At 54.6% G+C, this 57,085-nt stretch carries 52 protein-coding genes and 2 tRNA genes (1 of these 54 cut by a window edge); 25 read left to right on the top strand and 29 right to left on the bottom strand.

Annotated elements, in window-relative coordinates:
- From coaE to K8R57_03870, 8 genes are all read right to left on the bottom strand, one after another.
- Positions 1-257, bottom strand: partial view of a dephospho-CoA kinase gene (gene coaE, locus K8R57_03905; protein MCE9587440.1) — the start only. Its footprint begins 343 nt before the window's first position; the window shows 257 of its 600 coding nt (coding positions 1-257); its start codon is at positions 255-257; its stop codon lies beyond the left edge, outside the window.
- 63 nt (positions 258-320) lie between these two features.
- Entirely contained in the window at positions 321-2,948 is a 2,628-nt protein-coding gene (locus K8R57_03900; GenBank protein MCE9587439.1) for a type II and III secretion system protein, read from the bottom strand.
- A gap of 20 nt (positions 2,949-2,968) precedes the next feature.
- On the bottom strand, positions 2,969-5,536 hold the full coding sequence (locus tag K8R57_03895; GenBank protein MCE9587438.1) for a type II and III secretion system protein: 2,568 nt from the start codon (positions 5,534-5,536) through the stop codon (positions 2,969-2,971).
- A 35-nt stretch (positions 5,537-5,571) separates the two neighbouring features.
- Positions 5,572-6,642 (bottom strand): hypothetical protein, encoded by a 1,071-nt coding sequence (locus K8R57_03890; protein ID MCE9587437.1) that lies wholly within the window; start codon positions 6,640-6,642, stop codon positions 5,572-5,574.
- Positions 6,639-7,592 (bottom strand): Amuc_1100 family pilus-like protein, encoded by a 954-nt coding sequence (locus tag K8R57_03885; protein MCE9587436.1) that lies wholly within the window; start codon positions 7,590-7,592, stop codon positions 6,639-6,641. The genes K8R57_03890 and K8R57_03885 overlap by 4 nt, the downstream gene beginning before the upstream one ends.
- A gap of 4 nt (positions 7,593-7,596) precedes the next feature.
- Positions 7,597-9,297, bottom strand: a complete 1,701-nt coding sequence (gene pilM, locus K8R57_03880) for a pilus assembly protein PilM (protein ID MCE9587435.1) — start codon at positions 9,295-9,297, stop codon at positions 7,597-7,599.
- Between the two features lie 39 nt (positions 9,298-9,336).
- Complete coding sequence (locus K8R57_03875) at positions 9,337-9,975, bottom strand: hypothetical protein (GenBank protein ID MCE9587434.1); 639 nt, start codon at positions 9,973-9,975, stop codon at positions 9,337-9,339.
- 96 nt (positions 9,976-10,071) lie between these two features.
- Entirely contained in the window at positions 10,072-11,418 is a 1,347-nt protein-coding gene (locus K8R57_03870) for a sugar transferase (protein ID MCE9587433.1), read from the bottom strand.
- A gap of 70 nt (positions 11,419-11,488) precedes the next feature.
- Here K8R57_03870 and K8R57_03865 point away from each other — a divergent pair, with 70 nt between their 5' ends.
- Genes K8R57_03865 through trpD form a run of 3 tightly spaced genes read left to right on the top strand, consistent with a single transcriptional unit; the run spans position 11,489 to position 14,226 of the window.
- Positions 11,489-12,208, top strand: coding sequence for a type I 3-dehydroquinate dehydratase (locus K8R57_03865; protein MCE9587432.1), 720 nt, complete (start codon positions 11,489-11,491; stop codon positions 12,206-12,208).
- Positions 12,205-13,128 (top strand): DMT family transporter, encoded by a 924-nt coding sequence (locus K8R57_03860; GenBank protein ID MCE9587431.1) that lies wholly within the window; start codon positions 12,205-12,207, stop codon positions 13,126-13,128. The genes K8R57_03865 and K8R57_03860 overlap by 4 nt, the downstream gene beginning before the upstream one ends.
- Positions 13,129-13,152: 24 nt before the next feature.
- The gene (gene trpD, locus K8R57_03855; GenBank protein ID MCE9587430.1) at positions 13,153-14,226 is read left to right on the top strand and encodes an anthranilate phosphoribosyltransferase; all 1,074 of its coding nucleotides are present in this window, start codon (positions 13,153-13,155) and stop codon (positions 14,224-14,226) included.
- 313 nt (positions 14,227-14,539) lie between these two features.
- Here the strand turns inward: trpD and K8R57_03850 are convergent, their stop codons facing one another.
- A complete protein-coding gene (locus tag K8R57_03850) occupies positions 14,540-14,779 on the bottom strand; it encodes a glutaredoxin family protein (protein MCE9587429.1) in 240 nt (79 codons plus the stop codon).
- Between the two features lie 60 nt (positions 14,780-14,839).
- On the opposite strand from K8R57_03850, the gene K8R57_03845 reads away from it, so the two are divergent.
- The 3 genes from K8R57_03845 to K8R57_03835 all read left to right on the top strand — a co-directional run bounded on the left by K8R57_03845 (position 14,840) and on the right by K8R57_03835 (position 17,141).
- Positions 14,840-14,915 (top strand) — tRNA-Glu (locus K8R57_03845).
- 59 nt (positions 14,916-14,974) lie between these two features.
- Positions 14,975-16,045, top strand: a complete 1,071-nt coding sequence (locus K8R57_03840) for a PilT/PilU family type 4a pilus ATPase (protein ID MCE9587428.1) — start codon at positions 14,975-14,977, stop codon at positions 16,043-16,045.
- Positions 16,046-16,058: 13 nt separating this feature from the next.
- A complete protein-coding gene (locus tag K8R57_03835) occupies positions 16,059-17,141 on the top strand; it encodes a PilT/PilU family type 4a pilus ATPase (protein ID MCE9587427.1) in 1,083 nt (360 codons plus the stop codon).
- A 24-nt stretch (positions 17,142-17,165) separates the two neighbouring features.
- Here the strand turns inward: K8R57_03835 and K8R57_03830 are convergent, their stop codons facing one another.
- Positions 17,166-17,444 carry a hypothetical protein gene (locus K8R57_03830; GenBank protein ID MCE9587426.1) on the bottom strand — a complete coding sequence of 93 codons (279 nt, stop codon included), beginning with the start codon at positions 17,442-17,444 and terminating at the stop codon, positions 17,166-17,168.
- Between the two features lie 84 nt (positions 17,445-17,528).
- Between K8R57_03830 and K8R57_03825 the strand changes: the two genes are divergently transcribed.
- The gene (locus K8R57_03825; GenBank protein ID MCE9587425.1) at positions 17,529-18,359 is read left to right on the top strand and encodes an HAD hydrolase family protein; all 831 of its coding nucleotides are present in this window, start codon (positions 17,529-17,531) and stop codon (positions 18,357-18,359) included.
- A gap of 21 nt (positions 18,360-18,380) precedes the next feature.
- On the opposite strand, the gene K8R57_03820 is transcribed toward K8R57_03825, so the two are convergent.
- Entirely contained in the window at positions 18,381-18,800 is a 420-nt protein-coding gene (locus tag K8R57_03820; protein MCE9587424.1) for a hypothetical protein, read from the bottom strand.
- A gap of 71 nt (positions 18,801-18,871) precedes the next feature.
- Between K8R57_03820 and K8R57_03815 the strand changes: the two genes are divergently transcribed.
- Together K8R57_03815 and K8R57_03810 are read left to right on the top strand one after the other, a co-directional pair.
- Positions 18,872-19,558: a 4'-phosphopantetheinyl transferase superfamily protein gene (locus tag K8R57_03815; protein MCE9587423.1), complete on the top strand. Its 687-nt coding sequence runs from the start codon at positions 18,872-18,874 to the stop codon at positions 19,556-19,558.
- 20 nt (positions 19,559-19,578) lie between these two features.
- Positions 19,579-20,802 (top strand): DEAD/DEAH box helicase, encoded by a 1,224-nt coding sequence (locus K8R57_03810; GenBank protein ID MCE9587422.1) that lies wholly within the window; start codon positions 19,579-19,581, stop codon positions 20,800-20,802.
- A gap of 39 nt (positions 20,803-20,841) precedes the next feature.
- On the opposite strand, the gene def is transcribed toward K8R57_03810, so the two are convergent.
- From def to K8R57_03760, 10 genes are all read right to left on the bottom strand, one after another.
- Positions 20,842-21,438, bottom strand: coding sequence for a peptide deformylase (gene def / locus K8R57_03805; GenBank protein ID MCE9587421.1), 597 nt, complete (start codon positions 21,436-21,438; stop codon positions 20,842-20,844).
- 22 nt (positions 21,439-21,460) lie between these two features.
- Positions 21,461-21,877, bottom strand: coding sequence for a biopolymer transporter ExbD (locus K8R57_03800; protein MCE9587420.1), 417 nt, complete (start codon positions 21,875-21,877; stop codon positions 21,461-21,463).
- A gap of 44 nt (positions 21,878-21,921) precedes the next feature.
- Positions 21,922-21,998 (bottom strand) — tRNA-Met (locus K8R57_03795).
- 75 nt (positions 21,999-22,073) lie between these two features.
- On the bottom strand, positions 22,074-23,036 hold the full coding sequence (gene trpS / locus K8R57_03790; GenBank protein ID MCE9587419.1) for a tryptophan--tRNA ligase: 963 nt from the start codon (positions 23,034-23,036) through the stop codon (positions 22,074-22,076).
- 128 nt (positions 23,037-23,164) lie between these two features.
- Entirely contained in the window at positions 23,165-24,271 is a 1,107-nt protein-coding gene (locus K8R57_03785) for a rod shape-determining protein RodA (GenBank protein MCE9587418.1), read from the bottom strand.
- A gap of 10 nt (positions 24,272-24,281) precedes the next feature.
- Positions 24,282-25,103, bottom strand: coding sequence for an ATP-binding cassette domain-containing protein (locus tag K8R57_03780; protein MCE9587417.1), 822 nt, complete (start codon positions 25,101-25,103; stop codon positions 24,282-24,284).
- Positions 25,100-25,561, bottom strand: coding sequence for a PTS sugar transporter subunit IIA (locus K8R57_03775; GenBank protein MCE9587416.1), 462 nt, complete (start codon positions 25,559-25,561; stop codon positions 25,100-25,102). Before K8R57_03775 ends, K8R57_03780 begins: the two co-directional genes overlap by 4 nt.
- Positions 25,562-25,580: 19 nt before the next feature.
- On the bottom strand, positions 25,581-26,435 hold the full coding sequence (locus K8R57_03770; GenBank protein ID MCE9587415.1) for an NAD(+)/NADH kinase: 855 nt from the start codon (positions 26,433-26,435) through the stop codon (positions 25,581-25,583).
- Positions 26,432-27,241 carry a TlyA family RNA methyltransferase gene (locus K8R57_03765; protein MCE9587414.1) on the bottom strand — a complete coding sequence of 270 codons (810 nt, stop codon included), beginning with the start codon at positions 27,239-27,241 and terminating at the stop codon, positions 26,432-26,434. Before K8R57_03765 ends, K8R57_03770 begins: the two co-directional genes overlap by 4 nt.
- Positions 27,242-27,370: 129 nt before the next feature.
- Positions 27,371-28,420 carry an aldo/keto reductase gene (locus K8R57_03760; protein ID MCE9587413.1) on the bottom strand — a complete coding sequence of 350 codons (1,050 nt, stop codon included), beginning with the start codon at positions 28,418-28,420 and terminating at the stop codon, positions 27,371-27,373.
- Positions 28,421-28,580: 160 nt separating this feature from the next.
- Here K8R57_03760 and K8R57_03755 point away from each other — a divergent pair, with 160 nt between their 5' ends.
- The 6 genes from K8R57_03755 (at position 28,581) to K8R57_03730 (ending at position 36,804) form a co-directional block, all read left to right on the top strand.
- Positions 28,581-31,046: a glycogen/starch/alpha-glucan phosphorylase gene (locus K8R57_03755; protein MCE9587412.1), complete on the top strand. Its 2,466-nt coding sequence runs from the start codon at positions 28,581-28,583 to the stop codon at positions 31,044-31,046.
- 34 nt (positions 31,047-31,080) lie between these two features.
- Positions 31,081-32,328 (top strand): FAD-dependent oxidoreductase, encoded by a 1,248-nt coding sequence (locus K8R57_03750; protein ID MCE9587411.1) that lies wholly within the window; start codon positions 31,081-31,083, stop codon positions 32,326-32,328.
- A gap of 483 nt (positions 32,329-32,811) precedes the next feature.
- A complete protein-coding gene (locus tag K8R57_03745) occupies positions 32,812-33,732 on the top strand; it encodes a sugar phosphate isomerase/epimerase (GenBank protein ID MCE9587410.1) in 921 nt (306 codons plus the stop codon).
- Entirely contained in the window at positions 33,722-34,774 is a 1,053-nt protein-coding gene (locus K8R57_03740; GenBank protein MCE9587409.1) for a flippase-like domain-containing protein, read from the top strand. The genes K8R57_03745 and K8R57_03740 overlap by 11 nt, the downstream gene beginning before the upstream one ends.
- 336 nt (positions 34,775-35,110) lie before the next feature.
- On the top strand, positions 35,111-35,560 hold the full coding sequence (locus K8R57_03735) for an SRPBCC family protein (GenBank protein MCE9587408.1): 450 nt from the start codon (positions 35,111-35,113) through the stop codon (positions 35,558-35,560).
- On the top strand, positions 35,557-36,804 hold the full coding sequence (locus tag K8R57_03730; GenBank protein ID MCE9587407.1) for a beta-ketoacyl-ACP synthase II: 1,248 nt from the start codon (positions 35,557-35,559) through the stop codon (positions 36,802-36,804). The genes K8R57_03735 and K8R57_03730 overlap by 4 nt, the downstream gene beginning before the upstream one ends.
- A 64-nt stretch (positions 36,805-36,868) precedes the next feature.
- On the opposite strand, the gene K8R57_03725 is transcribed toward K8R57_03730, so the two are convergent.
- A complete protein-coding gene (locus tag K8R57_03725) occupies positions 36,869-38,389 on the bottom strand; it encodes a TolC family protein (GenBank protein ID MCE9587406.1) in 1,521 nt (506 codons plus the stop codon).
- Between the two features lie 72 nt (positions 38,390-38,461).
- Between K8R57_03725 and K8R57_03720 the strand changes: the two genes are divergently transcribed.
- From K8R57_03720 to K8R57_03705, 4 genes are read left to right on the top strand one after another with little or no spacing between them, the layout of a single operon-like run.
- Positions 38,462-40,180: an AarF/ABC1/UbiB kinase family protein gene (locus K8R57_03720; protein ID MCE9587405.1), complete on the top strand. Its 1,719-nt coding sequence runs from the start codon at positions 38,462-38,464 to the stop codon at positions 40,178-40,180.
- A gap of 60 nt (positions 40,181-40,240) precedes the next feature.
- Positions 40,241-40,501 carry a hypothetical protein gene (locus tag K8R57_03715; protein MCE9587404.1) on the top strand — a complete coding sequence of 87 codons (261 nt, stop codon included), beginning with the start codon at positions 40,241-40,243 and terminating at the stop codon, positions 40,499-40,501.
- Positions 40,498-41,643 (top strand): biotin/lipoyl-binding protein, encoded by a 1,146-nt coding sequence (locus K8R57_03710; protein MCE9587403.1) that lies wholly within the window; start codon positions 40,498-40,500, stop codon positions 41,641-41,643. The genes K8R57_03715 and K8R57_03710 overlap by 4 nt, the downstream gene beginning before the upstream one ends.
- Positions 41,636-42,634: a hypothetical protein gene (locus K8R57_03705; GenBank protein ID MCE9587402.1), complete on the top strand. Its 999-nt coding sequence runs from the start codon at positions 41,636-41,638 to the stop codon at positions 42,632-42,634. The genes K8R57_03710 and K8R57_03705 overlap by 8 nt, the downstream gene beginning before the upstream one ends.
- Before the next feature lie 11 nt (positions 42,635-42,645).
- On the opposite strand, the gene K8R57_03700 is transcribed toward K8R57_03705, so the two are convergent.
- Genes K8R57_03700 through proC form a run of 4 tightly spaced genes read right to left on the bottom strand, consistent with a single transcriptional unit; the run spans position 42,646 to position 47,298 of the window.
- Positions 42,646-44,733, bottom strand: coding sequence for an ATP-dependent helicase (locus K8R57_03700; protein MCE9587401.1), 2,088 nt, complete (start codon positions 44,731-44,733; stop codon positions 42,646-42,648).
- Positions 44,730-45,671, bottom strand: coding sequence for a D-alanyl-D-alanine carboxypeptidase (locus K8R57_03695; protein MCE9587400.1), 942 nt, complete (start codon positions 45,669-45,671; stop codon positions 44,730-44,732). Before K8R57_03695 ends, K8R57_03700 begins: the two co-directional genes overlap by 4 nt.
- Positions 45,672-45,706: 35 nt before the next feature.
- Complete coding sequence (locus tag K8R57_03690; GenBank protein MCE9587399.1) at positions 45,707-46,489, bottom strand: tetratricopeptide repeat protein; 783 nt, start codon at positions 46,487-46,489, stop codon at positions 45,707-45,709.
- Positions 46,486-47,298 carry a pyrroline-5-carboxylate reductase gene (gene proC, locus K8R57_03685; GenBank protein ID MCE9587398.1) on the bottom strand — a complete coding sequence of 271 codons (813 nt, stop codon included), beginning with the start codon at positions 47,296-47,298 and terminating at the stop codon, positions 46,486-46,488. The genes K8R57_03690 and proC overlap by 4 nt, the downstream gene beginning before the upstream one ends.
- A 126-nt stretch (positions 47,299-47,424) precedes the next feature.
- Here proC and K8R57_03680 point away from each other — a divergent pair, with 126 nt between their 5' ends.
- From K8R57_03680 to tgt, 6 genes are all read left to right on the top strand, one after another.
- Positions 47,425-49,287 carry an ATP-binding cassette domain-containing protein gene (locus tag K8R57_03680; GenBank protein ID MCE9587397.1) on the top strand — a complete coding sequence of 621 codons (1,863 nt, stop codon included), beginning with the start codon at positions 47,425-47,427 and terminating at the stop codon, positions 49,285-49,287.
- A gap of 262 nt (positions 49,288-49,549) precedes the next feature.
- Positions 49,550-49,771 carry a DUF4032 domain-containing protein gene (locus tag K8R57_03675; GenBank protein ID MCE9587396.1) on the top strand — a complete coding sequence of 74 codons (222 nt, stop codon included), beginning with the start codon at positions 49,550-49,552 and terminating at the stop codon, positions 49,769-49,771.
- A gap of 118 nt (positions 49,772-49,889) precedes the next feature.
- Positions 49,890-50,459 carry a bifunctional pyr operon transcriptional regulator/uracil phosphoribosyltransferase PyrR gene (pyrR, locus tag K8R57_03670; protein ID MCE9587395.1) on the top strand — a complete coding sequence of 190 codons (570 nt, stop codon included), beginning with the start codon at positions 49,890-49,892 and terminating at the stop codon, positions 50,457-50,459.
- A complete protein-coding gene (locus K8R57_03665; protein ID MCE9587394.1) occupies positions 50,456-51,427 on the top strand; it encodes an aspartate carbamoyltransferase catalytic subunit in 972 nt (323 codons plus the stop codon). The genes pyrR and K8R57_03665 overlap by 4 nt, the downstream gene beginning before the upstream one ends.
- Positions 51,424-52,731 (top strand): dihydroorotase, encoded by a 1,308-nt coding sequence (locus K8R57_03660; GenBank protein ID MCE9587393.1) that lies wholly within the window; start codon positions 51,424-51,426, stop codon positions 52,729-52,731. The genes K8R57_03665 and K8R57_03660 overlap by 4 nt, the downstream gene beginning before the upstream one ends.
- Before the next feature lie 160 nt (positions 52,732-52,891).
- Positions 52,892-54,046 (top strand): tRNA guanosine(34) transglycosylase Tgt, encoded by a 1,155-nt coding sequence (gene tgt / locus K8R57_03655; GenBank protein MCE9587392.1) that lies wholly within the window; start codon positions 52,892-52,894, stop codon positions 54,044-54,046.
- Between the two features lie 173 nt (positions 54,047-54,219).
- On the opposite strand, the gene K8R57_03650 is transcribed toward tgt, so the two are convergent.
- From K8R57_03650 to queA, 3 genes are all read right to left on the bottom strand, one after another.
- Positions 54,220-54,624, bottom strand: a complete 405-nt coding sequence (locus K8R57_03650; protein MCE9587391.1) for an exosortase system-associated protein, TIGR04073 family — start codon at positions 54,622-54,624, stop codon at positions 54,220-54,222.
- 64 nt (positions 54,625-54,688) lie between these two features.
- Positions 54,689-55,729, bottom strand: coding sequence for an HD domain-containing protein (locus K8R57_03645; protein MCE9587390.1), 1,041 nt, complete (start codon positions 55,727-55,729; stop codon positions 54,689-54,691).
- Positions 55,730-55,853: 124 nt separating this feature from the next.
- On the bottom strand, positions 55,854-56,840 hold the full coding sequence (gene queA, locus K8R57_03640; protein ID MCE9587389.1) for a tRNA preQ1(34) S-adenosylmethionine ribosyltransferase-isomerase QueA: 987 nt from the start codon (positions 56,838-56,840) through the stop codon (positions 55,854-55,856).
- Positions 56,841-57,085: the final 245 nt, after the last annotated feature.

Raw genomic sequence — 57,085 nt, 5'->3', positions numbered from 1 at the left:
CCCTCAAGCAAGGTTTTCGCCGATTGATCCGAGGTGATGAGTTCAAAAAGGTGTTTCCTGTCCGGACATCCCATGCTGTCAAAACAAGCCTCACCAAATGCCTTTCTGATAAGTTCACGGACCTCTTCATCATGGTCCAGAAGTTTGCGATTTTCGAGATCAGCGTTGTAGATGTCCGATGGTAGAAGCTGAGCTATTAATTTTAGGGCAAGGGATTTGCCACTCCCTATACTGCCCGTGATCGCTATTGATGGCATCTGATGGCATCTTATGGTTTCAGCAGATCAAGAGTACCTTCCTTCTCTTGATCCGCACTGTGATTATTTCCCCCTGACAGCGGACGAGGTCATGGATGGCTGGGGCATCTCTTGAGGTAGCCCCAGCGGCGTCACGATCTCTGATTCCTCAGTGTCGCCGCGACGCGGCTGGCCTTCGGCATCGAGGATTCGCGGCGTGACAAAGATGACCAAGTTCTTTTTGATTTTCTGGTCTGCATCGGAGCGAAAGAGGCGGCCAGCCATCGGAATGTCTCCCAGGATCGGCACCTTGTCCTGGATTTTTTGCACATCTTCACGGATGAGACCGCCGAGTGCCACGGTCTGGCCATCCCAGACCGTTACGAAGGTATTGACTTCGCGCACGCTAAAGACCGGTTGGTTGATAGTATTCGTAGTGAGTGTTTGCGAGATTGGGATGAGGGCAGGAACTTGTAAAAAAGTTCCTAATTGATATCCCACGCCATTAATGGGGGATCCATAATTGATGAAGCCATCAAAGTCCGTGACCTTGGGGTTTAACTCCAGATCGATCGTGTACCCATCAGGCCCAATCGTCGGTTTGGCCTCCAAGACTACGCCGAGATCCTGTTTGGTAAAATCCCTGGGAAAGGAGGGAGTGACTGTTGGCGGAGGGATTGTTAATGGATTTTGTGTAGTAGTTCCGCCCTGTCCCCCCCCGCCGGCTTGACTAAAAGTTGGAGGGTCGTACTGGCGCGGATAGATGAACTCATTGACGATTTTGACCGTGGCTTTGACGCCGCTCTTGGTCGTGACCTTTGGGGCGGCCATCAAATCCACCCCTTTTTTCTGATTCAGGGCATGAATGACCATCTGGAATTGGGGATCCGTGAAGACCCCAGCCACGCTGAAGACTCCGGGGGCAGGCGCTATGGAACCGCCTGCCTGGCCAGCTAGAAGTGCGCCGATGGAATTCTGGCTGATGGCCCGATCACCACTCCGGAGACTGCCCACGGTATTCATGCCTGCCGAATTGAAGGGATAGTTCGCACTATTCAGAGAGTTGGATCCACCACCGCCGCTTCCATAGACCCCGCTACCTCCGATGCTAAATGGTCCCAGCAACCAGTCGAATCCAAGCTCCTGAATGTTGTTCTGATTGATTTCTATGAATTTTGTCTGGATATCAACCTGAGAAGGAGCAACTCCCATGGCCGCATCCACAAGGGCATCAATCTGATCGATATTGTCGCGTGTATTACGCACCACAAGCTTGCTACCAGAGGGCAGGTAGTTGGCACTCGAGCCAGTAGGAAACTCGACCCCTTGAGAGAGGAGATAGTCTTGAGCATTGTAACGAGCGGCAACACGGGGCATGTTTGCGGCGCTGGGAGCTGTTCCGGCCTGAGGAAGCGCGCTTCCCGAGTCAAGCGGCTTGGGTGGGATGAAGGTTGGGGGAACCTGATATTCCTTGGTGATCAGTATATCCGTTGGTTCGGAGAGAGGGACGATCGAGATAGCATAGGGATCGACCTTAAGCTTCAGGTTGCAAAGCTTGCTGATGTAATCGAGGGCTACATAGAGAGGCACATGGGAGAGAGCCAGTGTGATATGAGGCTCTGTTGATCCCGCATTTGGCTGCGCGGGTACAGCGCTAGCGGCGGCATTGGTGGAGATCTCAGCCTGAGTTGGTAATGAGGATGGTTGTGAGCCGAGCTTCAGGAAAATATTCACACCCTTGTGGTTTGGATCCTGTTCGACGCTTTTCTGCTTGAGGTATTCGACCGCCTCACTGATCGGTGAGTCGCTCAGGTCGATCTTAGGTATGATAATGGAATTCAGCTTTGCTGTGATCTGATCCGTTCCTCGGATGTCCTGTTGACGACCCACTGATTCGGTCGTGCGCCCCTGCTTCGACTTACGGGGTGGGCGCTCCCAGGATTTCTCAACCTGCCAGAGCATTCTGCTTCGCGTCTCATTATAGGACTCGTCAGCGTACTTGATCGTGGAGTTGTGGATTTCCTCCATTCCTTTTCGTGCCGCGTTGTTATAAGGGTCGATTTGAAGGATCGCCTCGTATTGTTTGAGGGCCAGTTCATCGCGACCTGTTTTTGTAAGGTCTGAAGCTTGCCTGAGAAGCTTGATCACCTCTTCGCGTTTGGCGGCGAAGGCCGGCGTGACTGTCTTGTTGAAGATGCCTGGCTGTTCCAGATCGGAGAGAAATTTTACTGCGGCTTTAGAGCCTGGATTCATGGAAGGGTCCAAGATGGATTTGGCAACGCTTTCAGCCGAGAGAGGAAGACCGTTGGCGTTCATGACGCCGGATTTTTTAGCGATGCTATCGGTAAAGACTCCGTTGTCTGCGAGCTCACGAGAAAAGGCCAAGGCGATGGTCGTGTAGTCTGAGAGAAGGGCGTTCCTCGTGGGATTGGCAGAAGTGCCTGAAGGCACCATTGTCATGGCTTGTGCGGCTTGTGCATAGGCACCTTGCAGGTCGTGCTGTGAGTATTTCTGCATGGCAGACTGCATCAGTGAGCGTGCCTGAATCAGGTCTTCCTGACTACGTACGATGGCTCGTTCTGAATCTGCAGCGACGGATGCAGTCTGTGCCGTCAGTTTCCAGGAAGCGAGATTGGCCGTGACAATGGTCGCAACTAACAGGATAGCGTGGAAACTGAAGGAGTTTCGTAAAGAAAATCTGTAGCTGTGCATAAGGAGGGTGAGCAGCTTGTTCAGCGGCTAGATTTGGAGGCGGTCGAGGGATCTCCCGGGATTGCCTCGGAGGCGACGGCCTTGGCATCAGGAGTAGAGATTTCTGTTCCATTTTCCATGGTCTTAATCAGGGGTTGGCCTGCCGGATCTAGGAGACCTGCTGAGACGAAGATGAGAAGATTCCTCTTGATCCTCTGGTTGCTCGAGCTGCGGAAGAGGGATCCCACAAGAGGCAGATCACCCACAATAGGTGTCTTATCTTGAACCTTCTGGACATCTTCCCGCATGAGTCCACCCAAGACAACGGTCTGGCCATCATAGACCGTCACCTGAGTATCGACCTGACGCACGCTAAAGACGGGTTGATTGATGGAGTTTGCTGAAAGTAGAACCTTTTGGGTTCCTATAGAATTTGGTGTGCCACCTGGTAAGAGGCTGGGTATGTACACTGTTGCAATGCTGCTGATGGGTGAGCCGTAATTGACAAACCCCTGAAACTCCGTGATCTGAGGAGAAAGGCTGAGCTCAATGGTATAGCCATCAGGTCCAACCGTCGGTTCTACTTCAAGTTGCACACCGCAATTTCGAGTCTCGAATGAGGTCGGTGTGGCTGGATTTGCAGGTTGTATTTGTCCTGGTGTCGTGGCCGCAACAACAGTTGGAGGAGAGTAGTCTTTCGGGTAGGGGAATTTCTGAGTGATATTGATTGTGGCCTTGCGCCCACTGGTGACGGTGACCTTGGGGGCGGAGACAAGATCAACTCCCTTCTGCTGGTTGATGGCGCGTAGTACGACTTGGAACTGGGGATTCGTGAAGATTCCTGCCAACGCTAGGACACCCGCCGCTGGTCCTGCGGGCGAGCCGAAGAGGAGGGCATCCAATGCATTCGCGGTAACAGCGGCCGAACCTGTTCGGTTTCCTGAGGTGACATTGCCTGAGGTGACATTGCCTGCGGGATCTACATTCATCGCTCCGGCAGGTTGGCCATTAGCAGGGTTAACAAAGGGGTAATTGCCTGCGTTGGCCTGTCCCTGTCGATTGCCAACTGTGCCGCCTCCGGTATTAACTCCACTCCCACCCGGAAGCTGGAAGGCTCCCATCAGCCAATCAAAGCCAAGTTCCTGAAGATTATTCTGCGAAACTTCCAGAAAGCGGGCCTCGATCTCCACCTGACTGGGGGGAGTGGCTAGCGAGACCTCTACCAGGGAGTCAATCAGATCGAGGTTTGACTGGGTGTTCTTAACAAGTAACTTACTGCTTGAAGCGAGGTATGTCGCGCTGGCTCCCGCGGGGAAGGTGACGCCCTGGGATTCCAGAAACTCCTTCGCGCCTGCTTTGCCTACTGTACCTGATGCCCCTGGAACTCCTGCCGTCGGAAGTGCACCGGTTGGGGTGGAACTGGAGGCACTGGAAATGAACCCTGGAGGCACCTTGTATTCTTTCGAGATAAGGGTTTCCGTTGGTTCGGAGAGGGGAACGATGGCTACGGCATACGGTTCGATCTTGACCTTAAGATTTGCAGCCGAGGCAATGTATTTTAGGGCCTCTCCAAGAGGGAGGTCGTTGAGGGAAAGATTGAGTTTGGTTCCGCCATCGACTGCTTCCTTGGCCGGATCGAGTTTGAGAACGATATTCACTCCCTTCTTGGCTGGATCTGTTTCGGTTGTGTCCAAGACGCGGGATTTTTTCTGAAGCTTTTCCACAGCCTCACGCACGGTCTCGTCGGAAAGGGCGAGTTGAGGAAGCCTGATCTCTTGGAGTTTTCGGCTGATGGCGCTGGTGCCCTGCATGTCGATAGGGCTCTGCTCGACGATTGTGGTGGCGCCTGTATTGATTTTTGGCACGGGCAGCTCCCAAGCCCTTGCCACGTCGGCGATCATCTGACTCCTCCGCTCGGAGGTGGCTGTTTCCGCGTAACTGGAGCGCTGTTTGTTGATTTTCTCCATCCCGAGACGGGCGGATTTGTTTTCAGGATCAAGATTGAGAACCATTTGATATTTGTTGAATGCTGCATCGAAGCGACCCGATGCGTAGAGCCCCTCGGCTTCGTTCATCAACTGTTCAACCTGAGTTACCTTGGAGACGAATCCGGGAGTGATGGTCCTGTTAAAATGGTTCGGATCACGAAGTGCTTTCTGGAGATTTAGCAAGGGTGCATAGGACGATGCATAAGGCTTATCAGTGGCTGTTTTCACCACCAACTCAGCATCATCGTAGTAGCCTTCGCTCACCCGCTGCGTGGCCAATGCACAAGCAGACTTGGAAAAGGTTTCAAGAGCCAGAGAACGCAAACCTGCAGAAGACTCACCACCGGAGGGTAATGCATCGACGGCGCTCTTGGAAAAAGCAAAAGCGGATTCGTAATCCTTGTCCGCCATGGCGGTGACGGCTTTTTGAGTCTGGGTCTGCGCCCAGTTACTTCTTTCTTGAAGAATACGGATTTCACGCTCGGATTGGCCGATTACCCCGCTCTGCTGCGCGTAAACAAATGAGGATGAGATAGCCGCTCCAACGATGAACCTGATAGCCAATACGGAAAGAACAAGTATTCGCAGGCGTATCTTCGAGATTTTCAGGGGTTGAGTCATTGTGATGCTAAGGGGAATGAAAGAATAAGAGTTGTTTACAGAGAGGGGCTCGAACTCGGTGAGGGAGAAGAGGATGACTTGATAGTGTAATTTTTCCCATCCTTGTTGAGCAGAATCCCCTCTTTTGAAAAATCAACGAGCTTATAAGTTTCGACATGTTTTTTGTCCAAGCTGCACAGATTGAAGGTCTTGCCCCGTTCCACCGTGACATCCTCAACAGGGGCGCCAGAGAGTTGGTAATGGAAGGTAACGCTTTCAACAAGTTCAATGGGTAACTTTCTGTATTCTCTAGAAGAACTCTTCTTCATAAGGGTGTGGCGCTCTCCGGTGAGGGTGTTTTCCAGGATTAGTTCGCCGACATCATACTCGGTATCATTGATCGTTTTTTTCTTATCGGTGTAGTCCACCATTTTCAAGAAGGGGGCTCCGGGTACGGTTTCCCCTTTGAGTACGACCCTTACTGATGTGTCGGGGCGGTTTCCTTTTGATGGATTGGGAAGAGGTTGAGATGGTCTCAACTGATACTCAACAGTCAGATTCTTTGTGTCGGTGATCCCGTTCGTTTCAATACCCAAAAATTCCAGGATATAGCTACTCTTGCGGATATCATTTTCACCATAATTGAGTTTCGTGTATAGCGGGGGGAACTGTTCCGCGTCGTTCGGATCGGTTCCTGCCAGGAATTCCTCACGCACGGTAAAACCCTTATGCTTGGGATCACGATCCAGAATATTAACGTCCGTGTAGTCGAGTTGGTGATCGATCAGCCACTGGTTTGGAACAGGGGGATAGAGTGGCTCGTTACCCACCATCGGATCAATGAGTTTACCCTCCTTGAGGAGATAGGGCCGCGAGACCAGCGGGGATGAACCATTGTCACTTGGCTTCCAAAGCGCAGGATTTTTCAAATGCTCGACAGCAATAACGGCATTCGAAGAGGCTGTTGGTGCTAAGCTTTTTTCTTGTTTTGAGATGGAATCGGCTTCTTTCAGGGAGTCTTGAAATCCGAGCGACTGGGTGATCAGAAACACGGCCGTGCCAATGGCAATCAGCGAAGCGATTCCCAAGAGCACTAAATGGTAGTGGCGAATGATCAGATTCTTCATAAGCCCTTTACCTTGTCAGAGGGTTTGAGTTGCAAATTTGTTGCGGCAGAGGATTCCTGATCAGGGAACTCCAGTCCGCGGAGTTTCAGCGAGATATCGAGAAGTTCGCGGCCCACAATAATCGGGAGTCTCTGAACCGGGGTGCTTCCGTCTTGTGCGGGAGCTACAGTGGGAGGCGGCGTATCGCGTCTGGGGGGCTCGCTTGAGGTGTTATGAACAAGCAGCTGATCAATGATCAGGAAATAAGGAGCCGTTGAAATCGTATTCACAATTTCCCGAAACGAACCCTGGTTGCATCGAAAGCTCAACTTCATGCTGCAGGCGTTCTCATAGGGGGTGGAAACTTTCACCGGAAGTGCTGGGGGTGTTTTTTTCGGTAACGTTTCTGCGGTGGATCTAGAGAATTCAGAAAGAATAAGATCCTTGTGGGTGGCAAGCAATTCGCCTAGCCAGCTCAAGACGGTGAGTTGTTTTGAAAGAAGTCGGACATCATCTTGGGAGGGAAGACGATTTTCGTATTCATCAAGGCCGAGATAGAATCCCGGTGGTAGTGTGGCACCAGTGCTTGCGGCAAGTGATTTGATCCTAGTCACCTCGTTACGCAGTGCATCCTGAAAGCGTTGAGGTCGATCCTGGAGTTTTGCTTTGCCGATGTCGGCAAAGGTAGGCACCTGATACTTCTTAAGATCCTTGATGAGGGCGTCCAGGCTGGACTGCTCGGTGGTTATGGTGGCCTCAAGCTTGGAGAGGTTATCCTGACTTGGAAACGGTTTAGTCTGTGAGAGCTTTACCAGTTGGGACGCCTTGGAGGTATAATCCGCAGAAGCAGTTCCATAATCATCCCATGCCTGATAGGCCAGAAATCCAAGGATGAGTGTTCCAAGGATCAGGGACGCTAAAAGGGATGCTGCCAGCTTGTTACCCGCAAACCATTTGGTGATCTTGTTCATCAGTTCAGGGAAGGGGAGTAATGGGATCGCGAAGAGGAATCCTGAGTGAAAAAGGATAGGCCCAGTATTCCCCATTGGGACTGCCTCGCTGAGTGATGATCTTGGATTTTTCCTTTTCCTCGACGGCAAAGACATCCGAGGACTGAAGGGAAGTGACAAAATCATCGATCACTGAGGCCTGGTTGGGATTGTCAAGGTACAGACCTTTGACTAGGAGAGCCTTGACGGAGCCATCATTATTCTTGGGAGAAACGCCCCTCGCAGAAATATCCCCAGCAGGTTGGATTTCGGTGATCCAGAGATAGCGTTCCGGCACCTTCGCGCTCAGTTCGGCAAGGATCCTCAGGTAGGCTTCCCGAAGGTTAACCACAGAAAGAAGGATGTCAGTCGTCTGCTGGATAGAGAGTTCGTTGTCTACCTTGGTCTTAATCCGGTTTGATATACTGGTTTCTTTGGCGATCTGTGCATCGATCGTTGCCGTCGTGGCACGGGTCAAGGAGGTTGCTTGCAAAGCAAAGCCATAAAAAGCCCCGAGACTTGCAAGGAAAAAGAGGACGGCAGCAGCCAGGTAAGGGAAGCGTTTGGCGAAAGATCTTTTTTTGGATACAGATGGGGGAAGGAGGTTGATCTTGGTTCGTGGGGAGGAGGTCAACACCAGGGCCCCTCCCACCAGTTCCCCCAGATTATTGGGATTCGACTCAAGGAAGGAGTGTGCGGATTCGGCGACTCCGATGTCTTCCATCGGATTAAAGAAAGAGGTCTTTTTCTGCAGTTTTTCGTTGAAGAATTCAGCCAGATAGGGAAGAGATGCCATTCCTCCTGTTAGCAAAATTAACGTGGGCTCGTTTCCCCCGAGATTTGATCTGTAGTAGCTTAGGGAGCGGCTGATGTCGGCCTGAGTCTTGAGTAGAGTCTGTCTAGCTATACGGGCGATATTGGCCTCGACGGGGTCGGTTGCTTGTTCGAAGCCGGCACCAAGTGCAACGCTCCCGCGTGCAATCTTCAGCTTTTCTGCCTCATCAAGCTCTGCATGGATATCCTTGGCAATCGCGGAAGTGACAGCTAATCCTCCGGAAGGAATGCTTCGTGAGAAGAAGGATCCTTCTGCAGAGATGATCATGTTGGAAGTCCGAGTCCCCATATCCAGCAGGAGGGTCGTTTCCGAGGCAGATGCTGGTGATGCATGGAGGAATGCATCATAGAGCGCAAGGGGAGCTACCAGCACTGCAGTAATGTTAAGGCCGGTGGAGGCTACCGAATCGCAGATCGATTCCAGCGAGTCCTTTTTGATGGCTACAAAAACAACATTCACGGCACCGGACGGGGTATTTCCCATCACGACATAATCCCAGACGACTTCTTCCAGCGGGAAAGGTATGTTCTGTTGGGCTTCAAAACCGACAACAGCGGCCACTTGGCTCGAAGAGCCTCCAGGGACTTCCAGGGGAACAACCCTTGTGAAGACCGTATGGGCAGGCAGTACGCAGACGACATCCGAACGGGTGATCTTCCATGCTTTCAGAATGTCCTTAAGGGCGAGGCGGATCTGATCCGGTCGCGATGTATCGAGCGCCGGATCGAGCATGAGTTCTCTCCGGGCGCCGCGCAGAAGCTTTAATCCGCCGCTCTCAGTCGATGAGAACTCGGCAATCCTAAGGGACTGCATTCCGAGATCGAGGACCAAGGTTTTTTTGGGCGATGCCATGGGGAGGAAGCTAGAGGGGCGTGGTTTTCTGGAAAAACCTTACTGCTTCTTCACCGCCTCATAATAGTCGGAGTTGAGGGATGCAAAGGGAGTCTCGTTTTTGCTGAGCAAGTAGCCGCTGGTCTTTTGATATTGTGGCCACCACACACCGGCTGACTTGAGGCTTTTTTGGGCGACCAACTGTCCCTGCCGGGAGATGGTGACGCCGATATCGACTATTGCGGAAGAGGCGCTGGAGGGGGGCTTCCCGTCGAAGAGGCGTTCCAATGTTCTGGGGCTAACATACATGACTGACTTAAGGTCGTTTTGCATGGCCGGCACGGAGGTATGGGTGACCTGCCCCGTGAGGAGTGTTCCCTGTGGGGAAGCAGAGCTCTTGTTCGACAGTAGGACGTAGTAGTCCAGAACGATATCGTCCGCATACTTGTCAGCGGGGTTCATTGGCCCCGTGGGCTGCCAGCCGAAAGTAACCTCGATTTCCATCCAGTTTTTCGGACGGGAGGGCTTCTGGGTGGCTCCGGAATAGGAGATCGCAGGAGTGGTGACAATGGCCGGTTCGATCTTTGAAATCACGAAGCCGGTCGCATTTTGCGAGTGTAACGAAAAGCTGCCAAAGAAGAGGAATGCGCAGGAGACAACGAGTCTTTTCAACATCTGGAGAAGGGTGGGGGTATGCATAAAAACGAGTCATTTATACCATCGGGTTCCCTCCCCAAAATCCAGAAAGAACGTTCGCGGTTTATCTTTTGGCTAGGGATGTGATCAAGCCGTTCCTTAGCGGGCTCCTTTACGGAACAGTACGGCGGGAATGGTGCGCAGGATGATCCAGAGATCCAGGAGTAGTGTTTCCCTGTCGATGTACTCGATGTCGAGTTGGACCCAGTCGTCGAAGCTTTTGATCGAGTTTCTTCCCTGGATCTGCCAGAGGCAGGTGAGGCCAGGCTTCACGCTCAGGCGTCTGCGATGGGTGCTTTTTTCGATGAGTTCGGTTTCGTAGTCTGGGAGTGGTCTGGGGCCGACGATGCTCATCTCTCCACGCAGCACATTCAACAATTGGGGAATCTCATCAAGGCTGGTGCGTCTCAGGAGCTCTCCGAAGCGCGTAACCCGCGGATCCTTATTGATTTTGAATACCGGACCCTCCATCTCGTTGTGCTCCGAGAGTTTGGCATGCAGTTCCGGGGCGTTCGCGACCATGGAACGGAATTTGTAAATCGTGAAGCGTTTCCCTCTCTTGCCACTTCGCACCTGGGAAAAGATCACAGGACCAGGAGAGGTGGCCTTGATGAGGATGGCTATCAGGAGACAAAGCGGAGCAAAAACGATCATCCCTACCGTGGCACCGCAGATATCCAGAATACGCTTGATAAACCGCTGCCAGAAATCGCCCGGGGCTTTCCGGAAAACAAGCACCCGGTTTTTTCCGGCCAGTTCAAAGGAAGGCATACCGACAATCCCGTGAATGCTTTCCGATACGATCCAGATAACCAGACCCTCGCTCTCGCAGATCATCGGCAGATCATGGTTTGCAGGAGATTGGGGCGAGACGAAGATGACCCTGCCCACGGCGTTCTGCCGTATGCTTTTCAAGATTGTTTTGGCATCGTTACTGGCCGGATCCAGCCTTCCGATGATCTGAAGCTCCAGTCGTTCCGAAGCGGAGAGTCTGGCGAGAAAGGCATCTCCGTCCGCATCGCTCCCTACCAGGATGCTTCGCTCCCCGAAAATGCCCTGATTGTAATGATGGATCAGGTATTTTCTCATGATTCCTACCCTCAGGATCAGGAAAGCAGGAGCCAGGATAATAAAGAGAATCAGGACGGATCGGCTCGGGATTTCCAAACGTCCGAAAATCGACGCGGTGCCAATCACTAGGATGAGCCAGAAACCGGCCTTGGCGATTTTGCCAGAGAGAATCTCGAGGCGCTGCGAAAGAGGATGCTCGTAGTAACCCTGCAGATCCAGAATCAGCGGCGTGAGGGGGATGATCAGCGCGAGCATCCAATACGTATGGGAAAATGACGGTATTTCGCCCAACCGGTCGAGGCAGATGATCCCTGTCGATCTGAGTAGGTAACACACCCAGAGACAGACGCCGACCATCAGTCCGTCGAGAATCATGGGTAGATCCTTGGAGATTTCCTGCTTGCGGTTCATAGTGTGTAAGGAAACAACAGATGACCTTACTAGAGTGAGTATCACGCGCCGTCAAATCCAGAGCCTTCAGCCCCTCCTTCGGGAGGGCGCTTCCCTTGTCGTGGGAACGCTTCACGACAAGGCCGGACTAAAGTTTTTAAAAAGGACGATAGCCCGGGATTCCTTGCTGCGAGGTATCGATTTACTCGAGGTCAGGCTTGATGCGCTGCCCCTGACCTCACTGCCTATGCACTGGCCCCGTCCGGTGATTGCCACGGCGCGCCATCCCAGCGAGGGAGGGGCTGGGAATCTTTCCCAATCAAGCCGTCAGGCCTTGCTGGAGTCTGCACTTCCATGGGCTTCAGCTCTGGATATCGAGCTCCGCTCAGCCAGCGCACTCGCCCCCGTGATAGTCCGTGCTCATCAGCAGGGAAGAACTCTTATCCTGTCCCATCATGATTTTAAGGCCACTCCGACGCTTCTCATGTTAAAAAAACTGGCTTCTCAAGCCGCTGCTCATGGAGCAGATCTTTTCAAGGTCGCGACACTGCTGCGGAACCGCCATGATTTGCAGCGTCTGATCGATCTCCAGTTGAGTCGGACCGAGATACCAGTCATCGCGATGGGGATGGGGGATGCCGGGCGTTTTTCCAGGATCGTACTTGCGGGATTCGGAACTCCGCTTTGTTACGGTTGGCTTGGAAGTCCGCAGGTTCCAGGCCAGTGGCCCGCCCAGAAGCTCCGCGGAATCATGGACGAGGTTCTGCCGGCGTGAGCCCCATCGCATTGGTCCTCCCTCTGGCGGCAGGCTTTGGCTACGCCTGCGGAGCCGTCGCGATCAAGCGCGCTCTTGGCGCCGGTGCATCCGCCTCTTGGGTTAATTTTCTTTGCAACACATTCATGGCCGTTTTGTTCCAAGGTCTCTGGTTATTGCCGGGTCATCCCCTGGCACTCGGGATGATTTTGCCGCCGGTTGTGTGCGGGGTGTTGTTTTTTTTGGGACAGATCTTCACCTTCAGGGCTATCGACACTGGCGATGTCTCCGTCGCCACGCCGCTCTTGGGATCTAAAGTTCTGCTGGTGGCGCTCTTCTCCTTTTTCCTGATTGGAAAAAATCTTCCGCATGCAATCTGGCTCGCCTCATTAATGGCCAGCCTTGGCATTGCCATGATCTCCTATTCTCCTGCCGGAAATCACGCGAGGCTGCTTGAGGCCGTTGCTTGGTCCCTAGCTGCTGCTGCCGTTTTTGCACTTACCGACGTCTTGGTACAACGATGGGTTCCTTTGGTAGGATACAGCAGGTTTGCCCCGCTCATGTTCGGCTCCGTCGGTCTGTTTTCCTTGGTGTATGTCCCCAGACTGATGAGTTCGAGGGCCAGTTTTAGTGGAGGCGGCACCCTCAGTTTCCTTGTTGCGGGGAGCTCGTTTTTCACGTCTCTTCCCTGGCTTCTTTTCGGCGCCCTGCTGCTGGCGGTTCAGGCTCTCGCCATGTACTCGGCAATCGGCCTTTTCGGAAGCGCCACGATGACGAATATCCTGTATGGATCAAGATGTCTTTGGAGTGTCCTGCTGGTCTGGGTTCTGGGAGCGATGGCCGGTGATTCTTTGACGAGTCAAGGCAGGGTAGGTGTGATGACCCGGCGTCTGATCGGGGCGTTGCTTCTCTTAGGTGCGATGACGCTCGTGTTGGAATAGCCCTTTTGATAGGCAAGTACAGAGATGAGCAAACTCTTTCCCGATCCCTTGGCCAAGGCTCAGCTTTCCGATTCCGAAATAGACTCTTCTCTTGATCTCCTGATGCGTGAGGAAATCGGAGAAGAACCTAAGGGCGCCTTCTTGACGGCGCTTCACCGCCGTGGGGAAACAGCTGCGGAGCTGGCGGGATTTGCCCGCGCTATTCTGGATCGCGGCACGAAGGTGGCCCTTGAGCGTGATCCCGGCTCTCCTTTGCTTGAACTCTGCGGCACGGGAGGTGACCGTGCGGGATTTATCAATATTTCCACCGCCGCGATGTTTGTCGCGGCCGGAGCGGGTGCCCGTGTTGTGAAACATGGAAACAGGGGGGTCAGTTCGCGCTGTGGGAGTGCCGATGTCTTGGAGGCTCTCGGAATAACACTCCACATCAACCCGTCTTCGGTTGCCTCAGTGCTCGAGAGTGCCGGATGCGTTTTTCTTCTGGCCTCTGATTTTCATCCCATGATCGGCACATTGTCTCCGCTCAGGAGATCCCTGGCAGCGAAGGGGCAGATGACCATTTTTAATCTTTTAGGGCCACTTCTAAACCCTGCGCTTCCCGAGGCTCAACTCACCGGCATTTTCAATCCAGCCCAGTTGCTGTTCTATGCCGAGGCGCTTAGTATGCTGGGACGGCATGCCGCGTGGGCCGTCCATGGTGAGGGTCTGCAGAGTGACGGCGGGGTCGACGAACTCTCCATCACGGGACCTTCTAGGGTGGTGGCATTCCACAAGCAGAATGATGAGGGGCCAACCCTTCGGGAATTCGTTATCAATCCACAGGAGCTTGGATTTTCCACGATCGAATCCCCGGAATTGCTACTTGGTGGAGATGCTCGATCGAATGCCCTGCGTATTCAATCCATTCTGTCCGGTCAGGAAATTGGTCCTGCCCGTGACATGATCGTGCTGAATGCAGGCGCAGCCCTGCATCTTGCCGGCATCGGGAGATCGCTTCCGGAATCCCTGTTGCTTGCTGTTGAGAGTATCGCATCGGGAGAGGCTTCCCGTGTGCTCGATCGGCTCAGGAATTCCTCAAAATCCCACGCTGCCTGCTAGAGCATCTTGCGTTTAATCTGTCGTTCTTTGGGCGATCATCTTGACCGTCGAAAAATAAAAGGACTCGCGCAGAGGCGCAAAGGCGCAGAGGAAATGAGAAAGGATTGGGTCTGGAGAAGATAGTCACCGTTACTACCCTCAAATCGGAAAATCACTTGATCGATTAGCAATGGGTTCTGACGACTCCTTGCAAGGGAGACGTTTCAAAAGAAGCGTTGCCATTAGTCACAAAAACTCTGCGCCTTTGCGCCTCTGCGCGAGATTTCTTTCCTTGTACATGCGTCAAATAAAACCGAAACCGCTCTAAATCAGCTCAGATTTCCAGAAATCCCGGGAGTTCCTCGGGACCGAAATCGGAGAGGATTCTTCCCTCTGCTGTCACAAGAACCGGAGCTTTCGACTGCCCCGAAATCTTCTTCATCTCCGCAAAAGCGGTTGCATCAGAAAGCACGTCGATTGCCTCATAGTCCACGCCCCGTTGGTCAAGCCAGGTTTCTGCCATCACGCACCAAGGGCATCCTCCTTTGATATAGAGTTTCATAGAATTAATCATGATGGTTGATCTCTCTCCTTGCCAGCATCCAGATCATGGCTCAGAGTTCAATGCTCTCATGGCGCGTTCGTCTAGTCGGTTAGGACACAGCCCTCTCAAGGCTGGCGCACGGGTTCGAATCCCGTACGCGCTACCATTTTACGGAGACAGCCTGCTGGACGGTTTCAGATATTTGTCCTATTTATTGGTTTATCCATGGATGCCCCTCCGGAATCGATAGAGCTCTATTGCAGGGCTGCCCATGAGTACAAGGCATCCGATCTTATTCTTCACGTAGGGGAACCGCCGATCGTCAGGGTATCTGGAAGTATCACGCCGATGGAGGCGCCACCCCTGAGTCTGCACGACCTGATGGCCTTTCGTGCCTATTGCGGTGTTCCTTCGGAAGCAACGGATCATGACGCGAGTTTTATTTCGGGCGAGGGCATCCGTTTCCGCGTGAACTTTCACAGACAACTTGGGGCAGAGGCTGCTGTTCTTCGCATGATCACAGGAACGCCTCCTGACATCGATACCCTTGGAGTTCCCTCCGAAATTCTCAAGAAGATGGTCGCGCGGAGTTCCGGGATCATCATCGTCTCGGGCCCGACTGGATCGGGTAAATCTACGACTCTTGCCGCTCTTCTCGAATGGGTTAACAAAAACATGGAGCGTCATGTCGTGACCATCGAGGATCCCATAGAGTTTATTTTTCAGCGCGACCGATCACTCTTTACCCAGCGGTCGGTTGGACTCGATACCCCAAGCTTTGCTGAAGGCCTTCGTCGCTCCCTGAGGCAAGCACCCGATATCATTCTGGTCGGTGAGATCCGTGATGCCACCACCGCCGCAGTAGCCCTGCAGGCAGCGGAGACAGGACATCTGGTCCTTACGACACTCCACGCATCCGATGTGGGTGAGGTATTGGATCGCATCATGGCGTTCTTCCCAGAGAGAGAGAAAAAGGGTCATCTACAGGTCTTGGCCGGTCAGTTGCTAGGAATTCTCTGCCAGAAGCTGCTACCAACCACAGCGGGTGGAATGGTCTTGGCCACCGAATTCCTGACGAATCTTGGACTCTCCCGCCAATGTATCCGTGATGCTGATCTCCCCGCCCTAAGAGATTTCATCAGTCACTCCGATCCGTCGGAATCATACGATTTCCTGAGTTCTTTTCTGGATCTGGTGACGACCGGTAAGATTGCCGAGGATACGGCGCTCCTTGCTGTTCCTAATCCTGCTGAACTGAAGCGACGATTGAGGGGAATCACCAGTAGCTCCTCCTAGGTTTTCCTTAGCCATGCATGATCTTCCCGACATCGTCGATATTCTCCGTGAAGCCGTCCGGAACGGCGCATCCGATATTCATCTCTGCGCGGGATTGGCTCCCGCGATGAGGGTGCGTGGCGATATACGCCCATGCCATGGCCGTGTGATCTCGCAGCATGAGTGCCGTGAGATCATCCTCGGAGTCCTCACTGAGTCACAACGGTCACGGTTGGAACGCGATTTGGAACTCGATTTCGGCTTGCAAGTGGAGGGAACCGGACGCTTCCGCGGGAATGCCCACTTCAGTCGGGGGGCGTTAGAGGCGGTCTTCAGGTACATCCCTGCGGAGATTCCCTCTATCATGGAACTGGGCCACCGTCCCTCGATCATGCAACTCTGTAATCGCACGGATGGTCTAATTCTTGTCACCGGAATGACCGGCTCCGGAAAAACCACCACGCTTGCCTCTATGATCCGCTGGATAAGCGAGAATCGTGATGCCGTTATCGTGACGATCGAGGATCCCATCGAGTTTTACCTCCCAAACAACCGCTCCATTATCAAGCAGCGTGAACTGGGTGCCGACACGAGATCCTTTGACGAGGCGCTGCGCCACGTGCTGCGCCAGGATCCTGATGTCGTTATGGTCGGGGAGATGAGGGACGCTGAGACAGTCCGTGCCGCCCTGACTGCTGCCGAAACGGGCCATCTCGTGCTGGCGACACTTCATACCAACGATGCACCACAGGCACTGGACCGGATTGTCGATTATTTTCCCGGTGACGAGCAGGCACAAGTCCTCGGTCAGCTGGCGAACACCTTGGCAGGAGTTCTGGCTCAACGTCTCATTCCTTCCGAGGATGGTCTGCGGCGTATCATGCTCAGTGAGCTATTGATGAATAACAGCGCGGTGGGTGCCTGTATCCGCGAGCACCGTTTTGAACAGATCGTCGGACTAATGGAAATTGGCCGAAAGGATGGCATGCATACCTTTGACGACATGCTGGAGGAGCTTTATCTCTTCGGGTATATCAGTAAGGAGGAGGTCGTGGCAGGAGCGAGAGATCCCGCACGTATGGAGACCCTCAGGCGTAAACCTGCTCAGAAACCGTGATCGCATGGGCGGTAGGGCGAAGGATTAATTTTCTTCTCCTTTTCTGATCCGGTCCTTCTTTCCTTCACGCTTTTCCTCCAAGGAAGCGATCTCGCTGGCAAGTTGCTTTCGAAGTTCGGCGACTCGTGCATCATCCGCGAAGGCCTTGGAGATCTCTCCGTCGATGAAGATTCGCTGCTCGGCGATACGCGCCTCAAACTCCGAGTCAATTTCCGCCAGCATCCTTTTCTGATCAGCACTAAGCTCGAGGGATGGGGCAGTCTTTTCCAGGCGGCTCATGGCCAGTTCGTAAGCTGATTTCATAAAATTGACCCTATCATTCCTGTTTCGGAAGAAGAACGTAATTTGTGGATTGCACACCGGAAGCGTCACGGGAAGAGTTTCCTGATGATCCGCTTACTGAGCACTGACTTTGACGGCACCCTTGCCGATACGCTTTACCCCGAACACTGCAGCGCGTCCCTAGATCGTGAGCTTTCCGAGGCGGTGCGTGGAGGTGCTCTCTGGGCCGTGAACACCGGGCGCTCGCTGGAGAGTGCGCTGGATGGACTGAGGGGACTTGGTGCCTCCGTTTCTCCGGATTACATACTCACAAATGAACGTCACATCCATAAGCCTGACGGTAAGGGGGGCTGGCTTGACTATGGGGAGTGGAATGAAATCTGCAGAGTGCACCACGACCTACTTTTCAAGGAGAGTGGAACATTCTTTGAGCACATCTCGAAGCTGGTGGATTCCCATGAAGGCGTTAGTTTCCAACAACATTACAAGGGGATTCCCGAGGGGCTAGTCGCTGCCAGTGAAGAACAGCTCGATCAGATCATCAGTGAGCTAGGAGCATTGCCGGGTAGGCCGGAGGATTTTCACTACCAACGCAGTAACATTTACCTGCGGTTCTGCCATCGTCGTTATGACAAGGGTAGCGCCCTTGCCGAGTTAAGTCGACTGATCGATATGCCCACATCGGAAATCCTGGCAGTCGGGGACCATCAGAACGACCTGCCGATGCTCTTTGGTGAAGTCGCGGCGATGGTCGCCTGCCCCTCCAACTCTCATCCGAGCGTCAAAGATGCGGTTTCCAAAGCGGGCGGCCACGTTTCCGAACTCCCCGCAGGTGAGGGGACGGCCGATGCTATTCATCTTTACCGAACGGGGAAAAAGTCCCTCTCGGAAAAAAGAAACCGGGAAGCGGTCCTCAATGACCAACTTCCCGGTTAAGATACTAAGCTTAGGAAAAAATCAGGCTTTCTTCTCCTGAATCCTGTAATGAGCTTTGCCTACTTTCTTGATTTCAGGAAGTTTCGATCCGGTACTGCTGAACCAGACATGTACGTTGGCATTCTTAACGCCGATCTTTTTGGAAAGATCAGTGACTTTCATACCCGCGTCTCCGGCGGCCTTGAGCGCGGCCAGAATCTTCTTTTTGATGGCTCCGCGAGGTGCACGCTTGGCGGTTCCAGAGATTTTCTTGCCTGCGGCCTTGGGGCCTTTCTTGGCTGGGCGCCCACGGCGTTTGCCTATGGCGCGAACCGGCTTTCCCGAAATCAGCGAGGTAAGTTGTCCCTCGATGCTTTCGATTTGCTTGATGAGCGATTCCTTACGCTCCGTGAGTTTTATAAGGTTGCGCAAGGCAACTGAACTAATGTTTGTGATGTTCATAACAAAACTTGTTATTTGTTAAGTCTGTGATGATGGCAAGTATTAAAAAACCAAACATTCCGGGGTTCCTAATGGATGCTCCGTTTCCTGGGATGCTCCCTAAGGGGAAAGAGGTGAGCCTGTTCATTGCACATTTTGACGTCTTCGCGGAAATCCCCGTTAGTGAAGAGGAACAAAGGCGTGGCGAATCGATGTCATCAACTGAAGCAAGGCAGGGGATTCTTGCCGGACGACGTCTTGTCCGAAATATTGTCTCCCACTGGCTTTCCGTGGATCCTGTGAAATTGCAGATCCGCCTATCATCCGAGGGAAGACCTTATCTGGTTGGGGATTCTGTACCCTTCTTTAGCATTACTCACAGCGGCGATCTGGTTATGGTTGCTTTCTCCGGAGAGGAAATTGGAGCTGACCTGGAGATCGAGAGACAGCTTGATAGTGTTGCCCTTGCTTCCCGTTTTTTTTCAGATCAGGAAGCTCTCTTGATAAAGGATGAGAATAATGAGGAGACCTTTTTCAGGCTCTGGACATGCCGTGAAGCGGCAATCAAGGCTGATGGGCGTGGTATGGGAAAGCTTCTTGCTCAGACTAAGGTCAAGTCAGTTCCTAAGGACGAGAAAGGGAATTTTCTGAATGTTGAGATCGGAAGCGATAGCTGGTCAGTTGCCCACTGGATGACGGGGATATTGGATCAGCGGTACCATGTGGCGTTGGCCACCAAGATCAGGCCTTCTCTTATTCGCTGGTGTGATCTCCGCTAACTGCTACTTTCATCAGCTTCATGTCATTTCAGGATCTTGGACTCTTAGAAGCCGTTGTCCACGGCGCTCAGCGGATGGGGTATGTCGAACCTTCACCGATTCAGGAACAAGCGATTCCCATCGCAATAAGGGGGGGAGATCTTATTGCCTCCGCTCAGACAGGGACCGGGAAAACGGCGGCTTTCGGGCTACCCATTCTTAGCAAGCTCAAGAAGTCGAATGGCAAGACACGTTGCCTGATTCTGGAGCCGACACGTGAACTTGCCCTTCAGGTAGAGGAAGCGTTCAAGGAATTCTCCGCTTTTACCGATTTGGAGACGGTTGTCATCTTCGGAGGGGTTGGCTACGGAGCGCAGCGCGAGGCATTGGCCCGCGGGGTAGACGTGATTGTTGCAACTCCCGGTCGGCTGCTGGACTTCATGCAGCAGGGGGAGATCAATTTCGCCGACCTTGAGATTCTTGTTCTCGACGAGGTCGACCGGATGCTTGATATGGGGTTCCTTCCCGATGTCCGCAGGATCGTCGAGAAGTGTCCCAAGGAGCGCCAAACACTCTTTTTCTCTGCCACGATCCCCGAGGAAATCGAGCGCCTCTCCTCCTGGTGCCTCCGCAATCCCGAAAAGATTTCCATCGGTGCCCGCCGCTCAGCGGCCGAAACCGTTAAGCACGCCTTCTATCCGGTGGCTGCTGATCAGAAACTCGATTTACTGAAAGCGATGCTGGACCGTACGGAATACCACAGCGTCATCGTTTTCTGCCGCACGAAGGATGGCGCTGACCGCATCGCCCGTCAGCTTGAGAACGAAAAACATAAAGTCGCCGTGATGCATTCGAATCGTTCCCAGCAGGAGCGCGTTGATGCGCTCGAGGGATTCAAGACCGGACGCTACGAGGTGATGATTGCCACCGACATCGCCGCCCGTGGTATCGACATTGCCGGAGTCAGCCACGTCATTAATTATGACGTGCCCCAGCATCCCGAGGATTATGTCCACCGCATCGGACGAACCGGTCGGGCCCAGAGTGAAGGGGATGCCTTCACGATCATGACGGCCGAGGAGCTTCCCCATGTGAAGGCTATCGAGACCTTCATTGCGCAGAAAGTGCCCCGTGAAAAACTCGAAAACTTCCCTTATCTCTTCACCATGCTCTTTCAGGAGGATGAGGCCGCAAGAGTTCTCAAGAACATCCGTGGTGCTCGCACACTCAAGGGCTATAGCTACGGGGCGAAGCGTCGGCGCTAGACCGTTTTTTTACCTGACCGCAGGGGCTGATCTGCTCTCTCAAAAAGAGGCTTGCGATTGAAACTTCCGAAGTAATGGCTGATGCTCTTTGAGCGATTCCGATGGTAGGTGATCGATGAAGAGGATTCCGTGCAGATGGTCTACCTCATGCTGAGCAGCGCGTGAGAGAAGACCCTCGGCTTCGAAATCCAGGATCGACCCATCGAGATCCTGGCAGATCACGCGGACCCGGGTAGGTCTCTCAATCTCGTCATGGAGTCCGGGCATGCTCAGGCATCCTTCGACTTCCCAAGATCGCTCTTCACCGACCGGATGAATCTCGGGGTTGATCATCACGAGTGGCATCAGCGATTCGATCTCCAGTTCCCGCCCGTCGATCCAGGCGCGACTGGGACGATCTTCGAAGGCGGGCATCACATCGATCACGGCGAGTTGAAGAGCTCGTCCGACTTGTTGGGCGGCCAGACCGCAGCCATCCTCCTCGTACATCGTTAGGATCATTTCACTAGCAAGCGTCAAGATGGAGTCATCGATTTTCTCGATCTTCTTTCCCTTGCTGCGCAGCGCTGGGTGACCGTATTTCACCACCTCGAGTGGCTTTATCGGGTTTGATGTGACTTTATGCGGACGAGGCATGCCGATGGGTGAGGGGTGCTGGTTACTTGTTAAGAGGTTTTGCAATAGCAGGGATATTCTTGATTCCCGCTATTTGCAGGGCATCAAGAACTGTTACGACCGTGCCGAAGGGGGCCTCTTTGTCAGCTTGCATCGTGATTGAGCAACCGGGATTTGCTCGCTGTGCCTCATGAATCGCAGCAGGAAGAGCGGCAGCTGTGATGGGCTTGTTATCGAAGGAGATCTGGTCTGGCCCCTTGATTTGAAGCAGGATCGCCTTCTTCGGTTGGCTAGTCGCTGCCGATGCGGCCTTGGACTCGGGAAGGTTGATTTGCAACTGGGGCAGGCGCTCCTTGAAGGTCGTGGTGACGATGAAGAAGATCAGGAGAATCGCGAGAATATCGATCAGAGAGACAACGGTGATCGAGGGCATCTTTCGCCGCTTAGTGTAAAATCGCATAAGCCGAAGATGCTCTGACATGTAAGGAAAGGCACCTGAAAAAATGGTGGCGGGGGTAGGATTTGAACCTACGACCTTCAGGTTATGAGCCTGACGAGCTACCGGGCTGCTCCACCCCGCGTCCAGAGTTGAAAGATATCACTCCTTGACCTGCAGTCAAGGGGCATTCCCGTGCAATAACTTCTCCTGAGTAAGTTTATCGGAGGCCAACGGCTTTTCTGAGGCGCTCCATGACGGGTGCCGCGATTTCAGAAGCCCGTTCTCCACCTTGCTTTAGGATGCGGTCGACTTCCGCGGGGTCGGAGGCGAACTGGTCGCGACGATCCCGCATCGGAGCGAAGTACTCGCGGACCGACGAAAGAAGGCGTTTTTTGAAGTCTCCATATCCTTTTCCCCCAGCAAGGAAGTCTGCCTCCATCTCAGCATAGTCGGCGGTGGAGGCGACATGCTTGTAGATGCCAAGAATAGCGGATCCCTCGATTGGCTTCGGAGACTCCACGGAAGTTGAGTCTGTTTGAATCCCCATGATCTTTTTCTTGAGGGCGCTTTCCTCAAGGAAGAGCTCCACGGTGTTGCCGTAGCTCTTGCTCATCTTGGCCCCGTCTGTTCCGGGAATGGCTGCCGATTCATCACGGATCATTGCTTCGGGAAGCTTAAAGATCTCGCCATAGAGTTCATTGATCTTCACCGCGATGTCGCGGGTGACTTCAAGATGCTGTTTCTGGTCCTTGCCGACCGGAACCACGTCGCTGTCGTAGGCCAGAATATCGGCTGCCATAAGGACGGGATAGGAGAATAGTCCGAGTGAAGCATGAAGGCCTTTGGCGAGCTTGTCCTTGTAAGAGTGGCAACGCTCGAGCAGTCCCATCGGGGTGACCGTGGAGAGGATCCACGCAAGTTCCGGAATGCAGGTGATATCGCTCTGACGAAAGAGGCAGGCCTTTGCGGGATCAAGGCCGCAGGCGAGGAAGTCGATCGCTACTTCCCGAGAGTTTCGTCGCAGAGATTCTGCATCTCTGACCGTGGTAAGCGCATGAAGATCTGCGATGAAATAGAAGGCTTCACCTGTTTCCTGCAGTTCGATAGCCGCTTTCATCATCCCGAAGTAGTTGCCGAGATGGGGCAGTCCTGTGGGCTGTATTCCGGAGAGGATGCGCATGGGGAGAAGTGAAAAGTGAAAGGTGGAAAAGTGAAAGGTGGAAAGTGAAAGGTGGAAAGTGATCAAGGCCGGTGGTAACGGGCGAGGGAAGGATCCCCTATTACCTATTCCCAATCACCTATGCCCGATCAATACACCAGCTTTCGGTGGATCCAGATGCTCTGAAGCAGCCCCATGCACGCGATCGTGATAAGCAGAAAAGAACCGCCGTAGCTGACCATCGGCAGAGGAAGTCCGGTGATCGGTGTGACCGCGACAGTCATACCGACGTTCATGAAAATGTGGGTAAAGAGAAGCATCACGATTCCGACAGAGAGTAGTCTTCCCAACAAATCTTGGGCTTGGGATGCCACATAGAGAGCGCTTAGGAGCAGAATCCCGAAAGTCGAGATGAGGAGGATGGCCCCCATAAACCCATGCTGTTCCCCAAACACGGAGTAGATGAAGTCTGTGTGAACGATCGTGCTCGGGAGATAACCGAGCTCATTGAGCGTATTGTGAGCCTTGAATCCCTTGCCCCAGAACCCGGCGCTACCGATCGCATTGAGTGATTGGTTGATGGTCCAGCCAGCACCTTGGGGATCAAGAGAGGGGTCGAGAAAGATCAGGATCCGGTCTTTCTGATAAGGCTTGAGACCGAAGTTTACGACAAGGGGAATCAAGGCCACGCCCATCAGAATGAGTGTGACCAGATAGCGAACCTGGACGCCGGCCACAAACAGCATAGCAAAGAGCACGGGCAACCAGACAAGAGTGCCACCCAGATAGGGTTGGACCAGAATGAGCACGCAGGGAACAAGCGTGATCACCAGGCAAATGAGAATACGAAGCGCCGGATGCATCCCCTCGCTTTCGCTCAGAAAAAGGGCGAAGAGAAGCACACCGCTGAAAATTGCCATCTGAGAAGGCTGGAAGTTTCCAAAGCCAAGATTCAGCCAGCTCCTGGCCCCGAAAACCTTTACTCCGATGAAGAAGACAAGGACAAGGAGGATGACGCTCAGAATGTAGAGGGGAATCGCACCTAGTCTGACCCATTGGTAATCATTGAAGGCGATGACAAAAAAGACGGGGATGCAGATCAGCATCCACTTGATCTGACTGATCCAGAAGGGCGTGTCCCTCATCCATGTGGCGCTGTAGATCGCATAGATGCCAAATGAGCACAGTGCCAGCATCACGATCAGCAGCGGCTTATTGAGGGCGCGAAACTTCCGCGCGAGCATGAGGGTATTCATAGAGTCGTTCTTAGATTCGAGGGACGGCTGCGAGCAGTTCGCGGGTGTAGGGATCCTGCGGGTCTTCCAGTACCTCTCTCGAGGGTCCCGATTCGACGATCTTTCCACGATGCAGGACGAGCACCGAGTCGCTTATGTGTTCCACAACCGCAAGATCGTGCGCGATAAAGAGCATGGCCAATCCCAGTTCCTCCTGAATGTCCTGCAGGAGATTCACGATCTGGGCCTGGACGCTGACATCCAGCGCACTCACCGGTTCGTCGCAGATGAGGAACTCCGGTTCGACCGCCAGCGCACGGGCGATCCCGATCCGCTGGCGCTGACCACCGCTGAACTCATGGGGATATCGCGTTCCCATCTCGGGGGTGAGACCCACGCGCCGCAATAGGGCGGCAACCCGATCGGCACGCTCTCCCGCATTCAACTCCCTGAAATGAATTTCCAAGGCCTCGCCGATGATCCGGGCCACGGTCATCCGGGGATTCAGGGATCCGAAAGGATCCTGAAAAATATACTGAATTCTGCGACGCAGGGGGCGGAACTCCCGTTCGCTCATGGGCAGAATATCCGCTCCCTTCCAGAACGCCTTTCCTGATGTTGCGGCGACGAGTTTCACCAAGGTTCTACCGATGGTGGTTTTACCACTTCCGCTCTCTCCAAGAAGGCCTACGGTCTTACCGGGTGGCACGGAAAAGCTCACGCCATCCACTGCCTTGAAAACATTGGTTTGGCGTTGCAGGATTCCGGATCGGATCGGGAAGTGAACCTTGAGATCGCGCACCTCCAATAATGGAGTAAGGCTTTCGTCCTGAAGTTGTTGCTGGTCGGTCATGCGCGGCACGCTCTCTCCAAGAAGGTTAAGAATTCGGAGGTGTTCTCGAAATCAAGCAGTTCCTGCATGGTTTCCTGATCGCTACAGATGCGTGAAATGGCACCCAGGATTCTGAGATATTCATTATTCACCGCCTCGGGAATTGCCGCGACGAAGATCAGATGGACTCTTTCCTCACGCCCCGGCATGACAATCCCAGCAGTACTCCGGCCAGCAGCCAGTACCAACTCGGAGACGCTTTCAGTCCTGCAATGGTGGAGAAACATGGCTCCAGGAACTTCTCGGAAGGTTTCGTTGAGTGAATTGGCGAGAAGGGCTGATCGAAGCTCTTGCCAATCCCGGACCCTGACATCGCTTCTAAGCGGTGAGAGGATTTCCTCCAGCGCATCGTGATGATCGGTGGCCTTCAACTGAAGCTTTACATCCTTGCTCAGCAGGGAATCGCAAAGGGTATTCATGAGAGGGGATTAGGCTTTGCTAAATATTGCTGCCGCTCCATTTCAGTTTTTGTCGCAGGATTTCCGGGAAGTTACTGTCGGGCATCATGGCAAGCGGAAGTGTGAGCGGAGAGAGTTGCAGGACAACCTGTTCGGAGGGTTTGAGGGCATTAGGTGGACGTCCGTCAATGGTGACAAAGACTTCCTGATTGCCCGAGGAGCGGATAACCACCCTGCTCTTATCCGAGATCACTAGGGAGCGGTTGCTTAGGACATGTGGGCAGATCGGCGTGATGACAAGCGCCCCGCTCTCCGGCATCAGAATGGGCCCTCCCGCGGCTAGCGAGTAAGCGGTGGATCCCGTCGGCGTCGCAACGATCAGTCCGTCGGCATGGTATTCGGTGAGTGGTGCCCCATCCACTGAGGCCTGCAGTTTCACGAGTTGAGAGCGCTCTCCTCGACTGATGGTGACATCGTTCAGCGCGCGCTCCAGGGGAACGCTGCCGCCGGGTCCCTCGATGGTGACATCCAGAAGGCTTCTCGCGCTGAGTAGATAATTTCCGGCTAGGACGCAGTCGATGGCCTTGAGGTATTCTGAAGAACCGAGGCAGGTTAGGAAGCCGAGTGATCCGATGTTGATTCCAAAGATCGGGCGAATATGCCCCCCTGAGCGGTGAAGCGCCCGAAGGATGCTGCCATCACCTCCCATGACAAGGAGAAGATCGCATCGTTCAGAAAGAAGGGCTTCATCCAAGTCGGACTCCCTTCCAATCAGGCCAGCGGTAGCCTTTTCTAAGAGATAAGGAGCGTTTCGCCGGTCGAGCTCGGTGGTGACGGACTGTACAAGGCCGGCAGAGCCATCCTTTCCAACATGAGCGATCAGTCCAACAATCATGGGTTTGGTGAGGGATTGGGTGATGAAGTCAGATCGTTGGTTTCGACGGGAACTGGAACTGTGGAATCTCCCCGGCGGAGCAGTGCCAAAAACTCAATATTGCCCGAGGTGCCAGGAAGAGGCGATTCGATGACACTGTCGAAGCGGTGGCCTGCCGTTATCACCCAGTTTCTAATCGATTCGACGGCTCTCAGACGTGCTGTCGTGTCGCGCACGATGCCGCCCTTGCCGATATCGGCACGGGCGAGCTCGAACTGTGGCTTGATAAGGACGATCATGAGACCCTCTGGGTTTAGCAACTGAAACGCCGCTGGAAGGATCTTCGTCAATGAAATAAAGCTGAGATCTCCCACGATCAGGTCGAAGCATCGGTCGAAATCCGTCGCTGTCAGGTAGCGAGCATTGATCCCCTCGCGGACCTCGACCCTTGGATCTTGTCTCAACGACCATGCGAGCTGGCCTCTGCCGACATCAACCGCTGTGACATGGGCGGCCCAATGCTGGAGAAGGCAGTCCGTGAAGCCTCCTGTCGAGGAACCAAGGTCAAGGCAGGATAATCCCATCGGATCAATCCCGAATCCCGTGAGAGCCCCCTCGAGTTTATGCCCTCCGCGCCCGACATAGCGATCGCGACCCGTGATGAGGATCTCGCTTTCGGGATTTACTTTCGTTCCCGGTTTGTCGGTGATCTGTCCTCTCACAGTGATCTGACCTGCCAGGATGGCCCGTTGAGCTTTCTCCCTGGAATCGAAATGACCCGCATCAAACAGAAGCTGATCGAGGCGGACTCGGGCGAGGGATGCGATTTTCACGGGTTTATGCACTGGTTTTCAACGACCGTGGGTGAAGTTTTACCGATGGATTGGGATTCCCCCTGATGGGTGTTGGGGGAGTCGGTCATCAGTTGCGTGGAATTGTGATCGGAAGCCGGTTTTTTAGGAAATCATGGCTGCAAGTTCTGCAGGCAGTTCCATCTCTCCCTTGAATTTGTGCTCCTCGGGCTCCAGGCCGAAATGGGAGCTTACCAGTTCGCTGATGCGGTTCATCTCATCGTCATTCAGGGGAGGGGAATCCGAAGTTGCTGCAAATTCGGAAATCTGTTCGGCGTTATAGATATTCGGGAGCACGGAGAGTGTGCGAGGGTCCTTCAGCAGCCATTGAATGGCCGCCTGACCCATCGTCCGGTCGGGACGTTCCAAGAAACGGAGTTGCTCGATCTTTTTGACACCGTTGATAAGCCAGCTTTTTGGACGGTGATTGCGGTGATCATTGGGAGGGAAGACCGTATCGGCTGTGTATTTACCCTCCAGCATGCCGGAAGAGTGGGGGACACGGATCAGGAACTTGGTCGGGGCGTTTGTTGCCTCGGCGATCCTATGGAGATCCGATCCTGGGTGTTGTTCCAGAAGATTGTAGATATGCTGGACGACATCGGGTTTACGGCGGGCGATAGCCGAGGCTCCCTCTCCGACCCAACCGATTGCGGGGCCCAGCGCGATGCCTCCATGACGGAATTTCCCTTCGGAGCGGAGGTCTTCCATCACTTCCCACAGGGCATCGTCATTGACCTGTGCTTCGCGGATATTGTGGAGTTGGAGGATATCGATGTGGTCGGTTCCCAACCGCTTCAGGGCCGAATCCACCGCTCCCCTGATCCCCGCGGGGCTGAAGTCCTGGGGAATTTCTTTCTGGCCGCGCCGCCCGTCGCCATGATTCACGAAATCGTAGCCGACCTTGGTGGCGATCACGATCCGTGCGCGCTCCCCGGTGGGGAAGGCCTTGGCAATGAGTTCCTCGCTCCGTCCGTTACCATAGGTGTCTGCGGCGTCGAACAGGTTGATACCCCGATCAGCAGCCTGCCGCATGAGGACCACCGCTTCATCGTCGGTATAGTTCCCCCACCATCCTGTGGAGACGGTCCAGAGACCGAAGCCGATTTCACTTATTTTGAGATCTGAGTCCTTGTTGAGTGTGCGATATTTCATCGTGACTTCAGTGTAACATCCCGAAGACTGATAAACCAAGCTTCGTGACTTGGAACGGCGTTTGCTAATAGACAGAAATGGACTGGGACTATTTTTGGATTGCCACAACAGCCCATCGAGACGAAACCCACAACCTGACCCAGGAACCTTTTCACCCACTATGATAACTCCCGAAGAATTTCATTCCAGCATCGACACCTCTGTTTCCGGCCTGAAGAGCCTGATCGAAAGCCAGCTTAAGTTCAGCCTGGCCCGCGATCCTCAGACTGCAACAAAACGGGACTGGTGGCTTGCCACCTCGAAGGCCGTCGAATGCGTCGTCATCGAACGCCTGATGGCGACCCAGACGAAACACCGCGCCGAAAACACCAGGCGTCTTTACTACCTCTCATTGGAGTTCCTCATGGGGCGTCTTTACATTAACAGCTTTTACAGCGCCGGTATTTACCAGAACATGGAGCTCGCTATTAAAGAACTGGGGCTCGATGTCGATGCACTCCGCCATGAAGAGTACGATATGGGGCTCGGCAACGGCGGGTTGGGGCGTCTAGCTGCTTGCTTCCTGGATTCACTAGCCACCCTTGACCTGCCTGCCATCGGCTACGGAATCAACTACCAGTACGGGCTTTTCAAACAGGAGTTCCGTAACGGTTATCAGGTGGAGCTTCCCGACGACTGGATGAAGTACGGCACTCCTTGGGAGATTGTCCGTCCCGAGCACACCACCGAGGTTGAGCTCTACGGTCAGGTCGAGAATGTCTTCGATGACCTGGGCAACTATGTTCCGAAATGGACCGGCACCAAGAAACTGATGGGCATTCCTTACGATATTCCGATTCCAGGATACGGAACGAACACGGTCAATTTCCTTCGCCTCTGGTCCTCGAAGGCGCACGAGGACTTCGACTTTGAGGCCTTTAATCGCGGCGGATACGACGAGGCGGTGAGAGATAAAAACTACAGCGAAACGGTCTCCAAGGTACTTTATCCCAACGATAAGACGGAGAGCGGCAAGGAACTGCGCCTGATCCAGCAGTACTTCTTCGTTGCCTGCTCGCTGAAGGATATCATCCGCCGATTCCGCAGGAGCAACACGGATTGGAACGATTTTCCGGAGAAAGTGGCCATCCAGCTCAACGACACCCATCCGGCCATCGCCGTGGTAGAACTCCAGCGCCTCCTCCATGATATTTACGGCCTCCCTTGGAAAAAGGCCTGGGATATCGTCACCCGCACTTTCGCCTATACGAACCACACGCTTCTCCCCGAAGCCCTTGAGAAATGGAGTGTTGGCCTGTTTGCAAAAGTTCTTCCGAGGCATCTGCAGATCATTTTTGAGATCAACAAGATCTTCCTTCTGGAGGTCGAGGCGAAGTGGCCCGGGGATCTCGACATGGTCCGTAAGCTTTCGCTGATCGAGGAGGGGCATCCCCAGATGGTCCGCATGGCCAATCTTTCCGTTGTCGGAAGCCACTCGGTGAACGGGGTTGCCGCCCTGCACACCCAGTTGCTGAAGAGTGATCTGTTTCCCGAGTTTGACGCGCTCTATCCCGGCAAGTTTAACAACAAGACCAACGGCATTACCCCGCGCCGCTGGCTACTGGCATGCAATCCCCGCCTGAGTTCCCTGATCAGTTCGAAGATCGGTCGCGGATGGGAACGCGATCTCACCCAAATCCGCGGCATCGAGGCTTATGCCAAGGATCCTGAGTTTCAGAAGCAGTTCATGGAGGTGAAGCATGCCAACAAGATCGACCTTGCCCACATCATCAAGCGGGATTGCGGTATCGAGGTTGATCCTTCGGCACTCTTTGATGTGCAGATCAAGAGGCTGCATGAGTACAAGCGCCAGCACCTGAATCTGCTACACATCCTAGCCCTCTACCGGCGCCTGTTACAGAATCCCACACTCGACATCGCACCCCGTGTCTTCATCTTCGGAGCCAAGGCGGCTCCCGGTTATGATCTGGCCAAGAACATCATCAAGGCCATCAATTCCGTAGGTGCCAAGATCAATGCTGATCCCCGGATCAACAACAAGTTGAAGGTGGTCTTTCTGCCCAATTACCGCGTTTCGCTTGCACAGCGCATCGTGCCGGCAGCCGATCTCTCGGAGCAGATCTCAACAGCCGGCAAGGAGGCTTCCGGAACAGGAAATATGAAGCTGGCGCTGAATGGGGCGCTCACGATCGGCACGCTGGACGGTGCCAATGTCGAGATCCAGGAAGAGGTCGGAAAGGAGAATATCTTCATCTGCGGCATGACCGTCGAGGAGGTGGAGGACCTCTGGAAGAAGGGTTACAACCCGCAGGATTTCCTGGCAGCTGATGAGGAACTCAAGGCCGTGGTGGATTGGGTGGGATCGAACTATTTCACCCCCGACGAACCGCCCGGGGTTTTCACCATGCTCCATGACAACCTCGTCTACAGTGATCCTTTCCTCTGCCTGCCGGATTTCCGTTCTTATAGTGATGCCCAAGAGCGGGTCGATATTGCCTTCCGGGATAAATCGCGTTGGGCCGAAATGGCGATTCTCAACACGGCTCGCATGGGCAAGTTCTCCAGTGATCGCACGATTTCGGAATATGCCCGCGAGATCTGGCATCTCGACCCTCTGAAAGTGTAGGGATTCTTTCAGACTACGCCTGTCCTCAATCCTTATGGTGCTCATTGTCGGAGCTGGCCTTGCAGGTCTTGCTTGTGCAATCCGCCTGCAGGAGGCCGGTGTTGAATGGCTACTGTTGGAGTCGGAGGATCTCCCCGGTGGCCGGGTTGCCACGGAGATTACTCCGGAGGGTTATCGTCTCGACCGGGGCTTCCAGGTGCTTCTCGATTCCTATCCTACGGCGCGTAGCCTTCTGGACCTTCATGCCCTGCAACCCCGTTATTTTCAGAGCGGTGCCCTGATGGTTGGCGAGGAAGGTTGGGAGAGGATACTCAATCCGCTTCATCATCCCGCCTGGTTGCTTTCCGCTCCCTTTATCCGATCGTTTTCTCTGCGTGAAAAGGTAACTCTTGGCATTCTTGGTGCCCTTCAGTCTCTCCGTTCCGATGAGTCGTTGCTTGCTCACGAGGCTGGGAAATCGGCTTTGCAGGAAATTTCTCGATTCGATCTGGATGGTGATGTTCTGGAGAAGTTTCTCAGACCTTTCTTTGCCGGTGTCTTTCTGGATAACAAACTCGGAACCGATGCCTCTGTCTTCCGCTATGACCTGAAGAAATTCGCTCTTGGAAAGGCCCTGCTACCAGCCAAGGGAATGGGGGAGATTCCCCGGCAGCTCGCTGCGCGGCTACCCTCGTCCAGGCAACGCTATGGCGCTCGCGTTCAGGCGCTCCTGCGCAAAGATAAGGCTGGCGACTGCGTCACCGGGGTAGAGCTTGCCAGCGGAGAGAGAATTGAGGCGGATTGTGTAATCCTGGCTACTGAAGAACGGACAACCTGTCTATTGCTAGGCTTGCAGGAACAACGCGCTTGGAGTCAGGTATCCACCTTTTACTTCACGGGCAACGATCCCCTCTACGAGGGAGGGCTGCTGGTGTTGCCCGAGGGAAAGGGCACTCTAGTCAGGCACTTTACGGATCTTACGAACACGGCACCCGAATACGCCCCCGAGGGAAAAAGACTTCTTTCCGCGACCGTTCTCAATCCTCCAGTCGGTGATCTTTCAGGACAAGTTCAGGCCGAGATTACCCGATACTTGGCTGATTTTAGAGGATGGAAGTTTCTTCAAGAAATAAGAATTGCTCGGGCCCTTCCCTCCCAAAGCCCGGGATTTCAGCAACTCCAACCCGACCGCCGCCCCTCTCCCAATCTCTGGCTGGCTGGGGATCAGGTTGCCCATGCCAGCATCGACTCCGCGCTTGCCAGCGGACTTCGTACAGCCGATGAAGTGATCTCTTATCGGTGAACGTGGGATTCTCACGCAGACGCAGAGGACTAGACCATCTTCTAGTCAATCTGTCGCTTGAGGGGAGACTGCATGATTAATCTGGAACTCAGGAAGGGAAATGCAGAACAAAAGGGACTGCGGGATGGAAAGTAAGCCAAGGAGGGTGGCGATCTCTTGTAAGAGAGAAATCCGCACATGACCCTGGGGCACAGTGGAAAGAACGCAATATCCATGGAGCAGGACCCATCGGTTCTTTCAACGTCGGCACGACACCTCTCCAGTCTCATTCATTTCCTGAGTTCATGAGTTCCAGATTCATTTTCTCTTCCTCACCCTTTTTCAGAGCGTCAGAATAAATCAACAATGCTCTAAGATGAAGAACGGATGATGTTGGGGATTGGTATAAACCAGGATTTCTGTCGTCCCAGGGTCTTTCTATTCACTTCCTGAGTTCCTGAGTTCCATATTAATTAGTTCTCAGATTCCTTTAGTATTCTTCCCATGCTCGCCTTCTCAACCAACTGGAACGCCGGACGTCATCATGACGGCGCCTCGATTGTGAGGGAGATCCTGGAGCTGGGATTCGATACCATCGAGCTCGGTCACGGGCTTTCGGTCTCGCAACTTCATGGAATCCGAGGGGCTTTTTCCCAAGGAGACTTCAAGGTTTTGAGTGTTCATAATTTCTGCCCGATGCCGATCGAGGTCCTCGCGGATAATCCGGACTGCTACGAGTTTACCTCTCATCGACTGGGGGAGAGAGAGCGTGCCATGAGGCTCACTCGTCAGACCATGGAGACGGCCTTGGAGTTCGGGGCGCGCTTTGTAGTGCTTCACTTGGGTCGCATCATGCCATTGCGGGGAATGACGCATTCCCTGCTGGATGCATTGAGAGCCAAGGGTGTGGCGGACCGTAACTATAACCGTGCCAAGCTCGACGCCTTACAGAAAAGGGAAAAGCAGGGACCGGGTTTTCTAGATCGTGTGACCCGCTTGCTGGAGCCGCTGCTGGAACAGGCCTCCGCGATGGGGCTTACGCTGGTCGTCGAGAATAGAAGCGACTTCGAGGCCGTTCCGACAGAGCGGGAATTACTAGCACTCCTCCGCCGCTTCAATTCTCCCTATCTTCGCTACTGGCATGACTTTGGCCATGCTCAGATGAGAGAAAGCCTCGGCTTGCTCGATCATGCCCAGTGGCTTCAGGAGATAGCTTATTTCGCCGTGGGTGCTCATCTTCAGGACGCGCGTTGGCCAGATGAGGATCATCTTGTTCCTTTCGAGGGAGAAATTCCTTTCGACCAGCTCATTCCTCTTCTGCCATCATCCCTCCCTTACGTCCTTGAACTCTCTTCACAGGCGACCCCCGCAGCCATTCAGGCCGCTGTCGCAAAGTGGAAAACCTTGGCCCTAAATGAATCTTAAAAAAATCATCATGACGCTTGTGCAGGCAGGCGTGACGCTACTCCTTCTCTGGTTACTCTTTCACGATCCTGTGCGTCGTCACCAAATGGCTCAGGCCCTGCATACGGCAAATCTCCTCTGGCTGATTCCCGGATTCCTCTGTTTCGGCCTTGTGCTCGTTTGCGGTGCTTTCCGCTGGCAGCTTCTCATGAAGGTACAGGGAATCTCCCTGGGGTGGGTCCGCGTTTGGAAACTTGTCATGATCGGGATGTTTTTCAATCTCTGTCTCCCAGGTGGTGTGGGAGGCGATCTCATCAAGGTCTTCTTTGCCATGCGAGAGGCTCCCAAGTCCAAAAGCGCTGTGTTTTTGAGCATTATCGTTGACCGCATCGCAGGGATGTTCGCATTGATCATCGTCTCCGCCTGGGTCTTTGCTTGGTTCTACAAACCACTGATGTCCCTGCCGATGATCAGGGCTTTCCTCCTGACCGTCACCATCATCTTTTGCGCCTTCATCGGTCTGATCGCCATGGGGCTCATCATCGATCGGTTTCATCTTGCAAAAAAACTTCCCGCCAAGATGCCGGGCCATGCGGCGATCCTTGATGTCGCGGGGGCCTTTTCCATCTATGCACGAGACTGGAAAGCGGTGGTGCTCGCCGTTCTGATCTCTATGCCGCTGAATGCCTTCATCTTCGGTACGGCCATCTTCGCCGCCTATGCCTTTGTGGGAAATCCTGGAGCCGCTGCCATGACTTCGGTAATCCCCATCGTTAACACAATCAGTTCCCTGCCGATCAGTTTGGCCGGAATCGGAGTTCGAGAGGGGCTGTTCTCCGTGATGCTAAATTCCCTCTACGGAACGCCGGTTGATCTTGCGGTGCTGATCTCGATCACAGGATTTGCCCTGTGCGTCGGATGGGGATTGATCGGGGGAGTTATCTACATGTCCTACAGGCCTGCCGACGGAGGGAAGGTCTCAATCGGCGAGATGGAGGCTCAGGTAGGAACTGTCGAGCATCAGATTGAGTTAGAGGAAGAGGCCTCCGGCGATCGGGCCTGATTTTCTGACCTCACGGATTATGAAATCGTCCCGATCAACAGAGCGGGTGGTGGATTTTTCCATGAGTGCGGATGGGAGAGTTAACTCCCCGTCGGGATTTGACCCGTCGAAATGTCTGGAAGAGGCACAGGAAGTTTTCGTCCGGATCCATCCCGTGATTGAAGGAAATGCGCAATCAAAGGGAAAGAGCGGTTTTTGCAAAGGGTTCCTCTCCAAGGATCAGGAGCAATGGTTCATTCTCAGATCAGTTCAGGATGAAGGGGAAGGTGTTGCCCGACTCCATTATGTCCGGGATCCTAAGAATGGTAAGAAGACCAAAAAGAGTAAAACGCGTTGATGCATACCGAGTCATCCATCCTGATCAAGGCACCGATGGATCGGGTGTTTTCCATGACATCGGATCTGACCCTATGGCCAGCCTATCTGCCCCACTACCGATGGGTGAGATGGATCGAGGGTGGTCCTGATCACGGCATTGTCGAGATGGCCGCGATGCGTGGGTCGATTCCCGTCAAGTGGACTTCGGAGTTTCATAGAGATTCCAAGAACCCCGAGAAACCGGAGCTTTGGTTCCGTCATCTCAGTGCCTTCACCAAGGGTATGGAAGTTCGCTGGATCTATCATCAGCGTGAGAATGGCGTTCATGTAACAATCGAGCATGATCTGAAGTTCCGCTGGCCGCTTCTGTCTCCGATCGCAAATCCGATCATTGGCGATTTCATGATCGGTTGGGTAGCACCCCGGACACTCGCTACATTCAAAAAACTTCTGGAGGTAACCAAATGAACACAGCCCGATCCACCCGCCGAGCCGTCATAACTGGAATTGGCCCTATCAGCTGCATCGGAATCGGGAAAGAGTCTTTCTGGCGAGGTATCCTTGCTGAAAAAAGCGGTATCGCCCCGCTGACTCGCTTCGATCTTAGCGGGTTGGATGCACGCTCGGCCGGACAGGTCGACACTTTCGATCCCTTGAACTACTTTCCGGCAAAAATGCTTCGGCGTTTGGACCGCTATGCCCAGTTTGCCGTCTCGAGTGCCCTCCTTGCTTTGGAGGATAGCGGACTCGACTACTCGCCCGAGTCTCCCGATCCGCGCAGGGGGGTCAGCTTCGGAACGGCTCTTGGTGGCATTTGTAATGCCGAGAAAGAACATGATGCCTTTGTGAAGGGGGGATTCAAGGCGGTGAGCCCGCTTCTCGCGCTCCAAGTCTTCGGCGGTTCCGCTCACTCCAACATCGCCATCACCTGCGGCTTCCAGGGTGTCGGTACCACCAACTCGAACAGCTGTGCGAGCGGGACCGTGGCCCTGGGCGAGTCCCTGCGCTATATCCGCGACGGGATTGCCGATGTGATGATTGCGGGTGCCTCCGAGGCTCCGCTGAGTCCCTTGACCTATGGGGCTTTCGCAAACATCAGGACGATGAGCGAAGCAGATCCCTCCGTTTCCTGCAGACCCTTTGATCTGAACCGCGATGGCTTCGTCATGGGGGAGGGGGCTGCATCGCTGGTCGTCGAGGAGTATGAACATGCCAAGGCCCGTGGAGCCCGTATCTACGCTGAGATCCTGGGTTTCTCTCATAATAATGATGCCTATCACATGACGTCACCGCATCCGAATGGTGCGCCGACGATCAGGGCCATTAAGGACGCCCTTGCCGATGCCGCGACGAATCCGGAAGAGATCGGATACATCAATGCCCATGGCAGTTCGACCCAAGTCAATGACAGCAATGAAGCCCGTTGCATCCATACCGTCTTTGGTAGCCATGCCGCATTGATTCCGGTCAGCGGAACTAAGGCCTACACGGCCCATCCGCTTGGCGCGACTGGGGCCATTGAAGCCGTGATCTGCTGCTTGGCGATGACAGAGGGGTACCTTCCACCAACGCTGCACTACGAGACCCCTGATCCCGACTGCGCACTTGATGTCATTCCAAATCATGGCCGCCAAACCCGCCCCAGAAAAATCCTCTCTAATTCCTTCGGCTTCGGAGGGATTAATTCATGCCTCATTCTCGGCTCCGTCTAAGGCATAGAAAGGCTTGGGTAGTACTTTGAGGGCAACTCAAAGGTAAAATAGCATTCCTTCAGAGCTACAAGGTGGCGGGTTTGAGTTTGGTTCCCGCAGGGGGGGAGAATTGTCCCATCGACAAGGAGAGAGCGGCCAAACTGGTCAGATAATCAGCTTGAGCGCCTGCCTGCTCGAATCGGGCTGCTGCCAGAGCGCTCTGACTCGAGATCAGATCGGTGATGGTGGCGAGACCATTCTGGAAGGCCGCCTGTGCGGCGTTGAAGTTCTCGTTGGCCGAAGTCACAAGGGAGAGTGCGTAGGTGACACGCTTGCGAGCCTTGAGAGAATCGTTGTAGCTGGTCCAGACATCACGGGTCGTCTCGAGTCGCGTGGCCTCGGCATTAGAGCGTGCCTCGGACTCCTCGGCTTGACGCTTCTTGACGCGCTCGACTCGCTCGAATCCGTCGAAGAGATCCCAGCTCATGACGGCAAAGCCCCCGACGTTATTGTAAGTGTTGTTGAAAGTTCCGTTCACACCACTTTGCTGCGCTTTATATCCATAAGATTCACTGTTCCAAGAACCCTGCAGTGACACCTTGGGTAGAAAGTCTGCCTTGGCACGTTCTGTGGCCGCTCTGCTGGCCTGAATATCTGCAATGCGTGCCGCCAGGTCGGGGCGCTTGGCCACCGCGGTATCGATGAGTTGGTCTACCTTTACTGAGAGGCCTTCAAGGGGCCCGTTCTCCTTGGAGTCCAAGGTGACTCTCAGTGGGGCATTGGCCTCTAGACCTGTGGCAACCCGGAGATTTCCAAGGGTGACCTCGACATTCCTATCAGCGGTTGCGAGATCAAATTCAGCTTGGGAGAAAGTCTTCCTCGCGGCATCCAGTTCAGGCTTCGTTCCGAGTCCGTTGGCCACCTGTGCCTCGACCATTGCCAGTAGGGTCCTGGTGAACTCTAGATTCGTCCTGGTGGCATTCCGTTGAGAAAGTGCTGCCGTATGGGCAAAGTAGGATTGCTGCACGGCGAAGACGGTGGTTTGGACGCGACGACTAAAGGTGAGATTTGCCCCGTCAAGAAGAGCGACTGTGCGACGGACATCCGCCGCCCTGCGACCAAAATCCAGCAGGAGATACTCGAGCTGCAAGCCTGGTTTGATGCTGACTCGCTGATAGGTCTCAGGGCCCGTCTGAATAGGGTTATAACTCTGATCGTAGCCTGCTGATGCCTGAAATCTCAGCTTTGGATAGTAGGGGGCTTTTGCCTCTCCAACGCTGGCAGAGGAGGCAACGGCATTGAACCAAGCGGAGCGTGTGTAGGGGTTATTGGCCAAGGAGAGCTCTATCAATGGGGCGAGTTCGTAGGAACGATTCGGATCAAAGGAACCTGTGTGCTCTGCGAGAGGGAATGCCTTCTGATGACCCAAGAGTGGGTCCATGATGTTTCGGTCATTTCCACGACTTGCCTGGGATCCAAGAGCGAGCACGACTGTAAGCAGTGCCGTCAGATTGACTCGGGTTGCTTTGTGGATGGAAAAGCTCACAGGGATGACTCGACTCTCATAACGGCGGTAGGAAGTGACGATGGAGTGATCTTCCTGCAAACTCAATCCCTTCCTTGATGGGGTGGGGAATGGTGTTGCTATGGCTGAAGTGGAACGATTTGATCACTTCCTGTGATCCCTGAAATCCGCTCCGCCGTCGGCTTTGCCGCTCAATTACCGCGTTACAACGAGATTGTCACCATCCTGTTCAAGTATGGATTTGCCGATGTCCTGAAGCTCGTTGCTTGGCAGCAGTTGATCGGGGTGGACAAAGCGGTTCTTGAGACCCATGCGACCGGTCTTCTCGCCAAGCCTCCTCAGGAGCGTCTGCGCCTAGCCTTGGAGGAGTTGGGGCCCACCTTCATCAAGTTCGGTCAGATACTGAGTTCCCGCCGCGATCTGGTCGATGACACCTACTATGACGAACTCTGCAAGCTTCAGGATAATGTCCCCACTTTCCCGGGAAGCCTGGCCAAGGAGATCTTTGCCCGTGAGCTTGGGAAGCCTGTGGAAGTGGCGTTTCTCGAATTTGATGAGAAGCCGATCGCAGGTGCCTCGATTGCCCAGGTGCACCGCGCAGTCACCCTTGACGGGGTGACTGTTGCCGTCAAAGTCCAACGCCCCGACATCCGTCCCGTGATTGAGCAGGATCTTTCCATTCTGGTAGATCTGGCGAAGTTTCTGGAACAGCATGTTGCCGATCTTGCCTCGTTGAATCCCTTTGCGGTGGTGCAGGAGTTCGCGGAGACCCTGAAGATGGAACTCGACTTCACGCACGAGGCGGGGAATGCGGAACGTTTTGCCGAACAGTTCCGTGGCAATCCTACCATCAAGGTGCCCAAGCTCTTCCGAGAGTTGAGCGGGGAGAGGATACTGACGATGGAGTTCATCTCGGGCCATTCCGTGACAAAGAGCGAGAAGCTTAGATCCCATGGTATCGATCCTGTCGCCCTCTCGGAGAGCATCTCCGGCCTGATCTACGAGCAGGTCTTCACACATGGTTTTTTCCACGGGGATCCCCATCCTGGGAACATGACGATCATTGAGTCGAAGGAGACTCCCGGTGGCGGGGTGCTGGGTCTGTATGACTATGGTATGATGGGGGCGTTTTCTCCGAGTTTCCGATCTAATCTGGCCCACCTCATCGCGGGTCTCGGGGAGAAGGACAATCGGCAGGTGATGCTCGCGCTGATCGACCTTTCCGAGGATGGGAATGTCGAGGATTTCGACCGGATGCTACGGGATGTCGAGGAGTTCAGTGATAAGCATCTCAACAAGCCGCTCTCCGAGATCAATCTCTCCCTTGTCCTGAACAACCTGCTTGAACTTCTCCGAGTTCATCGTCTTCGGATGAAGGGGAGCTTCTACCTCGGAATCAAGGCGCTCTCCCAAGTCGAGGCGGTGGGCCGTGCCCTGAATCAGGAACTGAATTTCGTCGAGCTCGGCCGTCCCTATGCCGAGAAACTGATCGCCGGGAAATACATGCCCGGGCACCTGCTGGAGCTTCTGAAAAAGCTTGGCACCGCCTCGGTGGACTTTCTGGAGGTTTTTCCAAGTGATTTCCGGGTGCTTTGGAACAGGATGAAGCGGGGGGAGATCACCATTCCTCTTCAGCACAAGATCGATGCCAAGGGGATCGAACCACTCCGTGTCACCCTCGACTCAATCGCCAATAGGTTGGCTAATGCGATCGTAGCCGCCTCGGTGATGATCTGCTCAGCCATCCTGATTCATTCCGGCATCCCACCTAAGATCTGGCATATTCCAATCATTGGCCTGGTCGGTCTCTGCTGGGGTGGGTACATGTGCCTTCGCCTTGCCCTCTCCACCTGGAAGCACGGCGGACTTTGAGCGGGTGAAGGGATTCAATTAGCGTTGCTCCTCGATCGGTCGCAATCTTAAGGTGGCAGGATGAATCTTCGGATCGTTTCCTCACTCCTGCTCGTCCTGTTGACGATGACGGGTTGCGATCCGCAGATTAATATCGCAGGAGCCTACTTTCCGGCTTGGCTGGCCTGCACCCTTGGGGGTTTATTCCTTTTTTGGTTATTGCATCTGGTGTTCCTGAAAGCGGGCTTGCTGCCGTACCTTTTCCCGTTGCCTCTCGTGTACGGGGCGCTGATTGCATCCCTTTCCTGCATCCTGTGGCTTCTTTTCTTTGCTGCCTCATGAGTGATCCATTATCAGGTGGCAAACTGCTTCGCAGGGCGCTCGGGATTCTAATTTCCGTGGCTAGCTTTGTGTCGGTGGCAGTTCTTGCCCGGTTGGTAGACCAAAACATCGCCAAAAACCCCCGAACCGAGGATGCACAGGTGCGTGCCAATGTAATTGGCGTGGCCACACAGGTAGGAGGTACGATCACGGGTATCCATGTGAAGGATAATCAACTGGTTCACAAGGGGGACCTGCTCTTTGAAATCGACTCTCGGCCTTATGCCGCCGAGGCGGAGAAAGCGAAGGCTCAGTTAGCTCTTACGGAACTTGAGATTCAGGCTTACCAAGACCAGATTGCTGCCTCGGAGGCGCAACTTAAGCAAAGCGAGGCCAAAGCTGCCTATGCGGTCGATTATGCGAAGAGAGTGCAGGCTCTTGTCGGGAATCTTTATGTCACGATTGACAAAAACCAACTCGCCCAGACGGAGGCGGTCACTGCAACCGACAAGGTCTCCCAAGACAAAGCCGCACTGGAGCGGGCTCGTAATCTTCTTGGTAATCAGGGTGATGTGAATGTACGACGAATTGCGGCTCAAGCCGCCCTGAAGGATTCCGAGCTGAAACTCTCTTACTGCAAGGTCTATGCTACCTGTGATGGGTATGTCACTAATCTCCAGATCACGCCGGGTGCCTACGCTGCCGTGGGGGAGCAGATCTTCTCCCTTGTTGATAAGAAGATCTGGTATGTCCTCGCCAATTTTCGTGAGACCGACCTGAAGAGGATGCGCCCCGGCATGAGTGTTGATGTCTATCTGATGGCAGAATCGGGAAATAAGCTCCGAGGAATCGTCCAAGGGTTACCCAAGGCTGTTGTTGCTCTTAACACCCCTTCAAATAATGCGCCCGGAGGCGAGGGGATTTTGTCCAGAGTCTCACCAACCATTGATTTCATCCTGCTAGCCCAGCGTTACCCTGTACGCATCGTGCTGGATGAGCCTGAGGGGCATTCCTTCCGGATGGGAGGGACGGCCTCCGTGATTGTCCACACCGATAGCGATATTGAGGAGGGAGTGAAGGTCATCACTCGCCTCCAGCAGCTACAGGATACCGAATTTGTTTCCCCAATGGGCAGTGCGGGGCGGATTCCCCTCAATGAGTGACGCCTGGCGCCCTGCCTGTAGGTTGGCCCTGGCGGTGGCCCTCGCGCTGCTAGTCATCCTGACGCTGAAATTTCCTCATAGCTTCCGGGCGATGCTCGCAGTCTCCCTGCTTGCAAATCTCCCTACCTTCCGTAAGAGCACAATGAGGCAGAGGCTCTTGCTGGTCTGGATCGTCGGCACCATGGGTAGTGTGGTGGAGGCCTTGTTCCTTGATGCTCCTTGGCTCTATGCCCCAGCTTACCTTCTGCTGATCTACATCACCATGGCGATGGCTTCCAGAAGCCGTGATGCCGCCACCATGACATTGCTGGTCTACGGCTTAAGCGGATCACTGATTTCTGGGAAAATTGCAGATTCGGCCCCTATTATGGGAGGATTTTACCGAACCCTAGCTGTGACGATCGGGATCTTTGCCGCAGCAGTTGTATTTTACATCATCCCATTGAGAAAGGGATACCGGCCCCAGCTTCCTGAGCCGGTGCACTTCACCGGTCGTGATACCTTCTTTCTGGGAATTGTGGGAGTCATCTGTCTGGTCGGAGGTCATACCTTTGTTCCTGAAAACAGAGTCTTTGCTATCATGGGAGGGATTCCTTGGGGGATCCAGTTGCTCTCGGCATCGACGTCCTCACTGAGAGTCCGACTGGTGGGTGCCGTGCTGGGCACCCTGGTTGCCATGTTCACACTCAGTGTTCTCTCGGCCTCCACGAACAATGTTGCAATCTACATGATCGTTGTCTGCTGTGTGATGGGAGTAGTTGGATATCTGGGATCTAGTATTCCTTGGGTCAAGCCAGGATGTGCACAGTTCGCGGTGTGCTTTATGATCCCCACGGGAATGTTACCCGGACCGATTCAGAACTTTCACCAGGTCTTTTCGATTGTCGAGGCCATGTGGCTGGGAATCATTTTGGCCTCTCTGCTCTTCTATCTTCATCAATGGTTACTCTCGGTAGAGAGAGCTGTCGAAGGGGCCTCTCATCGTGTATAATAATAGCCCTATCAGTCCTCCCACTCGGGAACTTGGGATTCGTCGGCTGGGTCAAATTCACGCTTCTGGTGGCGCTGCACCTGGCGCTCTCCCTGTGGGGTGAAACGTGCGACAGCGCGGGCTACCTCCCAACGTTCGGTCAGATGAGTTGGTAGCTCCTCCAGGAATCGGGAGGGGCGCTGGAAGGCCTCCCCATAAGCCGCATTGAGACGCAGTTCGGGATAGGTTAAGTAGAGTTCGTCCTTGCAGCGGGTGACTCCGACATAGAAGAGCCGCCTCTCTTCTTCCAGGGCATTGTCATCCTCCATCGAGCGTGTCCCTGGGAACATTCCTTCGGTAAGCCATGCTAGGAAGACAACCTGCCATTCGAGTCCCTTGGCTTGGTGAATGCTGGAGAGGCAAACCCGGTCCTCCTGGTCATCACGACCGGTGACCTCGCTGGTCTCGGTTCCTCCCAATAGCGTGAGTTGCGCAAGGAACTCATCCGTCTGCTCGAACTGCTTCGCGTAGTTGGCCAGCGTGTTCAGGTCATCGCGTCGGGCCTCGTAGTTGGCGAACTTGGCCTGCATGTAATCATTATACAGCGACTTCATGACCGCGGTGATCATGTCGGATGGAGGTGCAGGCTCTCCCTTGGGAGCCAGTTCGGTCAGGGTCATCACCAGTTGATTCCATGCACCCTGGGCCTTGGTGGGCGGTTTGCATCCTTTATCCAGTAGAGAAAAACTCCGCCCTCCCTCCAAGAGTTTCATGGCCTGCTGCCAAAGATTTTCGGCCGTCTTGTTGCCGATGCCGGGAAGTAATCGCGCCATCCGTTTGAAGGCGACTTCGTCGTTGGGATTGATGGCGAACTTCAAAAAGGCCGCCACATCCTTGATATGTGCCTGCTCGAAGAAACGGAGTCCACTCGTGATGCCAAAGGGAATACCCCTTCTGGTGAACTCCAGTTGGATTTCCATGGAGTGGTAGTGGGCTCGGTAGAGAACGGCGATTTCGCGGAAATCGACCCCCTCGTCGTTAAGTTCCAGTACGCGCTGGGCGATGAAGGAAGCCTGCTCGTTATTGGTGGCAAGGGGCACCAGCGCAGGTTTGGTGATGGACTCCTTGCGGACAGCACGCAGTTCCTTGGGGAACTGGCGTGGGTTATTCAGAATGGAGGCATTGGCCAGCTCAAGGACCTGGGGAACGCTCCGGTAGTTCGTCTCGATCCTGTGGACAACAGAACCCGGATAGCGCTTCGGGAACTCGAGGATGTTCGCGAAGTCGGCTCCCCTCCACGAGTAAATCGACTGGGCATCGTCACCGACGACCATGATGTGCTTGTGCATGGCGGCCAATGTGTCGATGAGCCCAGCCTGCAGCCTGTTCGTGTCCTGGTACTCGTCGACCAGAATTGCGCGGAAGCGACGCTGGTAAGTGGCGGCAATCTCGGGATTGGTCAGCAGAAGCTCATGGGTCTTGGAAAGTAGGTCGTCGAAATCGAGTGCATTTACTTCCTTCTTGCGACCTTCATAGGCAGTGGCGACTTGGGCGATCTGATCCTCCAGATCGATGAAGTACTTATAACGGCGTGCCAGTAGCGTGCGGAGAGTGTCACCCGTGTTGCAACCCAGGCTGATCAGTTCCGCGAGGACCTGTCCCTTGGGAAAGCGCTTGTCATTGGTGCGGAATCCCAGGCGTGCCACAACGGATTCCAGCAGCTCCTCCTGATCCTCCCGATCCATGATGGTGAATCCCTGATTGAATCCCACCGCTTCGGGGTGACGTCTCAGGATCCGGTGGCCGATCGAGTGGAAAGTTCCGCTCCAGAGGCCTTCTGAGCCACCAGGGGGGAGCATGTTCACTCGTTCGAGCATCTCACGGGCCGCCTTGTTGGTGAAGGTCAGCAGGAGAATCTCTCCAGGCCGATAGCCTTGCTCAAGCAGCCATGCGACTCTGTAGGTGAGGGTTCGCGTCTTTCCAGTCCCCGCACCGGCAATTACGAGATGCGCGCCGGACGGGGAAGTGACTGCGTTCAGTTGCTGCTCGTTCAGCTCCTTGGCAAAGTCGATGCCCGATCCAGTACTTGGGGAGGGTTGGAGCTGGTAGCTCCGGCTCATGAAGTTGTCTGATTCGAGTGTGAGTGATGCCGGTGATGTTTCTTCACCTTGGGCCTGACCTGATCGCCTGAGTTTTGCTGACTCGTGGGTTTCCGCCCTGCCAACGCTTTTGTTGACTTGCCCTCTTGGGGTAATCCTAGCGCCCACCTCAGCATGTGTGCCGAATCGGTGAAGATCCGTTCCTTGCTACTGCCCAGGATCACAGTGATGACTTCCTTGCCATTGTAGCTTCCGCTACTTACCAGACAATGCTTGGCCTTGTCGGTGTATCCCGTCTTCATGCCGGTGCAGAACCAGTTTTCACGCATGGTCTGGTTTGTGTTGCGCAACATGTGGACATGGCCGTCGGCATAGCGGAAGGGAAGATACTTGGTGGCCATGATGGGGCGGAGAACCGGGTTGGCATAGGCAGCCCGTGCTACTTTCGACATATCCGCAGCCGTGGAATATTGGTCCTCCGCGGGTAGCCCGTTCGGATTCACAAAGTGAGAGGAGTTCATTCCCAGACTGATGGCCTTGCGGTTCATCAGGTCTGCAAAATCTTCAAGGCTTCCTCCCGTATCTCGCCCCAGAGCACGAGCCACATCATTCGGGCTCTTTACGAGAAGCGCGGTGAGTAGCGTCCCCTTGCTATAGGAGGTGCCTGGTTTCAGTTGCAGGGTGGTCGGTTCAGCCAGCTCGTCGATGGGATCGATGACGACCTCCTTATCGAGATTTCCCTGCTCGGCCACGATGAGAGAGGTCAGAAGCTTCTGGGTACTGCCGACTGGTCGTTTCTCGTCCGGGTTCCTCTGGTAAAGCACATATCCGGAATTGGCATCCACGACAACGACGGATGCACCCTTCACATCAGGGGCTGGGGATGGTGATGGGGTTGGGGCGCCAAATATCGGAATCGAGAGAAAGAGGAGAATCAGCGGAAGGTAGATATTCTTCATATGTCTGGAATGGTTGTTTTTTTGAAAAGGGAGTGTCACGGACGTACTGAGGATCTTTGAGAATCAGAGGGCTGGCTTGCAACTGATTTGGCGATGAGGTTTTCGAGGGCCGGATCGCGTTTAGCCCCGAGATCCAGGGCGCGCTGATAATGGCGCCTGGCCAACTCAATCAGCGGTGGATTGCGTCCCAGATAGAGTACTGCCAGATTGAAATTCGCATCCGCGTAGTTTGGGTCGAGTTCCACAGCCCGACGCAGTTCTTGCTCCGAGGCCTCACCCCAGCCCTTCCGTCCTGCTGCCATACCCAGATAGTTATGGGCTCGAGGATTGTTTGAGTCATGGAGAGTGGCTTGGGCTAGGCAGGCAAAGGCCTCGTCGTCTCTTTTCTGCTCGAGGGCATTCATGCCGAGTAACTTCCACGCGGCTGCATTATCGAGGTCAAGTGAAAGGGCTTTTCTCAGCATGGTCCGCGACTCTTCGAGCTTGCCGAGCCTCGTTTTAATGGCTGCGGCACTGACGAGAAGGGAAGGCATGTTCGGTGCCATGGCAAGAGCGCGGGCATAAGTAGCATCAGCCTTCTCCAATTCACCCTTGGCAAATGATTGCTCCGCTTCTCTCATCAGATGAAGAGCTTCTGGTGAAGCCTGTAAAGCCTGCGGAGGTTGCGGTATTACGGCCTCCTGAAGTTGAAGCGGCTTATTGGTGGAGAGATCCTCATGAGCATGGGTAGAGACAGGGGCAGCCTTGGTATCATTTGTGAGAACGCCACTTCCAAGGATACTCAGGAGTAGAAACCAACGAATAAGCTCTCCTCTCATGAATTAATGGGTGGAGAGGAGAGTTCGATAGAACGTTTTCTGGCAGCCCGTATTGAGGCGCGGACGATACCGGGAAAGCCCTCATTTTCCAGCACTTCAAGTCCGGCGGCCGTTGTGCCGGCTGGACTGGTGATTTCTGCACGCAGGGCTAGGGGAGTCTGACCGGTTTCGTTGACAAGGGCTGCAGCCGCGGCAAGAGCACCGGCTGCTAGGGTCTTTGCCAGCTCTGGTTCCAGTCCACCGTCGATTCCTCCCTGAGCCATGGCTTCGAGCATCAGTAGTGCAAAAGCGGGACCGCTTCCACTCACGGCAGTGACGGTATCGAGTTCACTCTCCCGGACCACAAGAGCCGATCCCACGGAGGAAAAGATCGCCGTTGCCATCCTTAAGTCCTCCTCGGTGCTGGAAGGATGGGGAGCGAGCGCGGTGACACCCTTGCGGAGTCTGACGGCCGTGTTGGGCATAGAGCGGATGACTCTTACTTTCCCATTGGCTGCCTGGAAGAGGTCCTCGGAGCGGATCCCGGCAATAATCGAGATCAGAAGCTTTCCCTCAAGCTCCGAGGCGAGGGATGAGAGGACTGCGGTGGCCTGCGTGGGTTTCACGCAAAGAAAGACGATCTCGGCATCGCGGATGGCCTCAGCGTTGGAACCGGCTGACTTCACGCCCAGTGAAGAGGCTGTCTGCTCGGCGGATTCGCGTGTGCTTGAGGAAACAATGACCCTGTCACCTGTGGTCAGCCCGGATGCCAGCATCCCGCGGACAAGGGCACTCCCCATTTTTCCTGCTCCAAGCACTGCGTAATTCATGCATGTACTTTAAGGGAGAGACGCCATGGCGCAAGGCTTGGAGCTCAGTCATGGAGTGAAAACATCAAGATGACAATTGCAGGATACCTTGCGGAAACATCCCTTGGGCGATTAGTTTGGCGACAGATGCTCTCCCTGGATCAACTGACCCTGACTCTCGGCACGGAAGAGGACTCTCCGCGACTTCTTTCGCAAATCTCCGCCACGTTTAAACGCGGGGAGTTCATCGCCGTGATCGGCCCCTCCGGTTGCGGCAAAAGCACTCTTCTGAAAATGATCGCCGGGATCGCCACCGGTGAGGAAGAGGGAACCATCCATTGGGATGGCCGGAATCTGGCTGATGAGGATTTCAACCCATCGGAATTCGGCTATGTCCCTCAATTCAGCATTGCCTACGAGGACCTGACGGTGGGGGAGTGTGTCGAATATTCCGCTAGACTGCGTGTCAGCGGACTGAGCCGAGAAGAGCGAGATAAAATGGTAGCCCGTCTGCTTGGGGAGGTCGGCATGGGAGAATTTCAGGATCGCCCCGTGAAGGTTCTTTCGGGAGGCCAAAAGCGCCGTTTGGCTCTGGCGATGGAACTGGTGAGCAGTCCGCCGATTCTGCTTTGCGACGAAGTCACAAGCGGTTTGGACCCCCGGTCCGAAGACGAGATTGTGAATCTCCTGAGGAACGTCGCCCGTGATGGGAACCGATTGGTCATCTCCGTCACCCACAGTCTCAAGCATCTTCATTCCTACGACGCTGTCGTTGTCCTCTACAAGGGAGTCCTAGCTTATGCTGGTCGCCCTGATCATCTCGCCCATTACTTTCGGGTCGAAGACCCCAGCCTTATCTACGCCCAGTTGGAGAGCCGAGATCCTGAAGGTTGGCAGGCTTCTTGGCTGAAGCATTCGGCCTCCTTCCTTCATGGTCCTCAGGAGGAAGAGAGTGAAAAAGATCGTACCCCGGTGATCCGTGAAGTTGTCTCCAGCGTCTGTCCCGAGTGTCGCTTGGACTACCCGATTGGTGCCATGTATTGCAAAGAGTGTGGAGCCAAGCTCCGAACCACTGAGGATGGAAGAGAAAAAGCAAAGGGAAAAGGAAATAGCAAGGGCAAGGAAATAACCGCTGCCGATAGTGCTGATGACTCCCATCCTGGCGCTCTCTCCCAGCTCGTGACCCTGGTGGAACGCCGTCTACTCATCTTCCTGCGAAGCAAGGCCCAGCTCTGGCTTCAGGCCGGCATGGTGTTCGGATTCCCCTGTCTGGTCGCTTGCTTTGGATGGAATGGACTTCCTCAGATTCGGAATCTGGGGATGGGTCTGGATCTGAATGTCATCCAGCAGCTGACCGAAGCTAGGGATTTTCTAGCGCAGGCCAGTAAGGTCGGGAGCCTGGTCTCGGGAATTGTGATGTTCGAGGTGATCCTTCTCACCCTCATGGGTGCCAATAATTCGGGTCGAGAAATCGCCTCGGAGCGCCAGCTCTTCGAGAAGGAAAAGCTCTCCGGACTGAGTCCTGCCGCTTACATCGGCAGCAAGATCTTGTTTCTCGGTCTTCTCTCCGCAATCCAGTCCCTCTGGATGGGACTTTTCGTCCATTATACATGTGCTTTCCCGGGGGATCTATCTTCGCAACTGCTCTTTCTCTTTCTGGTCAACGCGGCGATGACATCCATTTGTCTGGCCATTTCCTCCTACATGAAGACCGCGGAACAGGCCTCCATGGCCTCGATCTATCTGGTCGGTTTTCAGTTACCTCTCTCGGGTGCCGTACTGGCCCTGCCCTCTTGGTTGGGATTGATTGCCCAGCCCTTCATCGCTGCTTACTGGAGTTGGTCGGGGATCCTGCAGTCCCTAAGGGGAGAGCGTTACTATGACATCGTCGTCATGGTGATTCAGACCAGTCTTTCCCTGGCCCCCCTCTGTATCTTGGTGCTCGGAATTCACATAGGGGTGGGCATCCTGCTAGCCTATCAGGGTTGTCTGAAGACAAGAATGGAGTGAGGGTGGCTGAATCTGGAGACCTTAAAGCTGAGACCTGAAAGCTGAGACCTTAAAGCTGAACCAAGCCCGAGGGATCGGGCGCGGTAGACTACCGAAGGTAGCCCCGTGAGGGGCGGCGCCGCTTGCAGGGAGGCAAGTGCCGTCAAACCTGAAAGCTGACCTGTACCCCCCTTCTAACCTTCCACTTTTTAACTTTTCTTCGTTTGTTGCCAGACTCCTTCAAGGATTGACTCCGGGGATCTCTCCGCTTATCAATTACTCAATGACACGTCCACCAGCATCAGTCGATGCAGGCGATCTGCTCAGGAATTCGACCCTCTACAGGGAATTCCAAGCGGAAAGGGAGCAAATTCTCCGCCACAAGTGGTATGAGAGCGAGAAGCAGGGTCGTGACATAGGATTTGAACGGGCTCTTCTCGACTGGATGATGAAGCATCGCACACCTTGGCGTCAGGCCCGTGCGGCAGCCAAAAAAACGACCTAACCACTGCTTCTTTTTCCTTATTTCTTTTTTCCTTTAAGGAGGCCCCGCGAGACCGCCAAGGATCATGACACCAACCGAATCAACCAAGACTACCGCCCAGCATCCCAAATCCTTAGAGATGGGAGAGTCTGTGGTTATGGATGCGGACTCCATCCGCAAGGCGATCCGTCGCATCGCCCACGAGATCATCGAGCAGAACGAGGATCTCTCCCGATTGGTCATCGCCGGAATCCCCACTCGGGGAAAGATTGTCGCCAGTCGCATCGCCGCTCACATTGCCGAGATCGAGGGGGTCTCCCCGGCGCTCGGTATCGTGGATGTCTCCATGCACCGCGACGATCTTGCCACGAGGATCAGTTTGAGTGCACTGGAGCCGACGGAGCTTCCCCTGGATCTGGATGGACGGCCACTGGTGCTGATCGATGATGTTCTTTTCACGGGTCGTAGTTGCCGGGCCGCGATGGATGCGATCGCCTCCTTTGGCCGCCCCTCGCGGATTCAGTTGGCGGTTCTGGTCGACCGAGGCCATCGCGAGCTTCCCATTAGGGCGGATTTTGTAGGCAAGAACGTGCCGACGGCTTTTTCCGATCGTATCAGGGTTCGCTTCGAAGAGACCGACAACGTTCCTGATTCTGTGACACTCGTTCACCAAGTTGGCCACCAAGCTCCTTCCTCGCCTCAATCATGACCACCCATCAATGGAAGCATAAGGATCTCTGCGCACTCGCGGATCACACGCCCGACGAGTTAATAACCATCCTCGACACGGCAAAGGCCTTCAAGGGAGTGGGGGAGCGCAATCTCAAGAAAGTCCCCGCACTTCGCGGTAAGACCCTGGTAAATTTCTTTATCGAGCCGAGTACGAGAACCCGTATTTCATTCGAGCTTGCCGCGATGCGCCTGAGTGCCGATGTCATCAATATCTCCGCTTCCGCCTCGAGTCTGGAGAAGGGGGAGACTCTTCTCGATACAGCCCGCAATCTGGAGGCGCTCAGGGCCGATCTTATCGTGATCCGGCACCAGTCAGCCGGAAGTGCCCGCTTCCTAGCCGATCGGTTGAATGCCTCAGTCATCAATGCCGGTGACGGCGCCCACGAGCATCCTACCCAGGGCCTTCTGGATGCCTTCACGATCCGCGAGAAGCTGGGCTACATCAAAGGAGTTCACGTGGCAATAGTCGGGGACATTCTCTTCAGTCGCGTGGCCCGCTCCAATATTCAACTCCTCACGAAACTCGGAGCAGAGGTGACTCTGGTAGGTCCTTCCACGCTTGTTCCCGCGACCTTTGCCTGCCTCGGGGTCAAGCTGGTGCACAGCATCGACGAGGTCCTGGAAGAGGTGGATGTCATCAATCTTCTGCGTATCCAGTACGAGCGCCAGCGCAAGGAATATTTCCCGGGTCTCGGGGAGTACACGGCGCGTTTTGGTTTGACCAAGAAACGAGCGGAGAGGATCAAGCCGGAGTGCCTGATCATGCATCCCGGTCCGATGAACCGAGGTATCGAGATCGACAGCGATGTGGCGGATGGCCGGGGAAGCGTTATTCTCGACCAGGTGACCAACGGTCTCGCCGTCCGCATGGCCGTTCTCTATCTTTGCTCCGGCGGAGCACCCTTCGCCCCTGTCACCCCGTCCGCCACGGATTCACTTTCATGAACGCTTCACTGCATATAAAGGGAGGCCGCATCATCGATCCGGCAAACGGAATCGACCGAATCGGGGATCTCTTCGTCAGGGATGGAATCATCGTCGATTCTCTTCCCAAGAATGAAAAAGGTGAAAGAGGTGCTGAGGTCATCGATGCCACCGGCAAGGTGGTCTCACCGGGACTCATCGACATCCATGTCCATTTCCGTGAGCCGGGACAATCGCACAAGGAGACGATCGCAACCGGAGCCCGTTGCGCTGCCGCCGGCGGATTCACCACGGTGGTCTGTATGCCGAACACTTCTCCTGTCGCCGACAGTCCTGCAACGATTGCCTGGATCCAAGAGCGCGCCGCTTCCACAGCCTGCGTGAATGTCTTCTGCACGGGAGCCATCACCAAGGGGCTTGCCGGAGAAGAGATGGCTCCGATCGGGGCCTTGGCGGCCGCCGGGGTTGTGGCACTGACCGATGACGGCCGTTGCGTCCAGAACCACGGAGTGATGCGCCGCGCCGTTGAGTATGCCCGACATTACGGCCTGCCCGTGATGGATCATTGCCAGGAGACCACCCTGAGTGCCGACGGTGTCATGAACGAAGGGGAGTGGAGTACCCGGCTAGGTTTGCCGGGATGGCCCTCCCTGGCCGAGGACCTCATTGTCGCCAGGAATATTCTGTTAGCTGAGGAGACCGGCCATCCGATTCATTGCCAACATATCAGCTCGGCTCGCAGCGTCCGCCTGCTTAGGGAAGCGCGTCAGCGCGGCGTTCCGATCACCGCCGAGGCTTGCCCCCATCACATCGCTCTCACCGATGGTGAACTGAAGAACTTCGACACGAACTTCAAAATGAATCCCCCCCTGCGTACACAGGCCGACATTGATGAGATCATTGCGGGGATCTCCGACGGCACGATCACCATCCTGGCCAGCGATCATGCTCCTCATGCAACCTATGAGAAGGAAGTGGAATTCGACCGTGCTCCCTTCGGGATCCTCGGATTGGAAACCGAATTGGCCCTCTTCCTGGAGATCTTGCTCCATCAGCGCAAGGCGCTCACCCTCCCGCAGATCCTCGGGATGCTGACTGTCAATCCGGCCAAGTTCCTACGCCTCGATCGGGGGACTCTCTCCACGGGAGCTCCTGCTGATATAACGATCCTCGATCCGGATCATGCATGGACCGTCGACAAGAATGAGTCCTCATCGCTCTCGCGCAACACTCCATTCCATGGTCACTCCCTGCGTGGCAGAGCCCTCACAACCATCGTCGGAGGGAAGGTAGTCTGGGATCTGGAAAGCGGTTTCAGGAGCTGATGGTGCACTCACAGGGATGAAGGGGATGAAAGGGATAGGGATTTCCCCAGATAGGAAGTTCCATCATGATGTTTTTCTCCTCTTTGATTGAGCGCCATTCCTCAATCCCTCAGTTTCAGATTTCATTCCTTCGGCCATCCCATTTATCCCCTTCATCCCTGTGAGTTCTAAATCTCCCTTTACCCTTCTTAAGACCGATCCCTCCAGTAAGGCTCGGGCCGGGATCCTGCACACCCGGCGCGCCGACGTGGAGACACCTGTCTTCATGCCTGTAGGCACTCAGGCCACGGTCAAGGCCGTCTCTCCCGATGAACTCCGATCTCTCGGCGCGAAGATCATCCTCGGCAATACCTACCACCTCCATGTGAGGCCGAGTGAGAAAGTCATCGAGGAGCTTGGGGGATTGCATCGCTTCATGGGTTGGGATCGAGCCATCCTGACAGACAGTGGCGGATTTCAGGTTTTCTCCCTCTCGAAGCTTCGCCGAATCACGGAGGAGGGAGTACATTTTCAGAACCATCTCGACGGCACTCCGACCTTCATCGGTCCCGAGACCTCGATGCAGATCCAGCGTGATCTTGGCAGCGATGTGGTGATGGCCTTCGACGAGTGCCCTCCTTTCCCCTGTAGCTACGAGGATGCGGCCAAGAGCCTTGACCTCACGACCCGCTGGGAGCGTCGCTCCCGCGAATGGTGGCGGACCCAGCCTGAAGAGGGACGTCCGCTGCTCTTCGGGATTGTTCAGGGAAGTTCCCATCTCGACCTGCGCGAGCGTTCCGCTCAATCCCTTGTGGAAATCGGTTTTGATGGGTATGCCGTGGGTGGTGTCAGCGTCGGGGAGCCCGAGCCAGAGATGATGAAGGCCGTCGAAGCAAGCGTCCCGTTTCTGCCAGAGAGTGCTCCACGCTATGCCATGGGTCTCGGCACACCTCCTCAGTTGGTCGAGATGGTGGCACGGGGTATAGACATGTTCGACTGCGTCCTTCCGACACGAATCGCCCGCAACGGCACAGCCTTCACGGCCAAGGGGACCATGAATCTCAAGAACGCCCCCTACACGCGTGATCCCCTCCCGATCGAGGAGGGATGCACCTGTCCGGCCTGCACTACCTTCTCGCGAGCCTATCTGCGTCATCTGGTGAAGGCAGAGGAGATCCTGGGTCTCCGACTCATCTCCCTGCATAACCTCCACTTCTATCTCTCCCTCATGAGAAAGATCCGGGCTACGATTCTAGACGGATCCTTTGCGGAATTCAGGAAGGAATTCGTCGCGGGCTACCGAGTCTGGAACGCGGCAGAGAAGGATGAAACTTGAGACCTGAAAGCTGAGTCAGAGGGGGAGTTGGAAGGATGAAAGTTGAAACTTGAAACCTGAGTAAGAAAATAAGATGGGGAGATTAACTTACTGCCTGAGATTTGCTTCAGTGGTTCTGACTCAGGTTTCACGTTTCAACCTTCAAGTTTCATGCTGCCGTCAAGCGGCAGCATTCACCAACTCTGTATCGAGTACTGCCTGCAGTAGTCGTACTTGGTCTCGAAGCCGACTTCAGGCGGGAACTCCGAGTAGCCTGAATTGAGCCACTGGATATTGTTGTTATAAGGGGGCTGGTAGGTGCCGTGCTGTGTGGGGAAGGGGAAGGTCACTGTCTCGAAGACGCCATAGCCGAGTCGTGCGAAGGTCCTGCCCAGACCCCGAACCAATCCGTAGCTGAAGGCGGCAGAGTTGCCATCGGCAGAATTCACATCCGACATCGAGTCGATGATCTCCGTGGAACCGTAGAGTATATTGCCCAGACCACGTCCCAGCTTACGAGTCGGTCCCTGATCGGATGCGGGAGGAGCCTGAATATCTGCAAAAACCAGAGAGGCAGATCCTGAAAGCAGGATGACCATCAGAACAAGGGGGGTACTTTTCACGGAGAGTAAAAATGACTTTTTTGGGTGCTTCTTGGCAAGGTTAAAGGAGTAGATCCGAGGGTTCCTCAAGAAAGGGAGCCAGTGGTGTCACGGGGGCAACACCCAGGGGGCGTACCCACTCATGTTGGCCTTTATGGCTAGCGCCGGCCGTGGCGTAAGCCGCAAGGAACATCTCCATCCGCGCGTCGATATTGTCCACGAAGTGCAGCAAGGCTGCCTCCGGGGTCTTTGGCAGTACAGGAGAGCCGAATTCGAGCTGTCCGTGATGGGAAGCCACTAGATGGAGAAGATGGAGGCGGACATCTTCAGATGATGGCGCAAGCGCTTCCCAGCCCTCTTTCGGAAGATCGCGCCAGAGCGTATTAACGAGCTCGATTCCTATCGAAAGGTGCCCCAGTAGCTCGCCGCGCGGTTCCGACTCGATGCCGAAGCCTCGTTCCGGTGGGCAAGTCTCCCAAAGCTTGCCCGTGTCGTGGAAGAGAACACCTGCGATCAGGAGATCACGATGGAGTTCGGGATAGACCGTGCAGAGGGCCAAGGCCGATTCCATCATCCTCGAGGTGTGCTCCAAAAGCCCCCCTCGTCTGGCGTGGTGATTGCCACGAGCTGCCGCCGCCCTGCGGAAGCGCGCACCGTACAGGGCAAGGAAGCGGTTGCAGAGGGACTTCAGCCTGGGTTCACACAGGCTTGCCACTGCCTCCGTGATAACTCCGTAGGCGCGGTCGAGTAGGGCAATCCTTTCCGCCGAGCCTTCCAGCAAGAGATCCACCGCCTCATCAGGAAGCAGACTCATTTCCCAGCTCTTGGCATCAAGTCCGAAGGCCGTGCTATGGCTGAACTGACCCTCGATCATCACGAACTCACCCGGCTTTGCTTCCGAGCATGACTCAAAGGCCGCGCTATCAGCCCATGCCCTCAGGGTCATACTCTCGGTGGCATCCCGGAAGATCGCCTCCTGGAAGGGCTTTCCGTTGGATGCATCCTTGCGGGTGATCCTCTCGATTTGTGCATGGATCACAGCCTCCTGTGGGGAATGCTCACGGGCTGCTTTCTTCAGTTCGGAAATGGTCAGGAGAGGCATCGGGTTGAAAAATTTGAAACCTGAAAGCTGAAACTTGAAATAGTGCCGACAGAGTTCTTAGTGAATGCTTTTTGCAGTGACCTAACAGGCTACAGCCTAAACCGCTAAAAGACTTTCATTTTCATCACACAATCAACATGCAGTCACCGTAGCTGAAGAACCGGTATTTCGCGTGGATTGCCTCGGCATAGGCCTCCAGGATGAATTCCCTGCCGGCTAAGGCACTTACCAGCATGAGCAGGGTCGAGGCCGGCAGATGGAAGTTCGTCAGGAGGGCATCGACTCTTTGGAATTGATAGGGAGGATGGATGAAGATCTCCGTCGATCCGCTGGTTGGAGTGAGTTCTCCGGATGGTTGCGATTCCAGGACACGGGTGGTCGTGGTGCCGATGGCGACGATCCTGCCTCCTTGTTGTTTGGTTGCATTGATCCGTGATGCCGTTTCAGCAGGTAGTGTGTAGTTCTCACAATGCATCCGGTGCTCCGAGAGATCGTCTGATTTGACCGGTTGGAAGGTACCCGCCCCCACATGCAGTGTCAGGAAAGAATGGGGGATGGAGGTCAGGATTTCCTGCGTGAAATGGAGTCCTGCCGTCGGAGCCGCCACCGATCCGGGATCCCGGGCATAGACTGTCTGATAGCGCTCCTTGTCCAGCTCGTCGGCAGGACGATGGAAGTAGGGAGGGATCGGCATTTCACCATGGCGATCGAGATCGGGAGGTAACGAGAACTCTAGTAGTCGTGTCCCATCTTCGTAGATCTCCATCACAGTCACCTGTGTTCCCGCTACATCGACGATTGTCCCAGGCTTCATCTTCTTTCCGGGACGAACCATCGCTGTCCAGTGCAGCTCATCTCGCTTCTCCAGAAGCAGGATCTCGATCTTTCCGGTGGCATCATGGAGCCGCGCCGGGATCACGCGGCTGTCGTTGAGTACCACCAGATCCGCAGGGGAGAGGAGGTCAGGAAAGTCTGCAAACTGGTGATGGGTGATTGTTCCGGCTGTCCGATCCAGCACCAGCATCCGGGACTGTTCCCGCCTCTCAGTCGGACGATCGGCGATCAATTCCGGAGGCAGATCGTATTGGTAATCGGAGAGGTGCGTGGACATGGGCTGAGGATCTTAATGTGGAATTGCTTGCCTGCTTAATGATTCGCATCAGGAAGATAGGAACTGAAGGAATGGAGGGGACAGCTGCAATTTTCCCGCAGAGGCGCGGAGCAACTGTGGTTTTTAGCAAGGGGCGAGTTGTGATTTTTTGATGAGGCATTGGAGGTGGATGAGGAGCTTGCGCATGGCTGCGACGATGGCGCATTTGTAGGGTTTTCCCCTGTCTCGAAGACCTTGGACATAGG

It is taken from the genome of Verrucomicrobiota bacterium (assembly GCA_021413925.1).
GTDB lineage: Bacteria > Verrucomicrobiota > Verrucomicrobiia > Chthoniobacterales > UBA6821 > UBA6821.
The sequence above is the reverse complement of the archived record's forward strand: the minus strand, read 5'-3'. Positions and strand labels throughout refer to the sequence as shown.

Excerpts from the sequence above, each read along its gene's own strand:
- K8R57_03900 (MCE9587439.1), bottom strand. The coding sequence starts at position 2,948 with ATGCACAGCTACAGATTTTCTTTACGAAACTCCTTCAGTTTCCACGCT.
- K8R57_03895 (MCE9587438.1), bottom strand. The coding sequence starts at position 5,536 with ATGACTCAACCCCTGAAAATCTCGAAGATACGCCTGCGAATACTTGTT.
- K8R57_03890 (MCE9587437.1), bottom strand. The coding sequence starts at position 6,642 with ATGAAGAATCTGATCATTCGCCACTACCATTTAGTGCTCTTGGGAATC.
- K8R57_03885 (MCE9587436.1), bottom strand. The coding sequence starts at position 7,592 with ATGAACAAGATCACCAAATGGTTTGCGGGTAACAAGCTGGCAGCATCC.
- pilM (MCE9587435.1), bottom strand. The coding sequence starts at position 9,297 with ATGGCATCGCCCAAAAAAACCTTGGTCCTCGATCTCGGAATGCAGTCC.
- K8R57_03875 (MCE9587434.1), bottom strand. The coding sequence starts at position 9,975 with ATGCATACCCCCACCCTTCTCCAGATGTTGAAAAGACTCGTTGTCTCC.
- K8R57_03870 (MCE9587433.1), bottom strand. The coding sequence starts at position 11,418 with ATGATTCTCGACGGACTGATGGTCGGCGTCTGTCTCTGGGTGTGTTAC.
- trpD (MCE9587430.1), top strand. The coding sequence starts at position 13,153 with ATGAGCAAACTCTTTCCCGATCCCTTGGCCAAGGCTCAGCTTTCCGAT.
- K8R57_03850 (MCE9587429.1), bottom strand. The coding sequence starts at position 14,779 with ATGATTAATTCTATGAAACTCTATATCAAAGGAGGATGCCCTTGGTGC.
- K8R57_03840 (MCE9587428.1), top strand. The coding sequence starts at position 14,975 with ATGGATGCCCCTCCGGAATCGATAGAGCTCTATTGCAGGGCTGCCCAT.
- K8R57_03835 (MCE9587427.1), top strand. The coding sequence starts at position 16,059 with ATGCATGATCTTCCCGACATCGTCGATATTCTCCGTGAAGCCGTCCGG.
- K8R57_03830 (MCE9587426.1), bottom strand. The coding sequence starts at position 17,444 with ATGAAATCAGCTTACGAACTGGCCATGAGCCGCCTGGAAAAGACTGCC.
- K8R57_03825 (MCE9587425.1), top strand. The coding sequence starts at position 17,529 with ATGATCCGCTTACTGAGCACTGACTTTGACGGCACCCTTGCCGATACG.
- K8R57_03820 (MCE9587424.1), bottom strand. The coding sequence starts at position 18,800 with ATGAACATCACAAACATTAGTTCAGTTGCCTTGCGCAACCTTATAAAA.
- K8R57_03815 (MCE9587423.1), top strand. The coding sequence starts at position 18,872 with ATGGATGCTCCGTTTCCTGGGATGCTCCCTAAGGGGAAAGAGGTGAGC.
- K8R57_03810 (MCE9587422.1), top strand. The coding sequence starts at position 19,579 with ATGTCATTTCAGGATCTTGGACTCTTAGAAGCCGTTGTCCACGGCGCT.
- def (MCE9587421.1), bottom strand. The coding sequence starts at position 21,438 with ATGCCTCGTCCGCATAAAGTCACATCAAACCCGATAAAGCCACTCGAG.
- K8R57_03800 (MCE9587420.1), bottom strand. The coding sequence starts at position 21,877 with ATGCGATTTTACACTAAGCGGCGAAAGATGCCCTCGATCACCGTTGTC.
- trpS (MCE9587419.1), bottom strand. The coding sequence starts at position 23,036 with ATGCGCATCCTCTCCGGAATACAGCCCACAGGACTGCCCCATCTCGGC.
- K8R57_03785 (MCE9587418.1), bottom strand. The coding sequence starts at position 24,271 with ATGAATACCCTCATGCTCGCGCGGAAGTTTCGCGCCCTCAATAAGCCG.
- K8R57_03780 (MCE9587417.1), bottom strand. The coding sequence starts at position 25,103 with ATGACCGACCAGCAACAACTTCAGGACGAAAGCCTTACTCCATTATTG.
- K8R57_03775 (MCE9587416.1), bottom strand. The coding sequence starts at position 25,561 with ATGAATACCCTTTGCGATTCCCTGCTGAGCAAGGATGTAAAGCTTCAG.
- K8R57_03770 (MCE9587415.1), bottom strand. The coding sequence starts at position 26,435 with ATGATTGTTGGACTGATCGCTCATGTTGGAAAGGATGGCTCTGCCGGC.
- K8R57_03760 (MCE9587413.1), bottom strand. The coding sequence starts at position 28,420 with ATGAAATATCGCACACTCAACAAGGACTCAGATCTCAAAATAAGTGAA.
- K8R57_03755 (MCE9587412.1), top strand. The coding sequence starts at position 28,581 with ATGATAACTCCCGAAGAATTTCATTCCAGCATCGACACCTCTGTTTCC.
- K8R57_03750 (MCE9587411.1), top strand. The coding sequence starts at position 31,081 with ATGGTGCTCATTGTCGGAGCTGGCCTTGCAGGTCTTGCTTGTGCAATC.
- K8R57_03745 (MCE9587410.1), top strand. The coding sequence starts at position 32,812 with ATGCTCGCCTTCTCAACCAACTGGAACGCCGGACGTCATCATGACGGC.
- K8R57_03740 (MCE9587409.1), top strand. The coding sequence starts at position 33,722 with ATGAATCTTAAAAAAATCATCATGACGCTTGTGCAGGCAGGCGTGACG.
- K8R57_03735 (MCE9587408.1), top strand. The coding sequence starts at position 35,111 with ATGCATACCGAGTCATCCATCCTGATCAAGGCACCGATGGATCGGGTG.
- K8R57_03730 (MCE9587407.1), top strand. The coding sequence starts at position 35,557 with ATGAACACAGCCCGATCCACCCGCCGAGCCGTCATAACTGGAATTGGC.
- K8R57_03715 (MCE9587404.1), top strand. The coding sequence starts at position 40,241 with ATGAATCTTCGGATCGTTTCCTCACTCCTGCTCGTCCTGTTGACGATG.
- K8R57_03710 (MCE9587403.1), top strand. The coding sequence starts at position 40,498 with ATGAGTGATCCATTATCAGGTGGCAAACTGCTTCGCAGGGCGCTCGGG.
- K8R57_03705 (MCE9587402.1), top strand. The coding sequence starts at position 41,636 with ATGAGTGACGCCTGGCGCCCTGCCTGTAGGTTGGCCCTGGCGGTGGCC.
- K8R57_03700 (MCE9587401.1), bottom strand. The coding sequence starts at position 44,733 with ATGAGCCGGAGCTACCAGCTCCAACCCTCCCCAAGTACTGGATCGGGC.
- K8R57_03695 (MCE9587400.1), bottom strand. The coding sequence starts at position 45,671 with ATGAAGAATATCTACCTTCCGCTGATTCTCCTCTTTCTCTCGATTCCG.
- K8R57_03690 (MCE9587399.1), bottom strand. The coding sequence starts at position 46,489 with ATGAGAGGAGAGCTTATTCGTTGGTTTCTACTCCTGAGTATCCTTGGA.
- proC (MCE9587398.1), bottom strand. The coding sequence starts at position 47,298 with ATGAATTACGCAGTGCTTGGAGCAGGAAAAATGGGGAGTGCCCTTGTC.
- K8R57_03680 (MCE9587397.1), top strand. The coding sequence starts at position 47,425 with ATGCTCTCCCTGGATCAACTGACCCTGACTCTCGGCACGGAAGAGGAC.
- K8R57_03675 (MCE9587396.1), top strand. The coding sequence starts at position 49,550 with ATGACACGTCCACCAGCATCAGTCGATGCAGGCGATCTGCTCAGGAAT.
- pyrR (MCE9587395.1), top strand. The coding sequence starts at position 49,890 with ATGGGAGAGTCTGTGGTTATGGATGCGGACTCCATCCGCAAGGCGATC.
- K8R57_03665 (MCE9587394.1), top strand. The coding sequence starts at position 50,456 with ATGACCACCCATCAATGGAAGCATAAGGATCTCTGCGCACTCGCGGAT.
- K8R57_03660 (MCE9587393.1), top strand. The coding sequence starts at position 51,424 with ATGAACGCTTCACTGCATATAAAGGGAGGCCGCATCATCGATCCGGCA.
- K8R57_03650 (MCE9587391.1), bottom strand. The coding sequence starts at position 54,624 with ATGGTCATCCTGCTTTCAGGATCTGCCTCTCTGGTTTTTGCAGATATT.
- K8R57_03645 (MCE9587390.1), bottom strand. The coding sequence starts at position 55,729 with ATGCCTCTCCTGACCATTTCCGAACTGAAGAAAGCAGCCCGTGAGCAT.
- queA (MCE9587389.1), bottom strand. The coding sequence starts at position 56,840 with ATGTCCACGCACCTCTCCGATTACCAATACGATCTGCCTCCGGAATTG.